Source organism: Pseudomonas sp. IT-196MI5 (genome assembly GCF_949767415.1).
Classification (GTDB): Bacteria; Pseudomonadota; Gammaproteobacteria; order Pseudomonadales; family Pseudomonadaceae; genus Aquipseudomonas.
Map to the genome: position 1 here is coordinate 1 of NZ_CATKPZ010000022.1, position 56,511 is coordinate 56,511.

50 protein-coding genes, 2 tRNA genes and 3 pseudogenes (1 of these 55 only partly in view) are annotated in these 56,511 nt (G+C 60.6%); 22 read left to right on the forward strand and 33 right to left on the reverse strand.

The features are described 5' to 3' along the window. Positions 1–97: 97 nt before the first annotated feature. From ACM6IK_RS14360 to ACM6IK_RS14370, 3 genes are read left to right on the forward strand one after another with little or no spacing between them, the layout of a single operon-like run. Positions 98–757 carry a paraquat-inducible protein A gene (locus tag ACM6IK_RS14360; RefSeq protein WP_218426598.1) on the forward strand — a complete coding sequence of 220 codons (660 nt, stop codon included), beginning with the start codon at positions 98–100 and terminating at the stop codon, positions 755–757. Then, positions 744–1,367: a paraquat-inducible protein A gene (locus ACM6IK_RS14365; RefSeq protein WP_108214827.1), complete on the forward strand. Its 624-nt coding sequence runs from the start codon at positions 744–746 to the stop codon at positions 1,365–1,367. Before ACM6IK_RS14360 ends, ACM6IK_RS14365 begins: the two co-directional genes overlap by 14 nt. After that, positions 1,360–3,663 (forward strand): intermembrane transport protein PqiB, encoded by a 2,304-nt coding sequence (locus ACM6IK_RS14370; RefSeq protein ID WP_414874867.1) that lies wholly within the window; start codon positions 1,360–1,362, stop codon positions 3,661–3,663. The genes ACM6IK_RS14365 and ACM6IK_RS14370 overlap by 8 nt, the downstream gene beginning before the upstream one ends. 210 nt (positions 3,664–3,873) lie before the next feature. Here the strand turns inward: ACM6IK_RS14370 and mksF are convergent, their stop codons facing one another. Genes mksF through mksB form a run of 3 tightly spaced genes read right to left on the reverse strand, consistent with a single transcriptional unit; the run spans position 3,874 to position 8,679 of the window. After that, on the reverse strand, positions 3,874–6,714 hold the full coding sequence (mksF, locus tag ACM6IK_RS14375; protein WP_414874868.1) for an Mks condensin complex protein MksF: 2,841 nt from the start codon (positions 6,712–6,714) through the stop codon (positions 3,874–3,876). Beyond that, positions 6,711–7,412: an Mks condensin complex protein MksE gene (gene mksE / locus ACM6IK_RS14380; protein ID WP_414874869.1), complete on the reverse strand. Its 702-nt coding sequence runs from the start codon at positions 7,410–7,412 to the stop codon at positions 6,711–6,713. Before mksE ends, mksF begins: the two co-directional genes overlap by 4 nt. Further along, the gene (gene mksB / locus ACM6IK_RS14385; RefSeq protein WP_414874870.1) at positions 7,402–8,679 is read right to left on the reverse strand and encodes an Mks condensin complex protein MksB; all 1,278 of its coding nucleotides are present in this window, start codon (positions 8,677–8,679) and stop codon (positions 7,402–7,404) included. Before mksB ends, mksE begins: the two co-directional genes overlap by 11 nt. Before the next feature lie 238 nt (positions 8,680–8,917). On the opposite strand from mksB, the gene ACM6IK_RS14390 reads away from it, so the two are divergent. Together ACM6IK_RS14390 and rimI are read left to right on the forward strand one after the other, a co-directional pair. Continuing rightward, the gene (locus ACM6IK_RS14390; protein ID WP_414875252.1) at positions 8,918–9,664 is read left to right on the forward strand and encodes an energy transducer TonB; all 747 of its coding nucleotides are present in this window, start codon (positions 8,918–8,920) and stop codon (positions 9,662–9,664) included. Continuing rightward, positions 9,657–10,109, forward strand: coding sequence for a ribosomal protein S18-alanine N-acetyltransferase (rimI, locus tag ACM6IK_RS14395; protein ID WP_414874871.1), 453 nt, complete (start codon positions 9,657–9,659; stop codon positions 10,107–10,109). Before ACM6IK_RS14390 ends, rimI begins: the two co-directional genes overlap by 8 nt. Before the next feature lie 113 nt (positions 10,110–10,222). On the opposite strand, the gene ACM6IK_RS14400 is transcribed toward rimI, so the two are convergent. Continuing rightward, the gene (locus ACM6IK_RS14400) at positions 10,223–10,627 is read right to left on the reverse strand and encodes a serine kinase/phosphatase (protein WP_414874872.1); all 405 of its coding nucleotides are present in this window, start codon (positions 10,625–10,627) and stop codon (positions 10,223–10,225) included. Between the two features lie 182 nt (positions 10,628–10,809). Here ACM6IK_RS14400 and can point away from each other — a divergent pair, with 182 nt between their 5' ends. Beyond that, positions 10,810–11,454 (forward strand): carbonate dehydratase, encoded by a 645-nt coding sequence (gene can, locus ACM6IK_RS14405; RefSeq protein WP_223549122.1) that lies wholly within the window; start codon positions 10,810–10,812, stop codon positions 11,452–11,454. A gap of 6 nt (positions 11,455–11,460) precedes the next feature. Here the strand turns inward: can and ACM6IK_RS14410 are convergent, their stop codons facing one another. From ACM6IK_RS14410 to ACM6IK_RS14420, 3 genes are all read right to left on the reverse strand, one after another. Next, entirely contained in the window at positions 11,461–11,982 is a 522-nt protein-coding gene (locus tag ACM6IK_RS14410; RefSeq protein ID WP_414874873.1) for an SET domain-containing protein-lysine N-methyltransferase, read from the reverse strand. A gap of 144 nt (positions 11,983–12,126) precedes the next feature. Beyond that, positions 12,127–13,299, reverse strand: a complete 1,173-nt coding sequence (locus ACM6IK_RS14415) for a hypothetical protein (RefSeq protein WP_414874874.1) — start codon at positions 13,297–13,299, stop codon at positions 12,127–12,129. 93 nt (positions 13,300–13,392) lie between these two features. Next, positions 13,393–14,811, reverse strand: coding sequence for a short-chain fatty acid transporter (locus ACM6IK_RS14420; protein ID WP_414874875.1), 1,419 nt, complete (start codon positions 14,809–14,811; stop codon positions 13,393–13,395). 201 nt (positions 14,812–15,012) lie between these two features. Here ACM6IK_RS14420 and ACM6IK_RS14425 point away from each other — a divergent pair, with 201 nt between their 5' ends. The 4 genes and pseudogenes from ACM6IK_RS14425 to ACM6IK_RS14440 all read left to right on the forward strand — a co-directional run bounded on the left by ACM6IK_RS14425 (position 15,013) and on the right by ACM6IK_RS14440 (position 18,450). Further along, positions 15,013–16,326, forward strand: coding sequence for an MFS transporter (locus ACM6IK_RS14425; RefSeq protein ID WP_414874876.1), 1,314 nt, complete (start codon positions 15,013–15,015; stop codon positions 16,324–16,326). 207 nt (positions 16,327–16,533) lie between these two features. Continuing rightward, a pseudogene (locus ACM6IK_RS14430) lies at positions 16,534–17,172 on the forward strand (PAS domain-containing protein); the annotation flags it as partial. 150 nt (positions 17,173–17,322) lie between these two features. Beyond that, positions 17,323–17,760: pseudogene (locus ACM6IK_RS14435) on the forward strand (methyl-accepting chemotaxis protein); the annotation flags it as partial. A 90-nt stretch (positions 17,761–17,850) separates the two neighbouring features. Next, complete coding sequence (locus ACM6IK_RS14440) at positions 17,851–18,450, forward strand: flavin reductase family protein (protein WP_414874877.1); 600 nt, start codon at positions 17,851–17,853, stop codon at positions 18,448–18,450. A gap of 12 nt (positions 18,451–18,462) precedes the next feature. Here the strand turns inward: ACM6IK_RS14440 and ACM6IK_RS14445 are convergent, their stop codons facing one another. Both ACM6IK_RS14445 and ACM6IK_RS14450 read right to left on the reverse strand, forming a co-directional pair. Beyond that, entirely contained in the window at positions 18,463–18,831 is a 369-nt protein-coding gene (locus ACM6IK_RS14445; RefSeq protein ID WP_414874878.1) for a cupin domain-containing protein, read from the reverse strand. Between the two features lie 76 nt (positions 18,832–18,907). Further along, positions 18,908–19,717: an AraC family transcriptional regulator gene (locus ACM6IK_RS14450; RefSeq protein WP_414875253.1), complete on the reverse strand. Its 810-nt coding sequence runs from the start codon at positions 19,715–19,717 to the stop codon at positions 18,908–18,910. 165 nt (positions 19,718–19,882) lie between these two features. On the opposite strand from ACM6IK_RS14450, the gene ddlA reads away from it, so the two are divergent. After that, entirely contained in the window at positions 19,883–20,977 is a 1,095-nt protein-coding gene (gene ddlA, locus ACM6IK_RS14455) for a D-alanine--D-alanine ligase (RefSeq protein WP_414874879.1), read from the forward strand. Between the two features lie 260 nt (positions 20,978–21,237). On the opposite strand, the gene ggt is transcribed toward ddlA, so the two are convergent. Next, positions 21,238–23,070, reverse strand: a complete 1,833-nt coding sequence (gene ggt, locus ACM6IK_RS14460; RefSeq protein WP_414874880.1) for a gamma-glutamyltransferase — start codon at positions 23,068–23,070, stop codon at positions 21,238–21,240. A gap of 167 nt (positions 23,071–23,237) precedes the next feature. On the opposite strand from ggt, the gene ACM6IK_RS14465 reads away from it, so the two are divergent. Further along, positions 23,238–24,347, forward strand: a complete 1,110-nt coding sequence (locus ACM6IK_RS14465) for a M14 family metallopeptidase (protein WP_414874881.1) — start codon at positions 23,238–23,240, stop codon at positions 24,345–24,347. Positions 24,348–24,447: 100 nt separating this feature from the next. On the opposite strand, the gene ACM6IK_RS14470 is transcribed toward ACM6IK_RS14465, so the two are convergent. The 6 genes from ACM6IK_RS14470 to ACM6IK_RS14495 form a co-directional block, all read right to left on the reverse strand. Then, a tRNA-Met gene (locus ACM6IK_RS14470) sits at positions 24,448–24,524 on the reverse strand. Between the two features lie 87 nt (positions 24,525–24,611). Beyond that, positions 24,612–26,066, reverse strand: a complete 1,455-nt coding sequence (locus ACM6IK_RS14475) for an amidase (protein WP_414874882.1) — start codon at positions 26,064–26,066, stop codon at positions 24,612–24,614. Positions 26,067–26,126: 60 nt separating this feature from the next. Continuing rightward, positions 26,127–27,173: an extracellular solute-binding protein gene (locus ACM6IK_RS14480; RefSeq protein ID WP_414874883.1), complete on the reverse strand. Its 1,047-nt coding sequence runs from the start codon at positions 27,171–27,173 to the stop codon at positions 26,127–26,129. Between the two features lie 27 nt (positions 27,174–27,200). Then, a complete protein-coding gene (locus ACM6IK_RS14485; protein ID WP_178120847.1) occupies positions 27,201–28,007 on the reverse strand; it encodes an ABC transporter permease in 807 nt (268 codons plus the stop codon). Further along, complete coding sequence (locus tag ACM6IK_RS14490) at positions 28,007–28,927, reverse strand: ABC transporter permease (RefSeq protein WP_007981819.1); 921 nt, start codon at positions 28,925–28,927, stop codon at positions 28,007–28,009. Before ACM6IK_RS14490 ends, ACM6IK_RS14485 begins: the two co-directional genes overlap by 1 nt. Before the next feature lie 15 nt (positions 28,928–28,942). Continuing rightward, positions 28,943–30,061 carry an ABC transporter ATP-binding protein gene (locus ACM6IK_RS14495; protein ID WP_414874884.1) on the reverse strand — a complete coding sequence of 373 codons (1,119 nt, stop codon included), beginning with the start codon at positions 30,059–30,061 and terminating at the stop codon, positions 28,943–28,945. A gap of 227 nt (positions 30,062–30,288) precedes the next feature. Between ACM6IK_RS14495 and ACM6IK_RS14500 the strand changes: the two genes are divergently transcribed. After that, the gene (locus ACM6IK_RS14500) at positions 30,289–31,194 is read left to right on the forward strand and encodes a LysR substrate-binding domain-containing protein (protein WP_414874885.1); all 906 of its coding nucleotides are present in this window, start codon (positions 30,289–30,291) and stop codon (positions 31,192–31,194) included. Positions 31,195–31,209: 15 nt separating this feature from the next. Here ACM6IK_RS14500 and ACM6IK_RS14505 read toward each other — a convergent pair whose 3' ends face one another. Beyond that, positions 31,210–33,267, reverse strand: a complete 2,058-nt coding sequence (locus tag ACM6IK_RS14505) for a methyl-accepting chemotaxis protein (protein WP_414874886.1) — start codon at positions 33,265–33,267, stop codon at positions 31,210–31,212. Between the two features lie 334 nt (positions 33,268–33,601). Here ACM6IK_RS14505 and ACM6IK_RS14510 point away from each other — a divergent pair, with 334 nt between their 5' ends. Then, entirely contained in the window at positions 33,602–34,819 is a 1,218-nt protein-coding gene (locus tag ACM6IK_RS14510; RefSeq protein WP_414874887.1) for an MFS transporter, read from the forward strand. A 202-nt stretch (positions 34,820–35,021) separates the two neighbouring features. Here ACM6IK_RS14510 and ychF read toward each other — a convergent pair whose 3' ends face one another. The 8 genes from ychF to ACM6IK_RS14550 all read right to left on the reverse strand — a co-directional run bounded on the left by ychF (position 35,022) and on the right by ACM6IK_RS14550 (position 41,940). Further along, positions 35,022–36,122 (reverse strand): redox-regulated ATPase YchF, encoded by a 1,101-nt coding sequence (gene ychF, locus ACM6IK_RS14515; protein ID WP_218426638.1) that lies wholly within the window; start codon positions 36,120–36,122, stop codon positions 35,022–35,024. 23 nt (positions 36,123–36,145) lie between these two features. Next, positions 36,146–36,730: an aminoacyl-tRNA hydrolase gene (gene pth, locus ACM6IK_RS14520; protein WP_223461112.1), complete on the reverse strand. Its 585-nt coding sequence runs from the start codon at positions 36,728–36,730 to the stop codon at positions 36,146–36,148. 169 nt (positions 36,731–36,899) lie between these two features. Next, on the reverse strand, positions 36,900–37,499 hold the full coding sequence (locus ACM6IK_RS14525; RefSeq protein ID WP_414874888.1) for a 50S ribosomal protein L25/general stress protein Ctc: 600 nt from the start codon (positions 37,497–37,499) through the stop codon (positions 36,900–36,902). A 142-nt stretch (positions 37,500–37,641) separates the two neighbouring features. Further along, positions 37,642–38,583 carry a ribose-phosphate pyrophosphokinase gene (locus tag ACM6IK_RS14530; protein WP_003208392.1) on the reverse strand — a complete coding sequence of 314 codons (942 nt, stop codon included), beginning with the start codon at positions 38,581–38,583 and terminating at the stop codon, positions 37,642–37,644. Positions 38,584–38,629: 46 nt separating this feature from the next. After that, positions 38,630–38,704, reverse strand: a tRNA-Gln gene (locus ACM6IK_RS14535). Positions 38,705–38,740: 36 nt separating this feature from the next. Then, positions 38,741–39,592 (reverse strand): 4-(cytidine 5'-diphospho)-2-C-methyl-D-erythritol kinase, encoded by an 852-nt coding sequence (gene ispE, locus ACM6IK_RS14540; protein ID WP_414874889.1) that lies wholly within the window; start codon positions 39,590–39,592, stop codon positions 38,741–38,743. A 1-nt stretch (position 39,593) separates the two neighbouring features. Further along, positions 39,594–40,211, reverse strand: coding sequence for a lipoprotein insertase outer membrane protein LolB (gene lolB, locus ACM6IK_RS14545; RefSeq protein ID WP_414874890.1), 618 nt, complete (start codon positions 40,209–40,211; stop codon positions 39,594–39,596). 4 nt (positions 40,212–40,215) lie between these two features. Next, complete coding sequence (locus tag ACM6IK_RS14550; RefSeq protein WP_414874891.1) at positions 40,216–41,940, reverse strand: tetratricopeptide repeat protein; 1,725 nt, start codon at positions 41,938–41,940, stop codon at positions 40,216–40,218. Positions 41,941–42,273: 333 nt separating this feature from the next. Here ACM6IK_RS14550 and hemA point away from each other — a divergent pair, with 333 nt between their 5' ends. From hemA to ACM6IK_RS14580, 6 genes are all read left to right on the forward strand, one after another. Next, entirely contained in the window at positions 42,274–43,563 is a 1,290-nt protein-coding gene (gene hemA, locus ACM6IK_RS14555) for a glutamyl-tRNA reductase (protein WP_414874892.1), read from the forward strand. Then, positions 43,560–44,642 carry a peptide chain release factor 1 gene (gene prfA, locus ACM6IK_RS14560; protein WP_414874893.1) on the forward strand — a complete coding sequence of 361 codons (1,083 nt, stop codon included), beginning with the start codon at positions 43,560–43,562 and terminating at the stop codon, positions 44,640–44,642. The genes hemA and prfA overlap by 4 nt, the downstream gene beginning before the upstream one ends. Beyond that, positions 44,643–45,473: a peptide chain release factor N(5)-glutamine methyltransferase gene (gene prmC / locus ACM6IK_RS14565; protein ID WP_414874894.1), complete on the forward strand. Its 831-nt coding sequence runs from the start codon at positions 44,643–44,645 to the stop codon at positions 45,471–45,473. Further along, positions 45,467–46,222 (forward strand): molybdopterin-synthase adenylyltransferase MoeB, encoded by a 756-nt coding sequence (locus ACM6IK_RS14570; protein ID WP_414874895.1) that lies wholly within the window; start codon positions 45,467–45,469, stop codon positions 46,220–46,222. Before prmC ends, ACM6IK_RS14570 begins: the two co-directional genes overlap by 7 nt. Next, entirely contained in the window at positions 46,215–47,006 is a 792-nt protein-coding gene (gene murI, locus ACM6IK_RS14575) for a glutamate racemase (protein WP_414874896.1), read from the forward strand. The genes ACM6IK_RS14570 and murI overlap by 8 nt, the downstream gene beginning before the upstream one ends. 124 nt (positions 47,007–47,130) lie before the next feature. Continuing rightward, positions 47,131–47,649 (forward strand): acyloxyacyl hydrolase, encoded by a 519-nt coding sequence (locus tag ACM6IK_RS14580; RefSeq protein WP_414874897.1) that lies wholly within the window; start codon positions 47,131–47,133, stop codon positions 47,647–47,649. Positions 47,650–47,794: 145 nt separating this feature from the next. On the opposite strand, the gene ACM6IK_RS14585 is transcribed toward ACM6IK_RS14580, so the two are convergent. The 7 genes and pseudogenes from ACM6IK_RS14585 to ACM6IK_RS14615 all read right to left on the reverse strand — a co-directional run bounded on the left by ACM6IK_RS14585 (position 47,795) and on the right by ACM6IK_RS14615 (position 53,596). Further along, positions 47,795–48,100, reverse strand: a complete 306-nt coding sequence (locus ACM6IK_RS14585; protein WP_414874898.1) for a YkgJ family cysteine cluster protein — start codon at positions 48,098–48,100, stop codon at positions 47,795–47,797. 99 nt (positions 48,101–48,199) lie between these two features. Beyond that, a complete protein-coding gene (locus tag ACM6IK_RS14590) occupies positions 48,200–48,982 on the reverse strand; it encodes an SDR family NAD(P)-dependent oxidoreductase (RefSeq protein ID WP_414874899.1) in 783 nt (260 codons plus the stop codon). Beyond that, a pseudogene (locus ACM6IK_RS14595) lies at positions 48,979–49,077 on the reverse strand (transcriptional regulator); the annotation flags it as partial. The pseudogene ACM6IK_RS14595 and the gene ACM6IK_RS14590, both read right to left, overlap by 4 nt. Positions 49,078–49,079: 2 nt before the next feature. Next, on the reverse strand, positions 49,080–50,522 hold the full coding sequence (phrB, locus tag ACM6IK_RS14600) for a deoxyribodipyrimidine photo-lyase (RefSeq protein ID WP_414874900.1): 1,443 nt from the start codon (positions 50,520–50,522) through the stop codon (positions 49,080–49,082). A gap of 21 nt (positions 50,523–50,543) precedes the next feature. Further along, positions 50,544–51,485, reverse strand: coding sequence for a MerR family transcriptional regulator (locus ACM6IK_RS14605; RefSeq protein ID WP_414874901.1), 942 nt, complete (start codon positions 51,483–51,485; stop codon positions 50,544–50,546). Next, complete coding sequence (locus ACM6IK_RS14610; RefSeq protein WP_414874902.1) at positions 51,485–52,444, reverse strand: YbgA family protein; 960 nt, start codon at positions 52,442–52,444, stop codon at positions 51,485–51,487. The genes ACM6IK_RS14605 and ACM6IK_RS14610 overlap by 1 nt, the downstream gene beginning before the upstream one ends. A gap of 165 nt (positions 52,445–52,609) precedes the next feature. Further along, complete coding sequence (locus ACM6IK_RS14615) at positions 52,610–53,596, reverse strand: NAD(P)/FAD-dependent oxidoreductase (protein WP_414874903.1); 987 nt, start codon at positions 53,594–53,596, stop codon at positions 52,610–52,612. 196 nt (positions 53,597–53,792) lie between these two features. Between ACM6IK_RS14615 and ACM6IK_RS14620 the strand changes: the two genes are divergently transcribed. Then, the gene (locus ACM6IK_RS14620; RefSeq protein ID WP_414874904.1) at positions 53,793–54,695 is read left to right on the forward strand and encodes a TIGR01777 family oxidoreductase; all 903 of its coding nucleotides are present in this window, start codon (positions 53,793–53,795) and stop codon (positions 54,693–54,695) included. 13 nt (positions 54,696–54,708) lie between these two features. After that, on the forward strand, positions 54,709–55,731 hold the full coding sequence (gene hemH / locus ACM6IK_RS14625; RefSeq protein ID WP_414874905.1) for a ferrochelatase: 1,023 nt from the start codon (positions 54,709–54,711) through the stop codon (positions 55,729–55,731). A gap of 109 nt (positions 55,732–55,840) precedes the next feature. Here the strand turns inward: hemH and ACM6IK_RS14630 are convergent, their stop codons facing one another. Beyond that, positions 55,841–56,511: the 3' portion of a uracil-xanthine permease family protein gene (locus ACM6IK_RS14630; RefSeq protein WP_414874906.1), read on the reverse strand. Its footprint extends 604 nt past the window's final position; 671 of the gene's 1,275 nt are visible here — the last part of the coding sequence; its start codon lies off the right edge, out of view; its stop codon occupies positions 55,841–55,843.

Consider the following 56,511-nt stretch of genomic DNA (forward strand, 5'->3'; position numbering starts at 1 on the left):
GCGTAGAAAAAGCACGGGCAATCAAGCACAAATTGGCGCAGTTATTTTTGTCCCGGGACACTAGAATAGGACCAACTTTTTCAGAGTCAGAGCGCTTATGCCGGATTCGGTTGACGCCAAAGAGCTGTCAGAATTACCACTAGAAAATCTGGTCGCCTGCCATGAGTGCGACCTGCTGATGCGTAAGCCCGAACTCGCCCACGGCGAAAAAGCCTTGTGCCCGCGCTGTGGCTACGAGCTTTATGCCCATCGCTACAACGTCGTACAGCGCAGTCTTGCCTTGGTTGTCGCCGCCTTGTTGTTGTTTATTCCGGCGAACTTTTTACCCATCATGCAACTCAATCTGCTCGGGCAATCTTCGCAAGACACTGTCTGGAGCGGTGTTGTAGCCCTTTTTGATACGGGCATGCAAAGCGTTTCAGTGATCGTGTTCCTGTGCAGCATGGGGATCCCGCTGCTCAAGCTGCTGTGTCAATTGGCCGTATTGTTGAGTATCCGTTTTGATGTCGGACGCAGCTACGGCTTGTTGCTCTATCGCATTTATCACCATATCCGCGAATGGGGGATGCTCGAGGTTTACTTCATGGGCGTACTCGTGGCGATCGTCAAACTGGCAGATATGGCAGCCATCACCGTAGGCCTCGGCTTGGCGTGCTTCATCGGTTTGTTGCTGATTCAAGTCTGGCTGGAGGTCGTAATGTCGCCTCACCAGATCTGGCAAGCGTTATCAGGAGAGGATGCCCATGCGGGCGATTGATGCAGGCATTCTGATTTGCAAGGAATGTCATGAATTGAACAGGCAGGAAGCTGATAGCGATGAGCAAGTCTGTACACGCTGCGGAGCACTGGTGCATGCCCGCAGCCCCAATAGCCTGGTGCGCACCTGGGCATTGCTGATTACCGCCGCCATTCTTTACATACCGGCCAATTTGTTGCCGATCATGACCGTGAACTCCTTGGGCAAAGGTGCGCCCAGCACGATCATGGCGGGTGTGATCGAGTTGGTGCACTACGGAATGATCCCCATTGCGGCGGTGGTGTTTATCGCCAGTATCCTGGTGCCCACCTTCAAGCTGGTAGGCATCGCTCTGCTGCTGTTTTCCGTGCAGCGCCGTCAGCCCCTTTCGGCTCGCCAGCGTATCTGGATGTACCGTTTCATTGAATTCATCGGCCGTTGGTCGATGCTCGATATCTTTGTGATCGCCATCCTCGTGGCGGTCGTGAATTTTGGGCGGCTTGCCAGCATCGAAGCCAATCTTGGCGCCATCGCCTTCGCCACTGTGGTGATTCTGACGATGCTTGCCGCAGTAACATTCGATCCCCGACTGATTTGGGATAACACGGAGTCGGACGACGACCATGACTGATTTGCCTGTAGCGAAAACCCGACCGGCCTCGAACTGGTCTGCCATTTGGGTGCTGCCCCTGATCGCCTTGATCATTGGCGGCTGGCTCGGCTGGCGTGCTTATAACGAGACCGGCATCGAGATTCAGGTGCGTTTTGAGAGTGGCGAAGGCATTCAGGCCAACAAGACCGAAGTGGTCTATAAAGGCATGCCAGTCGGTAAGGTCAAAAGCCTCAAGCTCGATGATGAGGGCAGTTCCAAAGGTGTGATCGCCAGTATTGAAATGAACAAGGATGTGGAGCCATACCTGCGAACCAGTACGCGTTTCTGGCTGGTCAAGCCGAGCGTGACATTGGCAGGGATTACCGGTCTTGAGACGCTGGTTTCAGGTAACTATGTCGCCATCAGCCCGGGGGAAGGCGAGCCCGTCCGCAAGTTCAAGGCCCTGGCCCAGGAGCCGCCGCTCTCCGATGCCCAGCCGGGTCTGCACCTGACCATCAAGGCTGATCGCCTGGGTTCGTTGAACCGCGGCAGCCCGGTGTTCTACAAACAGATCAAGGTAGGCCAGATCAAGAGCTACGTGCTGTCCGAGGACCAGAGTACTGTCGAGCTCAAGGTCTTCATCGAGCCGACTTACGCCAAACTGGTACGCAAACACACACGTTTCTGGAACGCCAGCGGCATCAGCATCGACGCCAATCTGTCCGGTGTGAAAGTGCGTAGCGAGTCGTTGGCCAGCATCGTCGCCGGTGGTATTGCGTTCGCTACGCCTGAAAACCGCAAGGACAGCCCGCCTACCGACCCAAGCCTGCCGTTCAGACTCTACGAAGACTTCGATGCAGCGGCGGCCGGTATCCGGGTCAAGGTCAAGCTCAGCGACTTCGAGGGTTTGCAGGCCGGTCGTACGCCGGTGATGTACAAAGGCATTCAGGTCGGCAATCTGAAGGCGCTGAAGGTCGATCCTGATCTGTCCGGGGCCACTGCCGAATTGACGATGGACCCATTGGCCGAAGATTACCTGGTGGACGGTACGCAATTCTGGGTGGTCAAACCGTCGATTTCCCTGGCGGGGATTACCGGCCTGGAAGCGCTGGTCAAAGGTAACTACATCGCTGTGCGGCCTGGCGACAAGGGTTCGGCTCCACAACGGGAGTTTGTGGCACGGGCCAAGGCGCCGCCGCTGGATCTGCGTGCACCGGGCCTGCACCTGGTGTTGTTCACCGAAAACCTTGGTTCGCTGGAAGTCGGCAGTCCGGTTCTCTACAAACAGGTCAAGGTCGGTTCGGTACAGAGCTATCAGTTCTCGCGCACCAAAAAGCAGTTGATCATCGGCGTGCACATCGAGAAGGAATACGAGGATCTGGTCAACGCCTCGACACGCTTCTGGAATGCCAGCGGCATCACGCTCACGGGCGGACTGACCGGTGGGATTCAAGTCAAAAGTGAGTCGCTGCAAAGCTTGATGGCTGGCGGGATTGCCTTTGAAACCCCGGAAGCCAAGGCGCCGCTACGCAAGCGCATTCCACGTTTCCGCTTGTTTGCCAGCCGTGACGACGCCACGCAAAAGGGCGAGGTGATCAGCATCAAGGTGGACCGCGCCGATGGTTTGCGTACGGGCACGCCGATTCGCTTCAAGGGCTTGGATGTTGGCAAGATCGAGGACGTTGACCTGAGTGACGACCTGCAATCGGTACTGCTGACCGCGCGGATTACCGAAGTGCCGGAACGCATCGCCCGGGTCGGCAGTCAGTTCTGGGTGGTCAAGCCTGAGCTGGGCCTGATCAAGACGTCCAATCTCGAAACCCTGGTGACCGGGCAATACATCGAGGTGCAACCGGCAGCGAAAAATCTGGGACCGCAGAAGAACTTTGTCGCTTTGGTCGCCGCTCCGGAAACCGCCAAGCAGGAAGCGGGATTGAGTCTGGTGCTCAGCGCCGCTCGTCGCGGATCGCTGAAGGCCGGCGTGCCGGTGACGTATCGCGAAATCACCGTGGGCAAGGTGACGGGTTATGAACTGGGCCAGACTGCTGATCGTGTCCTGATCCATATCCTGATCGAGCCGAAGTACGCGCCACTGGTACGCAGCGGCACGCGGTTCTGGAACACCAGCGGTTTCGACTTCGATGTCGGCCTGTTCAAAGGCGCAACGGTGCGCACTGAATCCCTGGAGACGATGATTCAGGGCGGTGTCGCCTTTGCCACACCGGACGGTGAGCGCATGGGCGGCCCGGCGCAACCGGAGCAGACGTTCGCGCTGTTTGACAAGTTTGAGGAGGAATGGCTGGGCTGGGCGCCGAAAATCAGCCTGGGTAAATGACTGGAAATTGATTGGGCGTCTGTAATGACGCCATCGCGAGCAAGCTCGCTCCCACAGGGTTTAGTGGTGTTTGTTTCACCGCAACTCCTGTGGGAGCGAGCTTGCTCGCGATAGGGCCTTAAAACTCGCCAATACCGCTAAAAGATGCGCATGAAAAAGGCCGCGATCCATTTTGGACCGCGGCCTTTTTTATTGCCTTCGATTCAAGCCTCAGACCGCATCCAGCTCCGGTTCATCCGCTTGTTGGTTGACCGTCGCCTTTACCTGATCGTGACGACGGATGTACTTCCAGTCCGCCTCGTCGATGTAGATGCCGGCCGGGCCGCTGCCGCCTTCCAGGTCGATGGCGACACTGGCGCAGACCTGCGGCTTCACGCTCGCCAGGATTGGCACGAAGCCCAGTTGCAGGCTGGTTTCCAGCAAGGCGGCCTGGTTCTTCTCATCGATGTCCGCCGCCTCGTCGAGGTAGTACGGCAGGCGCACGCGACCGGCCTGGTCACGGTCCATCAAGTGCAACAACAAGTACATGTTGGTCAGCGCCTTGATGGTCATGGTGGTGCCGTTGGAGGCGGCGCCGTCGATGTCGGTGTGGATCACCGGTTGACCGTTGACCTTGGTGATCTCGAACGCCAGTTCGAACAAATCCTTGAGGCCGAGCTGGTTGTGGTTGGCTGCCACCAGCCGCGCCAGGTATTCCTTGGCCTCTTCGTTCTTGTTGTCCTGTTCCGCACTCTGGCTCAGATCGAACACCGACAGGGTTTCGCCTTCTTCGTACTGGCCGGCACTGTGGATGATCTGGTCGATGTGCTTGAGCGCTTCCTTGTTCGGCGCGAGCACGATGCGGAAGCTTTGCAGGTTGGAGACCTGGCGTTTGTTGATCTCGCGGTTGAACAGTGCCAGCTGGTGTTCGAGGCTGTCGTAGTCGCTGCGGATGTTGCGCAGGGTCCGGGCGATGTCCGTCACGGCGGCACGACGAGCCTTGCCCAGGGTCAGGGCTTCATCGGTACGGTGCGCATAGGCGTTGATCAACAGTTGCAGGCGACGCTCCATATCGTCTTCGCTGTCGAACTTGGCCACGCCCTTGAGGCGCACCTGAGCGTACAGCGCTTCGATCTGGCCATCGGCGCGCAGCAGACCTTGCCAGCTGTCCTGATAGTCATTGAGCAACGGCAGCAGGTTGTCCATCGAATCGTCGATCGGGTCCATGAACGGTGTGCCGAACGGTAGGTCCGCCGGCAGCAACTGACGGCGGCGCAGGGCGTCGTCGAGGGTGCGTTGCTTGGCTTCCATGTCACCGATCTGCCGGCCGACCAGTTGCAGCTTGGCCGACAGTTGCTGGACACGCTCGGTGAAGGCATCGCTGGAGCGCTTCAATTCGTCTTGCGCGGCTTCCATCTGCGCCAACTGTTCCAGCTTGTCGCCTTCCTCGGCGCTCAGGGTTTGCGCGCGGCGGAAGTCTTCCAGAGCTTTCTGCGCATCCAGCACCTGCTGGTACAGCGCTTCGGTCTGGGTCTTGCTCGCGGCGCGGTCGGCGGCCACTGCCTGCTGGGTTTTCAGTTGCTTGAGTTCTTTTTCCAGGCGCTCTTTCTGATCGCGCAATGCCGCACGGTCAGCCAGGGCCTGCAATGCCGGAGGTTCGATGTGCGAGATGTCGATGGACAGCCCCGGCACTTCGAAGCGTTCACCTTTGAAACCGTCGAGGATCAGCTCCACGGATTTGACCCACTCGCCGTCGTCGTCGAGGGTGATGCCGTGTTCGCCCAATGGCAGGCTGAACAGCGCGCTGTTGAACAGGCGCATCAGGCGCTCGACGTCTTGCTGCGAGAATTCTTCGCGCAGGCGGGCGTAGCTGTTGTTGTCGGCGTGATCGAGTTGCTGTTTGACTGACTTCAGGCGTTTTTCCAGATCGCGCAGACGTTCTTCGAGGTCTTCGGCGCTGAACTGGCGGGATTGCGCCAGTGCGCCGGCGAGTTCGTCGTGGGCGTCCTTCGCCGCCAGCAGTTGCTGTTCCAGCACCTTGACGTCATCGATCAGGGCAAAGCGATGCTTGAGCACCGACAATTCGCCGAGCCAGCGCTGGATGCCGGTGATTTCCCGCTCCAGGCGCATCAGTTCCTGAGTGCCGCCGCGCTGATCGTTTTGCAGGGCGTCCTGCTCGTTGCGGTAGTGCTCGGCCTGAATGGTCAGCTCTTCCTTGCGCGCACTGGCGTAGTCCGACCAGGTACCCAGCAAGGAGTCGAGCAGGGGCGAGATCCGGTGCAGTTTGCCGCGCAGGATGTCGCGTTGCTTCACACCGTTGGCCAGGGCTTCGACCAGCGGGCCGGCGGCGACCAGCGAGTTGTAGTCCTGCTCCATGCGGCGTACATCGCGGAACGCTTCTTCGCACGCGGCGATGTAATCGACGCTGCCGGAACGCAGGCTGTGCTCGAAGGCATCGAGGAACAGCTGCTTGAGCTTGGCCGCGGTGATTTCGCGCATGTGCAGCAGGTTGATGAACAGCGCGCGGAAGGTCTTCAGGCTCTGCTCGCTGGTGGAGCGCAGCGGTATCAGCGTCAGGTCCAGCGGGATCGAGGTGTGGCCACCGACCAGCAAACGGCGCAGCTCATCCGGCTTGAGCTCGTACGCTTTCAGGCCTTCGCGTTCAAGGTTGGTGAAGAGTTCTTTCTGGCGCAGGCAGGTGTCGTTTTTCTGGTAGTGGGCCAGGTCCAGTTTGCCGGCATAGGCAAAGAACTGGTGACCGAAACCGCCGCCCGGGCCGCGACCGACCACGCCGATCACGTGGGGACCGTGGGGCAGGTTCACTTCCACCAGGATGTAGCTGGTGTCCGAGGCGAAGTAGAAGCGCCGGGACTGCTCCAGGCTGTATTTGCCGAAGCTCATGTCCGACATGCGCGCCAGGATCGGGAACTGCAAGGCGTTGATCGAGGCGGATTTACCGAGGTTGTTGGCGCCGTACACCGACAGCGGCTCTTCCAGCGGGAACAGGCCGAGGCTATAGCCGGCGGTGTTCAAAAGGGCAAAGCGGCGGATGCCGTAACGTTCCTTGCTCATGCGTCGAGCTCCTGTTCTTCGGCGATGGCGCGGGCCAGGGCATCTTCTTCGCTTTCATCTTCAAATTCTGCGAGGTCGAGCGGGTCATCGGTCTGCAGCAGTTTTTCGTCGCTGTCGTCGTCGATCAGCACAGGCACCGGCAACGGCAGGACGCTGTGCAGACTGGCGGCCAGATCACGGTCCTGTTGCACCGACAGGCACACATCAAGGAAACGGTGCATTGGCGGCAGGAAGCGGTAGACACCGGTTTCTTCGCTGGCGAAGCCGAGTTGAGTCATGCGGCGCATGATCTTTTCTTCCAGCTCGTCCTGGGTCTGCACTTCGGCCTGGATGAACAGGTCGCGGTATTTTTCCAGCAACGACGGCAGCTCATCGCGTCCGAGGCTGCCGCCGTCGAGCACGGCGATCGGGTCGCGGCCCTGGTCGGCCAGGTGCTCGACGAGGATGAAGGTGAACAGCGCCAGACGCTGGGCAGTCTTGTTCACCGCCGCCGCCGCGAGGTCCGGCACGAAGTAGTAGAAGCCGCGGGTGTCGCAGACCAGTTCAAAGCCCAGGGCCTTGAACAGCGTGCGGTATTGGTCCTGAAAGTTCGACAACTGTGTGTACAACTCCGGATCGCGGCGGCTGACGTGGTAACCCTTGAACAGTTCGCGAAAGATCGGTGCCAGATGGGACAGTTCGGATAGATCAAGATGCATAAGGAGTGCTCGCAGAATCCTCGGCGGCGGTGTCGCTGACCGAGAGCAGGGCGAAGGAGCGCAGGCTGACCTGATGCTCGTGGGTATGGTATTCGCGACGCTCCAGACGCTCGCGCGTGAAGCGTTTTTCCCGCGACAGACGCGAGAACCAGTACAGCAATTCGTCGGTGGCGCCGTCCGGTTCCTGCTCCAGCAGCCAGGTCATCAGGTCCGGCATCGGCAGGGCGTCTTCGCAGCGCTCGAGCATTTCCCGAACCGTGCGCGGCGCACGCGGGGCTTCGCCTTTCTGGGTCTTGTGGGCCTTGGGGAAGCGCGCCGGTTTCGGTTCGAAGCGCGCCAGGGCGTAAACGTAGGCTTCGACCTGACTGGCGCTGCCGAGGAAGGTGCTCTGCGGGCGAGTGAACATCGGCATCGCCGCTTGCGGCACGGCGTCGATGCCTTTACGGCGGATCATCGACAGGGCCAATGCGGCACCACGGGTCACGGCGTTGTGCCGGCGCGCTTCTTCACGCAGCGGCAGGAGCAGTTCGCGGGCATGGCGCAGGGTCAGTTGAGCGCTGGTCTGCATTTCGAGGATGCGCGCGTGGGTGCGCAGCAGCATGTCGTCGTCGACCAGGTGGCCGAGGCGCTGCTGCTCGCTGAGCATCTTCAGCAGGACGGTTTCGACCTTGCGCACGCCTTGTTCGAAGGCGCCGTCGGCGTTCACCAGATCAATCATCGGCTCGACGTATTCGTCCCAGGTCGCCAGCACTTCAGCGTAACGCTGGCGCAACGGAATCTGCCGGTCGCTGGTTTTTGCCCGTTCGGCGACGGCCACCAGTGCCTGTTCGTCGTTATCGAGTTTTTTCAGTACGTCGCGCACGCGCATGTCGAGCAGACGCAATTGGCGGGCGAGGTCATTGCCATCGCGGATATCGAATGCGTCCTGGATATAACCGGCCAGACGCTCCAGGTGACGCAGGTAGGCTTCGATCTCCAGGCACAGGCCCAGGCGGTGTTCACGGCGCAGATAGGCGAGGAAGTCGTGAATCTGCGCATTGAGCTCGAAACGGTTCGGGCTTTTGGCCACGGGAACCAGAATGTCGAGGCGAATCCACACGTCGAGCAGGCTGGTGATGTCCTGCGGCGTACTGTCGAGTTGCTGGGCGGCCAACTGTGAACGCAATTCGTTGAGGCTCAGTGTGCCTTGGTCGAAGTGCTCGCACAGTGGCTCCAGAAGTGCCCAGTGTTCAGCGAGGGCGCGCAAGACGCGCTTGGGTTCGATCATCGGAATGGCCGGCTGGTTGGCGATTAAAAGCCGCGATTGTACTGCATCGGGCGCGATGCGATTCACTCTCGGGACGGGCTGTCGCCATTTTTCATAGGTGGAAAGACTATCGGTGAAGTCTATCGATCAACAGCGCGGGCGATCTTGAGCGAACGGCGGTAGAATCAGCGCACTTTAGTTATCCACAAGTGGCCGACCTTTGCTTATCGAGTCCCGTCGTCGCGCTTATCTGGCCGCCATGCAGGTGGTCAACTGGCTGCCGCGCACCGAATTGCCCTTTGCCGCGCCGTCGCGGCCCGAGCTGCTGGACATGCCAGAGCCGGTTGTGGTCGCGCCTGTCGTGCCCGCTGTTGTGGCCCAGACGCCCGTGGCGCCTGTGGCCAAGCCGGCCGAGCGGGCGAAGATCGAGGTGCCGCGCCCATCGTTGGCAAGCACGCGCACCGGTGCCAAACTGGTGGAAGAGGCTGAAGAGGCGCCGGTCGTGGTCAAGGCCCCGATCGTGCCGCCGCCGCGTTTCGCCCTGCAATTGTTGCGAGCCGGGCGTTGCCTGCTGCTGGTGGAGTTACCTACGGGCGAATCCTTCCAGAGCCGCGATCCTGCTTACCTGTTGCTCAAGGACATGCTGCGCGCCGCCGGTCTGCCGGACAGCCCGCAGATCGTCGGTGAGCCTGTACGCTGGCCGTTGCTGGTGCGTGGCACGATGGATCAGGGCCCGGAAGCGGCCCGCGACTTCGTGCAAGGTTTCCTCTCGGTGCGCATGGAAGAAACGCCCTGCGCCTGCTTGTGGCTGATCGGCTTGCCCGCGGTGCGATTTGCCGGCGAGGCGGATGCCGAAGCGTTCAATCGCGAGTTGCAGATCGAAGGCCTGGGCTCGGCCTGGGCGGTGCCGGGCCTGGAATTATTAATGGAAGAGCCACAGCGTAAGGCTGATGTCTGGCAAGCCATGCGCCGGCTGATGGCGCGCTGGAAAGAATCGAATGAGTGACGCTGTATCGTTTCGCCCGATGAACGAGGCGGACCTGGAAACTGTACTGAAAATCGAATACGCGGCCTACAGCCATCCCTGGACTCGCGGGATTTTCCTCGATGGTCTGGGCAAGTATCAGATCTGGCTGATGTTCGAAGGTCAGCAACAGGTGGGCCACGGTGTGGTGCAGATCATCCTCGACGAGGCTCATCTGTTGAACATTACGGTCAAGCCGGAAAACCAGGGCCGTGGCCTGGGGCTGACATTGCTTGAGCATTTGATGGCGATTGCCTACAAGGCCGACGCCCGGGAGTGTTTCCTGGAAGTGCGCGACAGCAATACCGCGGCGTTCAAGCTGTACGAGCGTTATGGTTTCAACGAGATCGGCCGGCGCCGGGATTACTACCCGGCGGTGGGTGGTCGCGAAGATGCGGTGGTCATGGCCTGTACTTTGGTGGATTAAGCCTCAAAAGCTTCGCGAGCAGGCTCGCTCCCACAATGGATCTGAGTTGACTACACGAATTTTGTGACCGGCGCGAACCCTGTGGGAGCGAGCCTGCTCGCGAAGGCGTCCTCTCAGGGCTCACCGTCCATCGGATGGCGCCGCGCCAGTTCTGCCTCATCCAGCCCGCCGCCACCGCCGATGTCATGGCCATCGACAATGCTCAAGTCCCAGTCGGCCCGACTGTCCTTACCGGCCTCATGGGCATCCCTGGCGCCGTCTTCACGGATCAGGGTTTCCGGGCTCAAGTCATCGTCGGTAGGTTGATGGTTTCCGGTCGAGGCACCGGTCAGGCCCGCTTCACGTATGCGCCGACGAGGCATCAGTTGCTCGCGCTCCCCGTCCGGCAATTCGTCGCCGATTCTTGCGCCGGGCTCTCCTTCATCGAAATCCAGCTCACGCACCGAGCCCATGCGGTCTTCGTTGTCATCGATGGGTTCCGGTTGCACCGCATCGTACGGACGTCGTGAATCATTCATGGCAATACCTCATACTGTGGGCCTTACTAAGGTAGACCCATCGGGTTCATGAGAATTCCACCGGCATGGAGCGTCGGCTGGCCGTAGCAGGAATCAGGGCATCAGGGGCAACTGCATTATGCGCGTGACCCCGACGGGCGGTCGTCTGTCAAAGAAGCGCATTATTCTCGAGGCTTCATTGCATGAACGAATTACAAGATCTGATTGATAACAACGAGCGTTGGGCCGCTGCGATCAAGGAGCAAGATCCTGACTTCTTCGCCAAGCTGGCTCGCCAACAGACTCCGGAGTTCCTGTGGATCGGCTGTTCCGATGCCCGGGTGCCGGCCAACGAGATCGTCGGCATGCTGCCGGGCGATCTGTTCGTACACCGTAATGTGGCCAACGTGGTACTGCACACCGACCTCAACTGCCTGTCGGTGATTCAGTACGCGGTCGATGTGCTCAAGGTCAAACACATCCTTGTCACCGGTCATTATGGCTGCGGTGGTGTGCGCGCCTCGATGCAGGATCGTCAGTTCGGCCTGATCGACGGCTGGCTGCGCTCGATTCGCGACCTGTATTACGAAAAGCGCGAAGAACTGGCCAAACTGGCCACCGAAGAAGAACGGGTCGACCGTCTTTGCGAGCTCAATGTAATCCAGCAGGTGGCCAACGTCGGTCACACCAGTATTGTGCAAAACGCCTGGCACCGCGGGCAGAGCCTGTCGATCCACGGCTGCATTTATGGCATCAAGGATGGCCGCTGGAAGAGCCTGAATGCGACCATTAGCGGTTTCGAGCAACTGCCGCCGCAGTACCGCCTGCGTCCGTTCGAGCCCCTGTAAAGTTCCTCAGCGCAGACTCTGCCGACGCCACTGTTGCAAAAACGGTTGGCCGTCGGCGTTCGGCGCTTCATCGTAGCCGGTGATCCAGCCCCGGCAGTTATACGAACCGCAGTGGCAGGCGAACTGGCGCAGCAGCTTGTCTTCCGTGGCAGCGTAATCCATCGACAGCCAGTCGCCTTTCTGAATGTCCTTCAGCGCCCATAACCACAGCTCACTCATGTCCAGAAACACGTTCGGGTCGCAAGAGTGGCGCAGCAGCCCGCAGAAGCGCGGGTCATAGACGTGAACATCGGGCGCCAGCTGGCGGGTATGTTGGCTGCGATAGGGCAGCAAATGCCCCGATACCCGGCAGACTCGACTGATGCGGGGAAACTCGCGCAGTGCTGCTACGGCCATCGGCGTGCCTTTGTCGTTCGAGAGAATCTCGAAATCGGCCAGGGATGGAAACCCGAGGTGAAGGGGCAACGCCACAAAAGGGTAAACACCCTGCGGCGGTGCGAGAGACTTGCGCAGTGCATTGGCTTTCATAACGTTCCTTGTCGGCTGGGTGCTGCGACTTCCATCGGCTGACGATCCTGTCAGCGCCGCAGCACATGGGTACGGCCCAAGCCTCTCGCAGATATCGCGGGCAGTCTACTGTCATAACTGACAGGTCGACTGCCAGCCATCGGTTTATAGCGGTGGAGCGGGCAGGGCCGTGGCCGGCGCTGGCGCCTTGAGCTGTTTGAGCTGCAGCTGGACCGGTGCAGTCGAACATTTGGCCGCCGCCTGTCCCGGCGTCAGGTTGCGAATCGAGGTGTAGAACAGCGTGCAGGTTTTTTCCTTCTCGGCCACTTGCCAGGTTTGCGTGCAGGTTTTCAGCTCGACATCGGCATTACTGTCCGGTTGGCTGCCCATGACGGCCTGCCAGCACGCGGCGCTCAAATCCTGGCCCATGACTTTCAGGCCCGCCGCATCGGCCTTGGCCTTGGCATCATTGCCGGAATAGTTCGCCGGATCGGCGGCGTACCAGATGTAGCTCGGGTGGTTGGAGCCCAGCACCCGCACTTTCACCCCGTCACCCGGGCTGATCGTCGCCAGGCCCAGCACGTTCACGGTCGCCCCGTATTGTTGCTTGATCCAGTTACGCACCGGCGCGCCGAAGGCGACCATTGGCAATGCTTCACCGCTGGCGTGCAGGCTGACGTTCCTGACCATGGTGGTCTGGTAGTCGTTGAAGTAGCTGTAGACGCCCTCCAGGTCCTTGCCGGCGTTGGATGGGGCGGCGATAGGGGCGATGTCGACAATGGTCTGAAAGCCGGGCGTCTGCTCGACCGGGATGCCATTGGCGGTGAGCAGCGTGGCCCAACGATCGGTGGTGGCGGACTTCAGGTAATCCTGGGCCTGGGTCAACGAATAGTCGGGCGGGAAGTGCAGCAGCTCGACGCTTTTGCGGTTTTCCAGGGCCATGCCCAGCGGCAGGAACAGATACCAGCTGTACGCCCACTTGCCATCGGCATTCAGTTTGCTGGCGCCGTTATAGGCCAGGTCACCGGCATCGAGTAGCGCTGCCAAAGGTTTTTCATAGCCGTTGGGCACGCCGAGGATTTCTGCGTGGAGCTGACCGTTATCGGTTTTGACCAGAACCTTCGCGTCACCGTAGCCATCGCGCTGCACGCTCTGGGTCAGGTAGTGCTCGACGGTTTGCTCAAGCGTCCAGTTGCGAAAGCAGATCACGTTGCAATTGTTGGGGTAGGCGAAGAGGCGGGTAACACGTTCGGTAGTGCCCAGCTTCAAGTTGGCATCGGCGTGGGCGGTGGTGCTCAGGGTGAGGGCTGCGAGAGTGAATGCCGCGAGTTTGAACATGCTCAGATCCTTTTCAGCGTATAAGTCCAGCAGATACTGAAACAGACAGGGCGGAACAAAAAGGGCCGATATCAATATCGGCCCTTTTTATGGTTACGGCATTACCGGCGGCAAATACGCCAGCGTCGTCCCCAGTGCCCATAACAACACTAGCACCAATGGCGTGTGTACCAGCAATTGCACGAACGAGAAGCCGATCAAGTCCCGCGCCTTCAACCCCAGCACGCCCAGCAGCGGCAACATGTAGAACGGGTTGATCAGGTTGGGCAGGGCTTCGGCGGCGTTGTAGATCTGCACCGCCCAGCCCAGATGGTAGTTCAGGTCATTGGCCACTTGCATCACGTACGGTGCTTCGATGATCCATTTGCCGCCGCCGGACGGAATGAAGAAGCCGAGAATCGCCGAATACACGCCCATCAGCAGCGCGTAGGTGTCGTGGGAGGCAATGCTGACGAAAAAGGTCGAGATGTGATGGGCCAGGGTCTGCGCATCGGCACCCTTGACCGTGGTCATCAGCGCCGCGATCGAACCGTAGAGCGGGAACTGGATCAGCACGCCGGTAGTGGTCGGCACCGCACGGGCCACGGCGTCCAGAAAGCTGCGCGGACGCCAGTGCAGCAAGGCACCGAGCATGATGAACAGGAAGTTGTAGGTGTTCAGCCCGGAAATCGCACTGATCGCCGGTTTGGTCGAGAACTCGTGGAATAGCCAGCCAGCGGCCAGCAGCACCAACAGGATCATCAGCAGCGGGCTGTATTCCAGCCATTCGCCGGGACGGGTGCGTGGTTGCAGCGGTGGCAGGTTGAAACTGGGGTCGACACCACAGGCTTTGGCGTCACGCGCCGAATTCGGGCCGGGGGCGGTGGCGTAGGCAATGATCAGCGAGATGACGATCAAGGCCAGCAACATCACACCGGACTGCCAGAGAAAGATCGTCTGGGTGAATGGAATCACCCCGGTGATCGACAGAATCGACGGCGGCAGGCTCGCCGGGTTGGCCTGCAATTGCGCGGCGGACGACGACAGGCCCAAGGCCCACACGGCACCGAGACCCAGGTACGCGGCGGCACCAGCGGCGCGATAGTCCATTTTCAGGTCCGTACGACGGGCGAGGGCGCGCACCAACAAACCGCCGAACACCAGGGACAAGCCCCAGTTCAGCAGTGACGCGACCATCGAGATCAGCGCGACCCAGGCCACGGCGGAGCGGCCGTTTTTCGGGAGCTTTGCCAGTCGGTCGATCAGTTTCACCGCTGGCGGCGAACTGGCGACCACATAACCGCCGATCACCACGAAGGCCATCTGCATGGTGAACGGGATCAGGCTCCAGAAGCCATCGCCAAAGGCCATGGCGGCGTCGGTGGGCTTGGCACCCATCGCCATGGTGGCCAGGGCCACGATAATCACCGCCAGGGCAGCAAACACCCAGGAGTCGGGAAACCAGCGTTCGGCAAAGCTTGAGCAGCGCAGGGCAAAGCGGGCGGAGCGGCTATCTTCGATATCAGCGGCCACGGGGATTACCTCGGATTTTTATGTTTGTTATGGTCTTCGGGGCAGTAACCGCCCGTCTGGACAGACGTCAACATTAATTCAAGCCGAGGATTTTTGCGGGGCTGTTTCGTGGCAATGGGACTTTGGTCTAACGGGTTGTCCGCCGGTGCATTTGCGTAGACCATGGGCGCCTTGGTTTTTGCCTGTGCCAGAGTTCTTTACATGACTGCCAACACCGATTCACGCGCGGCGCCGTTCAGCCGCTCGGACTACAAGACCCTGGGGCTTGCCGCCCTCGGCGGGGCGCTGGAAATCTACGATTTCATCATCTTCGTGTTTTTCGCCCTGACCCTCAGCCAGCTGTTCTTCCCGCCGGAAATGCCCGAGTGGCTACGCCTGCTGCAAAGCTTCGGGATTTTCGTCACCGGCTACCTGGCGCGACCATTGGGCGGCATCCTGATGGCGCACTTCGCCGACCGATTGGGGCGCAAGAAAGTCTTCAGCCTGAGCATCCTGATGATGGCGCTGCCCTGCCTGCTGATCGGGATCATGCCGACTTACGCGCAGATCGGTTATTGGGCACCGTTACTGCTGTTGGCCCTGCGCATTCTCCAGGGGGCGGCAGTGGGCGGCGAAGTGCCGAGTGCCTGGGTATTCGTCGCCGAGCATGCCCCCGTCGCCCATCGCGGCTATGCCCTGGGTTTCCTGCAGGCGGGACTGACCTTCGGCTATTTGATCGGCGCATTGACCGCGACCTTCCTGGCGCAGGCATTCACCCCGGAGGAAATCCTCGATTACGCCTGGCGTTACCCGTTCCTGCTCGGCGGCGTGTTTGGGGTGATTGGTGTCTGGCTGCGTCGCTGGCTCAGCGAAACCCCGGTGTTCATGGCCATGCAGGCGCAACGGGAGGCGGCCGGCGAACTGCCGCTGCACACGGTCTTGCGCGAGCATCGCCTGGCCATTTTGCCAGCGATGATCCTCACCTGTGTGCTGACCTCGGCCGTGGTGGTGTTCGTGGTCATCACCCCGACCATGATGCAGAAAACCTTTGGCATGACCGCCAGCCATACCTTTGCCTTGAGCGCGCTGGGCATCGTGTTCTTGAACATCGGCTGCGTGCTCGCCGGGCTGCTGGTCGACCGCATCGGCGCCTGGCGCACGGTGATGCTCTATAGCCTGTTGCTGCCGCTGGGCATCGGCGTGCTGTATGCCTGCCTGATCACGGGCGGTGACTGGCTCGGCCTGGCCTACGCCGTGGCAGGGCTGTCCTGCGGGGTGGTCGGCGCGGTGCCATCGGTAATGGTCAGCCTGTTCCCGGCGCGGATTCGCGTCTCGGGTATCTCGTTCACCTACAACATTGCCTACGCCGCGTGGGCGAGTGTCACACCGCTGTTGTTGATCGGTCTGATGCCATGGAGTCCCTGGATCTGCGTGATGTTCAGTGCGGTGATGGGCGCGGTAGGCGTGGGCAGTGCGGCTTATTTCGGTGCACGGATGCCGAGAATCGCAGGCTGTTCCACTGCTGGCGCGCATTGATTTTGTGCGTCGTAACTATTTTTACAGGACAAGCCTGAAACACGCTTAAGTAAATGTTTCCAAGGCCGATGGTTAGGTTGCGTATCGCTTTCTACCCCTGTCCATCGGTGCATTCCCATGTTCAACAAACGCTTGAAGCAGGAGCTGTCGGCTCTTCGTGAAGAACTCTCCAGCCTCCAGCAAGTGAAGGAAAGTCTGGAAAGCGAGATGCTGGTACTGACTCTCGACAGCGATGGACGGGTTCAGTCGGTCAATCAGAACTTCCTTGGCGAAATGCACTACAAGAGCGGTGACCTGATCGGCCGACACATCGACGACTTCGTCCCGGATCACGTGAAGTTCGACGAATTCCAGCAGCGTTTCAAGCACGCGCTGACCCGTGGCGAGCACTTCGCCGGCGCAGTGCGCCTGTTGCGCGGTACGGGCCAGGAAGCCTGGTTGCGTTCGATTCTGCAACCGGTGCGCTCGGCCGATGGGCGGATCAAGTATTTTTCGATCTTCTCCAGCGACCTGACCCGCACCATCGAGGCCTCCCGCGAGCACGAGAACCTGATCGGCGCACTGGTGCGCTCCACGGCGGTGATCGAATTCGACCTCAACGGCAACGTGCTGACCGCCAACGACCGCTTCCTCAGTGGCATGGGTTACAGCCTGGCGCAGATCAAAGGCAAACATCACCGCACCTTCTGCCTGCCGGAGGAGTACAACAGTGCCGAGTACCAGGACTTCTGGCGTCGCCTGAACGCGGGCGAGTACGTGGCCGACCGTTTCAAGCGTGTCGACAGCCACGGTCGTACGGTCTGGCTGGAGGCGTCCTACAATCCGGTGGTCGATGCCAACAACAGGCTCTACAAGGTGGTGAAGTTCGCCACGGTGATTACCGATCAGGTCAATCAGGAACAAGCCGTCGCCGAGGCCGCCAACATTGCCTACAGCACCTCGCAGCAAACCGACCAAAGCGCCCAGCGCGGTAACGCCGTGGTGACCCAGGCCGTGGACGTGATGCGTGACCTGGCCAAACACATGCAAACCGCTGGCGATGGCATCGAGGCCTTGAACGAGCAGTCGCTGGTGATCGGTACCATCGTCAAAACCATCAGCGGCATTGCCGAGCAGACCAACCTGCTGGCGCTCAACGCGGCCATCGAAGCGGCGCGTGCAGGCGAGCAGGGTAGGGGCTTCGCCGTGGTGGCCGATGAAGTCCGGCAACTGGCGTCGCGCACCAGCCAGGCCACCGACGAAATCGTCCTCGTGGTACGGCAGAACCAGGACATGGCGCGCAACGCCGTGGCGCTGATGACCGACGGCAAGCTCCAGGCCGAACAGGGCCTGGCACTGGCGGCGGAAGCGGGTACGGTGATTGTCGAGATCCAGGACGGCGCGCAGAAAGTGGTCAATGCGGTGGGGCAGTTTGCCAATCAACTCACCAACTGACCTGCGATCAGCTCTTGGTGGGGGCAAGCCCGCTCCCACAGGGTTACGTGGGCGCTACAATCGGCTCTTTTCCCCCAGGAGCAGACTTCCATGAGCGCTTCCCACCGCCGTCCGGTTCCCTTGTCCAAGGCCTATCGTCTGCTCAATCATGGCCCGACCGTGCTGGTCAGCGCAGCCCACGGTGGCCGGCGCAATATCATGGCGGCAGCCTGGGCCATGCCACTGGATTTCGAACCGCCGAAAATTGCCGTGGTGCTGGACAAGTCCACCTGGACTCGCCAGTTGCTGGAGGCCTCGGGCACTTTTGTACTGAACGTGCCGTGCGCCGCCCAGGCCGACATTGTGCAAACCGTCGGTTCGACCTCCGGCCTGGAGTTGACCCAGGGCCAGGGCCGCGACAAGTTTGAAACCTACGACTTGCAGACATTCACCGGTCAGTCCGTTGATGCACCGATGCTCGAAGGCTGCGTGGCCTGGCTGGAATGTCGCCTGTTGCCGGAGCCGAACAACCACCAGCAGTACGATCTGTTCCTGGCCGAAGTGATTTCCGCCCAGGCTGACGAGCGTGTGTTCAGCGAAGGGCGCTGGCACTTCGAAGGGCAAGATGCCTTGCGCACCTTGCACCACGTAGCGGGTGGGCACTTCCTGACCATTGGCGAGCCGGTGGACGGCAAGAGCTTGCAGACTTGAGCCGGTCAGCGCTCATATCCACACATCATTCTCGGCCGTGCGCTCGCCACCTTCGCTACCGGTGTTGAGTACGCCCTTGGGTTCGATCAGCAGGAGTTTTACCTCCTGCTCGGCACAGGGCTTGTGCTCGATGCCTTTGGGCACTACATACATTTCCCCTGCATTCACCAGCACGTGGCCATCGCGAAAATCGATGCGCAGCAGGCCTTCGAGCACGATGAAGGTTTCGTCGGTATCGGGGTGGTCGTGCCAGATAAAGTCCCCCAGCAGCTTCACCACCTTGAACTGGTAGTCGTTCATTTCGGCGATGACCCGGGGCGACCAGTGGGAATCGATCCGGCTGATTTTTTCAGCGAAGTTCAGGCTTTCGTAAGCGTTCATGAAACAGCTCTCGCGGTGGTTGGTGAACCCACGATAGCCAGCCCCCCGGCGCGCTTCTTGTACGATTGTGCGTGACTCAACGGCGCTGCATGTTAAGCCAGCGCGCCGGTGACAGGCCGTAGGTTTTGCCGAATTGCCGGGTCATGTGGCTCTGGTCGGTGAAGCCTGCGATCAGCGCGGCGCTGACCAGGCTCTGACCCTGAATCAGCAGCGCACGGACCAAGTCCAGGCGGCGCATGGTCAGGTAGCGGTAGGGGCTGGTGCCGAACAACAGGCGAAAATCCCGGGACAGGCTCCAGCGATCCCGACCACTGTGCTGCGCCAGTTCATCCAGGGTCACGGTGCGATCCAGGGCGCCGTGGATGTATTCCCGCGCACGCTGCGCGGCTACGTAATCGAAACCCGAGCGTTTGCCAGGCACACCGGAAGCTGTGCTCATGGCTTGCGCCAGATCGAACAACGCATCCTGTTCTTCCAGGGGATCGAGCGGGCAATCCAGGCTGCGCAGCAACGCGCCCGTGGCGGCGAACAGGCGCGGATCGTTCGACAGCCCGGTCTTGATGAATGGCAGCGCTTGGCCGCCGAGCATCTGCTGGATCAGCGCCGGCTCGATGTACATCATCCGGTACTGGAAACCGAACTCGGTGCCGGCTTCGCCATCGTGGGCTTCGTCCGGGTGCAGCACGATCGTTGCGCCCGGCAGGCTGTGACGCCAGCCACCGCGATACTGAAAGCTCTGCACCCCGGCCAGAGTGTGGCCGATGGCATAGGTGTCGTGGCGGTGAAGATCGTAGCCATGGCCGGCAAAAAACGCCTCGAAACGCTGCAACCCGCCGACATCGGGCGCGCGAAGGAACCAGTCATTGCGAGGCGTGCGCTTGGCCATAGTGTTGATCGTCTTGAGCTTGATGCGCAACACGGTAACCCAGCCGGGGGTTCCCTGTCTTCTGACCGGAAGGCGGTTTGTCCGCTAGAAAACCAAGGGCAAATACTGCACTGTGGGACGCATTCGCTACAGGTCGTTTTTTATTTGTCAGGATGAGGCCAGGTCATGAGCAAGCTGCGCGTGGGGATCATTTTCGGGGGCCGTTCGGCGGAGCACGAGGTGTCGTTGCAGTCGGCGAAAAACATCGTCGATGCGCTGGATCGTTCACGCTTCGAGCCGGTGCTGATCGGCATCGACAAACAAGGCCACTGGCACCTCAACGACCCTTCGAATTTTTTGCTGAACCAGGAAAACCCGGCGCTGATAGCCCTCAATCAATCCAATCGTGAACTGGCTGTGGTGCCGGGTAAAGCCAGCCAGCAACTGGTGGAAACCTCCAGTCAGGAAATGCTCGGCCATGTCGATGTGATCTTCCCGATTGTCCACGGCACCCTCGGGGAAGACGGTTGCCTGCAAGGCTTGCTGCGCATGGCTGATCTGCCGTTTGTCGGCTCCGATGTACTCGGCTCGGCCGTGTGCATGGACAAGGACATCAGCAAGCGCCTGCTGCGCGATGCCGGCCTGGCCGTGACGCCGTTCGTGACATTGACCCGCGCCACGGCCGCGCGCACCGGGTTTGCCGAGGTGCAGGGCAAGTTGGGTTTGCCGCTGTTCGTCAAACCGGCAAACCAGGGCTCTTCCGTGGGCGTTAGCAAGGTCACCGACGAGGCTGAGTACAGCGCAGCGGTGGAACTGGCCTTGAGTTTCGATACCAAGGTGTTGATCGAATCTGCCGTCAGCGGCCGTGAGATTGAATGCGCGGTGCTCGGTAATGAAGACGCCATCGCCAGCGGTTGCGGCGAGATCGTGGTGCGAAGCGGGTTCTATTCCTACGACAGCAAATACATCGACGACACGGCGGCTGAAGTGGTGGTGCCGGCTAATATCAGCGTCGAGGCCAGCGAGCGCATTCGCGCCCTGGCCGTCGAAGCGTTCCAGGTACTGGGCTGCTCCGGCCTGGCCCGCGTCGATGTGTTCCTGACCGACAGCGGCGAAGTGTTGATCAACGAAATCAACTCGCTGCCCGGCTTCACCCGCATCAGCATGTACCCGAAACTGTGGCAGGCCACCGGCATGACCTACAGCGAACTGGTGACGCGACTGATCGAGCTGGCGCTGGAAAAGCACCATGTTCGGCAGGGGTTGAAGATCAGTCGATAAGCGAGCTTGCTCATAAACAAAAGGCCTACCCACTGGTAAGCCCTTTCTCATTGCATTGCAACGTTAGGCTTGAACGACCGGGAGCGACGGCGGTGGGCCTGGTGGCGATTACGGCGTTGATCTATTCGTTGACGGCCTGATAGCAAAGATCAAAAGATCGCAGCCTGCGGCAGCTCCTACATTGGAATGCGTTTCCCTGTAGGAGCTGCCGCAGGCTGCGATCTTTTGATTCAAAGGCATAAAAAAACGCCGCGTACGACTCAATCCCCCAGCGCTTGCCCTTCACGCCGTGGATCGGCCCCGCCTGTCAGCGACGCGTTGCCTTGGGCGTCCTTGACCCGGACGATCGCCTGGGTCCCGCTGGTCATGTCGATCTCGCTCACGCTGTGCCCTTTGTCTTTCAGCGCCTGAATCAGCGTCGGGCTGAACTGCCCCTGTTCCAGTTCGGTCGGGCCGTTACGGCTGCCGAAGTTGGGCAGGTTGATGGCGGTTTGGGCATCGAGGTTCCAGTCGAGCAGGCCGATGGTGGATTTGGCCACGTATTCGATGATTTGCGAGCCGCCGGGGGAGCCGACGGTGGCGAGGAATTCGCCGCTCTGGCGGTCGAAGATCAGGGTCGGGGCCATGGAGGAGCGCGGGCGTTTGCCGGGTTCGACGCGGTTGGCGACTTTTTGCCCGTTTTCCTCGGGGATGAACGAGAAGTCGGTCATCTCGTTGTTGAGCATGAAACCCTGAACCATGATGTGCGAGCCAAACGCTGACTCGATGGTGGTAGTCATCGACACGGCACCGCCGGCGTCATCGACGGCCACCACTTGCGAGGTGGAAATCCGCAGGGGCGAACGGTCTGGCGCATAGGCCACCCGGATGCCCGGCGGAGTGCCAGGTTTGGCCGTGCCCATGCTGCGTTCGCCGATCAGGGCGGCGCGGCTGGCGAGGTAGGCCGGGTCGACCAGGCCCTTGACCGGCACGGGTACGAAGTCTGTGTCGGCGACGTACTGAGCGCGGTCGGCGTAGGCCAGGCGTTCGGCTTCCGAGATCAGGTGCACCGCTTGCGGATCGGGTTCGATGCCGGCGGGGGCGGTGGTCTTGACCGGCTTCAGCGGTGCCAGCGCCAGGCGTTGATCGCGAGTCTCCAGGGCTTGCAGCGTGCCGAGGATCTGCGCCACGGCGATCCCGCCCGACGACGGCGGCGGCATGCCGCAGACTTGCCAGCGCTTGTAGTCGGTGCACAACGGTGCGCGTTCCTTGGCCTGGTAGTTGGCGAGATCGCTCAGGGACAGGCTGCCGGGGTTGGCGTGTCCCTGTACCTTGGCCGCGATTTCCTCGGCGACCGGGCCTTTGTACAGGGCATCCGGACCTTCATGGGCGATGCGTTTGAACACGGCGGCCAGGGCCGGGTTCTTCAGGTTTGTGCCGACGGCTTTCGGGCTGCCATCGGCATTGCGCAAGTAAGCCATCATTTCCGCTGAGCGCGGCATGGACGCATCTGCAGCGATCAACTGGTGCAGGCGTGGCGAAATGGCGAAGCCTTGCTCGGCGAGCCGGATGGCCGGTTCAAACAGCTGCGCCCAGGGCAGGCGTCCGTGTTTTTGATGGGCCAGTTCCAGGGCGCGCAATACGCCGGGTGTGCCCACTGAGCGGCCGCCAATCTGCGCCTGGGTGAACCCCATCGGTTGCCCATTGGCTTGCAGGAAAAGTTTCTCGGTGGCGCCGGCCGGGGCGGTTTCACGTCCGTCGTAGGTGCGCACGGCCTTGCCATCCCAGAGTACGATCAATGCGCCGCCACCGATGCCCGAAGACTGTGGCTCGACCAGCGTCAACACCGCTTGCATCGCAATCGCCGCGTCGATGGCCGAGCCGCCCCGGCGCAGCATCTCCCGCCCGGCTTCGGCCGCCAGCGGGTTGGCCGCCGCGGCCATGTATTTCTCGGCGTGTTGAGTTTTCAGGTCGGTGCGGAAACCGGAGGCGCTTTCCGGTGCGAGCGGCAGGGTCGGGACTGAAGCGTTGTTGCACGCGGTCAGGGTCAAGGCGCTGGCGAGCAGAACCAGAGCTGGCAGGCGATAGCGGCGCAAAGGGAAGGTTGAGAACACGTGTGGGGTACTCCGTCCGTTGGATCTACGATCGGTGGACTTTATCGGCTGACCGGGAGGGGCGCAAACCAGGTCCCACGGCACCGACTTTTTTTCCTTCATCAATGGCGGGGTTTTCTGTAGGGTCGTTGCCAACAGGCAGGCCAGAAAATCAACAAGAGGCAGACATGCAGACGGAGTTTCCAACCCAGCCGAGTTATCGCGCTCAGCGCGAACAGTTTCTGGTCGCAGCGACCAACGCCGGCGCAACGTTGACCGAGTATCCACACCCGCTCAAAGGGCCGTTTGGTGAGCTCCTGAGCACCGATGTGGCGGTATTGGGTGATCCGGGCGCCAAGCGCCTGCTGATCGCGCTGAGCGGCACTCACGGGGTCGAAGGCTTCTATGGCTCGGGCTGCCAGATCAAATGGCTGCAGGAGTTGGGCAAGCGCTCCCTGCCTACGGATGTCGCCGTGGTCATGATCCATGCCATCAACCCCTGGGGCATGGCGTGGTTGCGCCGGGTCAACGAAGACAACATCGACCTGAACCGCAATCACCTGGATTTCCAACGACCGCTGCCAAACAACCAGGCCTACAACGCCTTGCACGAAATCTATGCCTGCCCTCAGTTGCATGGTCCGCAGCGCGATCGCGCCGACGCCTTGCTCGACGAGCAGATTCGCCTGCACGGTTGGCCGGCAGTCATGTCGATTGTCGAGGGCGGTCAGCATGCTCATCCCGATGGCCTGTTTTTCGGCGGGCTGGCGCCGAGCTGGTCGAGCCGCACGCTGCACAAGGTCGTGCAAAACCACGTGGCCCATGCCGAGGTCGCCATGTGTTTTGACTTGCACACGGGCGCTGGCGAGTACGGTCATCCGATGTTGTTGACCATCACCGAATCCGCCTATCCGGCGCTGGCGGATGCGCAGGCGATTTACGGCCCGTGGCTCTACAGCCTGCAAACCGGTGCCGACACCTTGAGCGAAACCGGCGTGGCGGCAACGGCCACCGGCTACACCTCGCAGGCGCTGGTCAATGCGCTGCCGCAGGTGCGGCTGATGCCATTTGTCATTGAATGCGGGACTTATCCGGGGCCGGAGGTTCACCGTCATCTGCGCGATGACCACTGGCTGCATCTGCATGGCAACCCGAATGACGCAACAGGGCGCGAGATCAAGCTGAATCTGCTGGAACAGTTCTATCCGGCGGACAGCGATTGGCAGGCAATGGTCTGGTTGCGGACGTGGCAGATCTGGGAGCGGGCGTTGTCGGCATTGCCGACGGTTCGCGTCTGATCGAGGCGCGCATGCGGTGCAGGATTTCCCTGTCACCGCAGCGCACTTTTTTCGATGCATAAAAAAACGGCTTACCTTGCGGTAAGCCGTTTTTAGTACTTGGTGGCTACACAGGGACTTGAACCCCGGACCCCAGCATTATGAATGCTATGCTCTAACCAACTGAGCTATGTAGCCAAGTGGCGCGCATTATTCACCGGTAACGGGGATGCGTCAAGCATAAATCTAAAATATTTCTCTGCGCTTTCAACTGTTTATCAAAATCTATCCTCTGAGCAGTGGCGAAGGGCAGCGCTGGAACCAGCGGCTGGCCTGTTCGTACGCGTGCGCCAGTTGCAGGACAGCGAAGTCGGCCTGGTGTCTGCCGATGATTTGCAGGCCCATGGGCAGGCCGCTGGCGTTGAAGCCGACCTGTACGTTAGCCACCGGGCAGCCGGACAAGGTGCCGGGAATCACCACCTCCATCCAGCGGTGATAGGTGTCCATGGTCACGCCTTCGATGGAGGCGGGCCACGTTTGGGTTTTATCGAACGGGAACACCTGAGCGCTGGGCAGCAGCAGGTAGTCGTATTTTTCGAATAGCCTGGAGATCGCGCGATACCAGTCGCTGCGCGTCACCGAGGCGGCAAACACGTCGGTGGCCGAGAGTTTCAGGCCGTTCTCCACTTCCCAGCAGGCTTCCGGTTTCAACAGTGCACGTTTTTGCGGGTCGGCATAGGTCGCGCCCAACGAGCCGGCGACCATCCAGTGGCGCAACGTCCGCCAACTGCTCCACAGCTTCTCTGGCGCGAATTCGGGCTGTACGGGTTCGATATGGCAACCCAGGCTTTCGAAGTCGCCGAAGGCCTTTTCGCACAATGAGAGGATGCCTTGCTCCATCGGCAGGTAGCCGTTGAAGTCGCCGAGCCAGCCCAGACGCGTGCCTTTGAAGTCTCGATCCAGCGGTGCCGCAAAGGCGTTGCCGGGTTCGGCAATGGACAGTGGCGCCCGCGCATCGGCCCCGGCCTGCACTGACAGCAGCAATGCCGCATCGCGCACGCTACGAGCCATGGGGCCTTCGTAGCCGAGTTGGTCGATAAACAGGTCGGCACTGTCATCGAAGGGCACGCGGCCCTGGGACGGACGGAAACCGAAGATGTTGTTGAAGGCGGCCGGGTTGCGCAACGAGCCCATCATGTCGCTGCCGTCGGCCACCGGCACCAGGTGCATGGCCAGCGCCGCCGCCGCGCCACCGCTGCTGCCGCCTGCGGTCTTGCTCGGGTCGTAGGCGCAACCGGTCGCGCCGAACAGCAGGTTATAGCTTTGCGAGCCGAGACCGAATTCCGGGGTGTTGCTCTTGCCGATGATAATCGCGCCGGCGGCCTTGATCCGCTCGACCATGATGCCGTCGCGCTCGGGGATGAAGTCCTTGTATAGCGGCGAACCCAGCGTGGTGCGGATGCCGCGGGTCAGGGACAGGTCCTTGATGGCATGGGGCAAGCCATGCATCCAGCCACGGTATTGACCACGGGCCAGCTCGGCGTCGCGGATATCCGCCTGGGCCAGCAGGTCTTCCGGTGCTTGCAGGCTCACCAGCGCATTGACCAGCGGGTTGAAGCGTTCGATATGGGCAAGATAAGTCTGCATCACTTCCCGGCAGGAAACCTGGCGCAGGCGGATGCGTTCGGCGAGCTCGTGGGCCTGCAACAGGACCAGTTCGCTGATGTTATTAGAGTTCATTGCAAGCGGCCTTTCAGACGGCTGGAAAAACGCCCCGCCATCGCGTCGGGGCGGTAGCGATCAACGCATCAGGTTGGTCCAGAGACGGTCGGCCAGGCGGATCGCGCCTTCGCCGCAGGTCTTGCTGAACACCACGTTGGTGCCTTCGGGAATGTGCAGTTCCGGAGCGTCTTTCAGTCCCGCGTCGAGGAACGGCTCCACACCCTTGATCGGGCTCTGGTGCTTGAGGAAGTTCTGGGTCATCGCCGCGTTTTCTGGCTGGCTGAGAAACGCGATGAAGGCCTTGGCGTTTGCCGGGTTCTTGCTGCCGGTCGGGATGACCATGTTGTCGACCCAGGCCAGTACGCCTTCTTTCGGGTACAGGTATTTCAGGCTCGGTTTCATCTCCCGGGCGCGCATCGACGAGCCGCCCCAGAAGGTCGACATGTCGATTTCACCCGAGGCAAGGTTTTCGCGAATCGAGCCAGCCTTGGAACTGTAGGTTTTGACGAACGGTTTCTGCGCCTTGAGCAGGGTCAGGATCTGCTGCATCTGCTTCGGGTCTTCGCTGCACAGCGGGATGTTCAGGTACAGGCTGGCCATGTCCACCACGTCGCTGACCGAGTCGAACATGTTGATTCGCCCTTGCAACTCGGCCGGCGGCTCGTAAAGCACCTTGAGGCTGTCGGCAGGGCCCTTGTAGCGCTCGGTGTTGAGCACCGCACTGGTGGTGCCCCAGATGAACGGCACCGAGTAAGCGCCTTCCGGGTCCCAGGTGGGTTTTTTCAGGTTGTCGACGACGCCGGCATAGTAGGGCTGGTTGACCGGGTCGAAACGCTCCAGCAGTTTTTCCTTGATCAGGATCGGCACGAACTGGTGCGACGGGATTGCCACGTCGTAACCGGCACCGCCCTGTTTCAATTTGGCCAGCAGGGTTTCGTTGGAATCGTAGGAGTCGACGGTGACTTCGATGCCGGTCTGCTTCTGGAATTTGGCGATAATCTCCGGCGAAAAGTAGCCGCTCCAGCTCACCACATTGAGTTTTTCCGCGGCCTGAACGCTGCCGACCATGGTCAGCGGTAAAGTCAGGAACAACGAAGTGCCGATGCTTGCAATCAACTTGCTCATGCTATTTCCCCACAGTACGTAGAAGGTTCAGGTTTTCTTTTTGCCCAGCAGATAAGAGAGCGTGACGAACAGCACCGAGACGCCCAGGATCAGGGTCGATACGGCGTTGACGTCGGGTGTCACACCCATGCGCAACAGGCCGAAAATGAAGATCGGCAAGGTCGTGGTGCCGGCCTGGGAGACCATCATCGAGATCACGAAGTTATCCAGCGACACGATGAAGGCCAGCATCAGCCCGGAGAAAATCCCTGGCATCAGCAGTGGCAGGGTGACCTTGCGGAAGGTCCGCCACGGGCCGGCATAGAGGTCGGCCGAGGCTTGTTCCAGGGACAGGTCCATGTCGTTCAGGCGTGCCCGTATCGGCAGAAAGGCAAACGGAATACAGAACACCGTGTGCGCGATGATCAGGTTGCCGTAGCCCAGGGACAGACCGATGGTGGAGAACAGCGCGAGGGTGGCGACGCCGACCACGATTTCCGGCAGCACCAGGGGCAGCATGATCGCGCCCATGGACAGTTGCAGGCCCTTGAACTTCGCTCCGCGTGAAGTGCCGAGGGCAGCAAGGGTGGCGATGGCCGTGGCGACCATGCTGGCGCAGACCGCGATCAACAGGCTGTTGCCGGCCGCCTGGCGCAGGGCCTGGTTGGCGAAGGCCGCGCGATACCAGTCGAGGCTGAAGCCGGTCCACACCGTGGCCGACTGATTGGCGTTGAACGAGAACACCACCAGCACCACGATCGGTGCGTAGAGGTACAGGTAGAACAGGAAACTGAAGCCGCCGAAGCCCGGGAAGTCCTGCACGCCCAGCGTATTGCGTTTGAACAGGCCGATCATCACGCACCTCCTTTGGCGATGCGCTGGCGCTCGGCACGCAAGGCATAAACCGTCAGTACCAACATCACCGCTGCCATCAGCACCAGCGACAGGGCCGCGCCGAATGGCCAGTTCCGCGCATCGCTGAACTGACGGAAGATCAGGTTGCCGAGCATCATCCGCGTGCCACCGCCGAGCAATTCCGGGGCGATCATCGCGCCCAGGCAAGGCACGAAGGTGAGGATGGCGCCAGCGAGAATCCCCGGCTTGGCGATCGGCAACACCACCTTGCGCAGGGTTCGAACGCGTCCGGCGTAGAGGTCCTGAGCGGCCTCGAGCAGGCGGATGTCCATTTTTTCCAGGGTGGCGTAGATCGGCAGTACGACGAAGGGCGCGTAGGTATAAACCAGCCCCAGCAGCACTGCGCCGTCGGTGTAGAGCAGTTGCAGCGGTTGATCAATGACTCCCAGGCCCATCAGGCTGTTGTTGATCACTCCGGTGTTGCGCAGCAGCAGAATCCACGCGTAGGTGCGGATCAGCAGGTTGGCCCAGAACGGCACGGTGATCAGAAATATCAGCAAGCCACGGCGATGGGCCGGTTGCATGGCCAGCCATACCGCCACCGGAAAGCCGATCAGCAAAGTGATGAGGGTGGTCAGCCCGGCGATGCCGATCGAGCGCAGGGCGATGATCAAATAGGAGTCTGCGAACGCCAGGCTGTCATCCAGTTGCCGCTCGAACAGCAGCGAGGTGTAGGCATCACTGCTGAACACCTTGTTCACCCCGCCGTAGGGGTTGGCCTCCATCAGCGAGTAACCGATGACGATCAGGATCGGCACGATCAGAAACAGGCCGATGGCGATCAGCGCGGGGCTGACCCCGAGAAAGCTCTGGAAGGCCCGCCGACGTTCCAGGGTATTGGCAATCGGTAAAGCGTGCATGGCAATTCCTCGCGCTCAATCGTGCAGGACGCTGGCGCTGCCCTGGTCGAACAACAGGCCGGCCTGGCTGCCGACGGCGAAGCGTTTGTTTTGGTCGACGCAGTTGGGGGTGCGCACGGTGAGGCGCGAACCGTCGCTCAAGCTGACCTGGTATTGCAGGTCGGTGCCGAGGTAGATCTGCGCTTCGATCCGGCACGGCAGAGCGGCCTCAGTGGTGGCCGGTACCAGATGCAAGCGCTCGGGGCGCACGGACAGTGTGACGTTGGCCCCGACCCGCACATCGCTGCATGGCTGTGCAGGCAGTGGATGACCGGCCGGGCCGGCGAACCGGGCCAAGCCGTCTTCGACACGGGTGACCGTACCTTCGATGAAGTTGGTTTCACCGATGAAGTCCGCCACGAAGCGATTGCGCGGGCGTTCGTAGATGTCCTCCGGGCGGCCGACCTGCTGCACTTCACCTTCGGACAACACGGCGATGCGATCGGACATGGTCAGCGCTTCTTCCTGGTCATGGGTGACGAAGATGAAGGTGATACCGGTGCGGGCCTGAATGGTTTTCAGCTCTTCACGCATGGCCTGGCGCAGCTTGAGGTCGAGGGCTGAGAGCGGTTCGTCGAGCAGCAAGACTTTGGGATGCGGCGCCAACGCACGAGCCAGGGCGACGCGCTGTTGCTGACCGCCGGACAGCTGCGCCGGCTTGCGGTTGGCAAAGCGCTCCATCTGCACCAGGGCGAGCATCTCGCGCACCCGTTCGGCCATTTGCGTTTTGTTCAGGACTTTGCCCATCGGGTGGGACTCAAGACCGAAGGCCAGGTTCTCGGCGATGGTCATGTGCGGGAACAACGCGTAATGCTGGAACACCGTGTTGACCGGGCGCTGGAACGGCGGGCGGTCGGCGATGTTTTCGCCGTAGAGCAGAATCTCGCCTTCGGTAGGGAACTCGAACCCGGCGATCATCCGCAGAAGTGTGGTTTTGCCGCAGCCCGAAGGGCCGAGCAGGGTGAAGAATTCGTTGTCGCGAATGTCCAGGTCGATGCTTTTCAGCGCCACCGGGCCAGTCTTTGGATCACCGTAGACTTTGCGCACTGAGCGGATGGACACCGCCAGCGTTTGCAGCGAATGCAGGGCATTCATGCGTTACCTCCGATTCCCCCATCGCCTGCGCACGTGCTGAAAACAGCTGTGTCGTCGGGCCATGGATATTATTTTTCTGGGCAGGATCGAGATTGCGTTCGGGTGTTGTAACCAGCTGTTTTTTTGTTCTGCTGTGGATCGATTATCAGCGAGGGGTTGCGGGGGCGAAACTTCAATTTTAACATAGGGGCTGTTAAAAAATTTAACAGCAGAAGGCGCCCGGAACCATGCCTGACCACCGTTTGCCGCCACTCAACGCGGTGCGTGCCTTTGATGCCGCGGCCCGGTTGGGCAGCTATGTCGAAGCCTCCAAGGCCCTGCACGTGACCCAGCCGGCCATCGGCCGTCACGTGAAGTTGCTGGAAGACTGGCTGGGCATCCAACTGTTCGAGCGCACCTCTCGCGGGGTCAATCTGACGGTGGCGGGGGAGAAGTACCACCGCAAGATCACCGCCGCCTTGCAACTGATCATCGAGGCCGGAAAAGAGGCGCAGCCCAAACACGCCGAGCGCTGGCTGCGCATCATGGTGGTGCCGGGGTTCGCCAAGCGCTGGCTGATGCCGCGCATCGAGGCCATGCGTCATCTGCGCCCGGGCCTGAAGTTCGCCATCGAACCCAATTCGACCTTCACTGAAGTGGATGGCAAAAGCGCTGACCTGGGCATCGTCTACGGGTTGGACGGCCAATATGCCCACTCGCGCACCAGCCTGATTTGTCCTCGGGTGTTTCCGATCTGTTCCCCCGATTATCTGGCCAGTGTCGAGCCCATCGACTGCCCCGGGGACCTGGTCAAACACAATTTGATCCACGTCGACGACGGCGAGTGGTGGAACCTGTGGTTCGCCGCCAACGACCTCGACATCCACCTCAATTCGGACATGCTCTACGTCAACAACGACCACGCATTATCCGTGGCCGAGAGCGGGCAGGGCATTGCGCTGGCCAACGAAGTGCTGGTGCGCGAAGAACTTCATAGCGGCAAGCTGGTGCGGGTGGTGGACGCGCAAGTGAAGCTGGAAAGCTATCGGGTGCTGACGCCGTCCGCCGAGCTCTCGGCGGACGTGGCGTGGTTTATCGACTGGCTCAAGAGCGAACTGGAGCAGGACTTCCCGGAGGCGGTGATCCGCGTCTGAGAAGTCCTGGCGGACTCAACTCAAGCGGAAGCGCCCGGTATTGTCACTTAAGGCCTTGCTGCCGTGGCTCAGGGTGTCCGCAGCCTGGTTCACCGCGCGGGCCCCTTCGAGCAAACGCACCGCCGCTTGATCGACCTGCTGGATATTGCCGCTGACTTCGTCGGCGGTACTGGCCTGTTCTTCCACAGCCGTGGCGATTTGCGCCAGGGTATCGGTGACGCTCTGCACCGCACTGGCGATTTCCCCAAGCCGTTCACCGAGGCCGGTGACCGCTTGTGCATCGCTCTCTGCTTGACTGCAGGCGGCTTGCATCAGGCTGACCGCCTCATTCACCGTGTTGCGCAGGCTGTCGACCGTGCCGGCAATCTGTGCGGTCGACGATTGGGTGCGTTGCGACAGGCTGCGCACCTCATCGGCCACCACCGCGAAGCCACGCCCTTGCTCGCCCGCCCGAGCCGCCTCGATGGCGGCGTTGAGTGCCAACAGGTTGGTCTGCTCGGCAACGCCGCGAATGGTGTCGACCACCAGTTGAATCTGCTGTCCTTGTTCACTGACCCGGCCCAACGCCGCGGCAGTCTCGTTCAGGCGTTGATTGAGTTGCTGGATACTCGCGGTGGTGCGCTGGCTGTCACGGCTGCTGTCGGCGGCAATGCGCCGGGTGTGTTGGGCGCTGCCGGACGCCTGTTCGCAACTGTGGGCCACCCCTTGGGAGGTGGCGGCCAATTGCGTCGCCGCAGCGGCAATCTGGCTGATCTGCAACTGCTGGGCTTCGACTTCGCCCAGGGCGTCGCTGGAGTGATGATTGAGGGTTTGCACCGCTTTGCTCAGTTGCAGGGTTTCGTGATCCACCCCTTGCAGGCTGCTGCGCAGTTGCACCACGGCGACGTTCAGCGCGGTACTGATGACGGCCAGCTCGTCCCGGCCCTGAACCGGCACTTGCAGACTCAGATTGCCATCGCGCAAGGCCTCGGCCAGTACCGTGATGCCGCTGGCGCTGCGGCGGATCGAGGCCTGCAAGCAGATGAACAGATACAGCGCCGCCAATAGCAGGCAGCCGAACACGGCGGCCACCACAGTGAACTGGCGGATCGCCGAGCCGTGGTAGTAATCCAGGCGTTGATCCAGCGACACCAGCGACTGCTGGCGCAACGAGGCAAGGTTGGAGAGCAGGGCATCGAGACTGCGTTCGAAGTCCTCCGGCTTGAGATTGATGCTGCCGCCGAACACGCCATCATCCAGCACCTTCAGGCCCGCATCGAGGCGCTTGAGGCTGTCGCGGTATTGCCCGGCCCAGGTTTGCAGGGCGCTGGGCAAGCGCGCTTCGAGCAGGCCAGCCGTTTTCACCAGCTGCTCCCGAGCATCGCCGATGCGGCTGCGCAAGTCGCGCAGTTGCAGGCGGCTTTGCAGGGTGAACTGTCCGGACACCACTGACGCCTGACCCACCGCCGCGAGCCGACCGACCCGTTCGATCAGGTCTGGCGCATGCTGGGTGGAGATCTGCGTCAGCAAATAGGTTTCCAGCCACGGTGCCAGCGTCAGGCGATTGTCCATGGCGATCTGTTCGCGCAAGGCTTGCAGGGCGCTCAAGGCATTGGTGAAGCGATCATAGCCATCCGGCCACCAGCCGATATTGCTCAGGCTTTTTGAGTCGAGGCCATCGAGGGCAGTTTGCAGGGCCTGGTAACGCGACAGGGCTTCACTCTCGGCGCTTTCTTTCTGCAGGGCATTGCCCAACTCGGCAGTGACCTGGCTGACGGCGGGTTGAACTGCATCGAAAGCGGCCATCGCGGCGAGGGTGGCCGGCGTTGGCTGGCGATTGGTTTCCGTGGCGCGCCACCGGGCGGCGCGATCACGCTGGGCGGCGAGCAGGTCATCCAGCGCATCGAGCGCAAGCAGTTGTCGCACCCCGGCGCGTTCGCCGGAGATCAGGCTGAGTTTGTCGCGATAGTCCTGGCCGATCATCCACAGGCTGCCGGCCAGAGGCAGGATAAACAGCAGAAACAACAGCTGGAATTTGCGTGCAAAGCCAAAACGCCCCAGCAGCCCGATCCCCGGTGATAAAAAAGCCTGCATGCCCCATGACTCCTCTGGACACCACGCACCATTGGCGTGCGTCGGAGGTTGTCGCACCTCCGACTCGTGCCCTCTAAAAAGGCCTCGAAAGTTCACCCTTGTCCGCTCTGTAGGCCGACTCTGTGGCGAAACTTCCCATTGTCGGTCTCCTTTGTAAGGAGGCCGCGTTCAAGCCGAGAAGGAAGGCAAGATTCAGACCATGGCTTTGCGCCATCAAGGTTGTGGCGATGAAAAACGAAGGTCGTTAGCTGGCTAAGGGGATGGCGTTGCTGCACTGAAAAATGGCACATTGACGCACCTGCACGTTTGTACCTCCTGTTGTCTGGAAACTCCCATGGCCATCAGCAACGCCCAGACCGGCTCAGTGCCGGCGTCCGCTACGCCCCAAAGCAGTCCCCTGGTGATGCGCATCATCGGCGCGGTAGCGCTGGCGCACTTGATCAACGACCTGATCCAGTCGGTGCTGCCGTCGATCTACCCGATGCTCAAGGCCAACTATGGCCTGACCTTCACCCAGGTCGGCCTGATCACCCTGACGTTCCAGTTGACGGCCTCGCTGCTGCAGCCGTGGGTCGGTTACTACACCGACCGCCATCCCAAACCCTGGTTATTGCCGGCGGGGACGGTCTGCACCCTGGTCGGTATTCTGATGATGTCGGTGGTCGGCAGCTTTCCGTTGATTCTGCTGGCGGCGGGTTTGATCGGCATCGGGTCTTCGACCTTCCACCCGGAAGCGTCCCGCGTGGCGCGCCTGGCTTCAGGCGGGCGCTTCGGGCTGGCGCAATCGACCTTCCAGGTCGGCGGTAACGCAGGCTCGGCGTTCGGCCCGTTACTGGCGGCAGCGATCATCATTCCCTACGGTCAGGGGCAGGTGGCGTGGTTCGGCCTGTTCGCGGTGTTTGCGCTGTTCGTGCTCTACCGGATCAGCCGCTGGTACGCCAACCACTTGAACCTGTTCAAGCTCAAGCAAGGCCAGGCAGCGACTCACGGGTTGTCGAAGGGGCGGGTGACCAGCGCGTTGGTGGTACTCGGGTTGCTGGTGTTCTCCAAGTATTTCTACATGGCCAGTCTCACCAGCTACTTCACTTTCTACCTGATCGAGAAGTTCGACCTGTCGGTGGCCAGTTCGCAGTTGCACCTGTTCCTGTTTCTCGGCGCGGTAGCGGCGGGGACATTCTTTGGCGGGCCGATCGGCGACAAGATCGGGCGCAAGGCGGTGATCTGGTTCTCGATCCTCGGCGTTGCACCCTTCACCTTGCTGCTGCCCCATGTCGACCTGTTCTGGACCAGCATCCTCAGCGTGGTCATCGGCTTTATCCTCGCCTCGGCGTTCTCGGCCATCGTGGTGTACGCCCAGGAACTGGTGCCGGGTAATGTCGGGATGATCGCCGGGGTGTTCTTCGGTCTGATGTTCGGTTTCGGCGGGATTGGCGCGGCATTGCTCGGGCATCTGGCGGACATACACGGCATCGAGTACGTGTATTCCCTGTGTTCGTTCCTGCCGTTGTTTGGGGTGTTGGCGATTTTCCTGCCGCGTACCAAAAAGACCTGAGCCGACAAAAAATCCCTGTGGGAGCGAGCTTGCTCGCGATGACGGTATGACATTCAACGATGATGTCGTCTGATACACCGCTATCGTCGGAACGCCGCCCGGAGCAAGCTCGCTCCCACAGGGGATTTTTGGTGTCACTGATAAAACGGTAAGGCACAAAAAAGCCGCGTATCAAACGCGGCTTTTTCTTGGGCGGTGTGGCTTACACGTTGAAGCGGAAGTGCATCACGTCGCCGTCTTTGACGATGTAATCCTTGCCTTCCAGGCGCCATTTACCGGCTTCCTTGGTACCGGCTTCGCCCTTGTACTGGATGAAGTCGTTGTAGGCGATCACTTCGGCGCGGATGAAGCCTTTTTCGAAGTCGGTGTGGATCACGCCAGCGGCTTGCGGTGCGGTGGCTCCGACGCGGACGGTCCAGGCGCGGACTTCTTCGACACCGGCGGTGAAGTAGGTCTGCAGGTGCAGCATTTCATAACCGGCGCGGATCACGCGGTTCAGGCCAGGCTCTTCGAGGCCCAGGGCTTCGAGGAACATGTCTTTCTCTTCGCCGTCATCGAGTTCGGCGATTTCCGCTTCGATCTTGTTGCACACCGGTACAACCACGGCGCCTTCTTCTTCGGCGATGGCTTTGACGATGTCCAGCAGCGGGTTGTTCTCGAAACCGTCTTCTGCGACGTTGGCGATGTACATGACCGGCTTGGTGGTCAGCAGGTGGAAGCCCTTGATCACCGCTTTTTCGTCGGCGCCCATGTTCTTCATCAGAGTGCGCGCTGGCTTGCCTTCGGTGAAGTGGGCGATCAGTTGCTCCAGCAGGCCTTTCTGGACTACGGCGTCCTTGTCACCGCCTTTGGCGTTGCGCGCGACTTTCTGCAGTTGCTTTTCGCAGCTGTCGAGGTCGGCGAAGATCAGTTCCAGGTCGATGATCTCGATGTCGCGTTTCGGGTCGACGCTGTTGGAGACGTGAATCACGTTCTCGTCTTCGAAGCAGCGGACCACGTGGGCGATGGCATCGGTTTCACGGATGTTGGCCAAAAATTTGTTGCCCAGGCCTTCACCTTTCGACGCGCCAGCAACGAGGCCAGCGATGTCGACGAATTCCATGGTGGTCGGCAGGATGCGTTTTGGATTGACGATGGCAGCCAGGGCGTCCAGGCGCGGATCCGGCATCGGCACGATACCGCTGTTGGGTTCGATGGTGCAGAAGGGGAAGTTCTCGGCCGCGATCCCGGACTTGGTCAGGGCGTTGAACAGGGTGGACTTGCCGACGTTAGGCAGGCCGACGATGCCGCAATTGAATCCCATGGTGTTTCCCCGAGGAGTTAGAGTCAGGCCTTCTGGCTGTGCAGGGTTTTCATCGCGCGGTTCCATTCCCCGGCGAGGATATCCGGCAGCACGCCGAGGGCAAAGTCGATGCTGGCATCGAGTTTTTCCTGTTCGGCGCGTGGCGCACGACCCAGGACGAAATTTGAAACCATACTGGCAACGCCCGGGTGGCCAATGCCGAGCCGCAAGCGATGAAAGGTATTCTGATTGCCCAATTGCGCAATGATGTCGCGCAACCCGTTGTGACCGCCATGGCCGCCGCCCTGTTTGAGCTTGGCGACGCCGGGTGGCAGGTCGAGTTCGTCGTGCGCCACGAGGATTTCTTCAGGCGTGATGCGGAAGAAACCTGCCAGAGCTGCCACGGCCTGGCCGCTACGGTTCATGTACGTGGTGGGAATCAGCAGACGAACATCCTGACCCTGATGCGAATAGCGCCCGGTCAGGCCGAAATACTTGCGGTCCGCCACAAGGTTGACGCCTTGTGCGTTCGCGATGCGCTCAACAAAAAGGGCCCCTGCGTTATGCCGGGTCTGTTCGTATTCAGCGCCTGGATTTCCCAGGCCAACGATCAGTTTGATGGCAGTCACGATAGGGGCCCTTCATTGGAGTGGTGGATAACATCGCCGCAATCAGGGAGAGCGGCGAAAGTGGAGGAAAATAGCTCATTTACCATGATGTAAACTCCGCGTTCTCGCCCGCTTTCTCGCTACGCTCTAGTCCGCGATGTTTCCGGTCACTCCGGCGTACAGAGTAAAATTACTCTGCAGCGCCTTCTGCAGCTTCTGGAGCAACACGTGGAGCGTGGACGTTGGCAACAGCCTTGTCATCGCCGTGTGCCAGGGCAACGAACTCAACGCCTTTAGGCGCCTTGAGGTCCGACAGGTGAATGATCGAACCGATTTCAGCGTTAGCCAGGTCGACTTCGATGAACTCAGGCAGATCTTTCGGCAGGCAGGAAACTTCGATCTCGGCAACAACGTGCGAGATTTCGCCGCCTTTCTTGGTCGGTGCTTCTTCGTTGATGAAGTGCACTGGAACGACAGCGGTCAGTTTCTGGCCAGCGACTACGCGTACGAAGTCAGCGTGCATCACGTGGCCTTTGGCCGGGTGACGCTGCAGGGCTTTGATCACGACGTTCTGCTTGGTGCCACCAACATTCAGCTCGATGATGTGGCTGTAAGCCGCTTCGTTTTCGAGCAGTTTGGCAACTTCTTTGGCCAGCATGCTGATGGATTCAGGGGCTTTTTCGCCACCGTAAACAACAGCTGGAACCAGGGCGGCGAGACGACGCAGGCGGCGGCTCGCACCTTTCCCCAGGTCGGAACGCACTTCAGCATTCAGGGTAAAATCGTTCATGTTGTATCTCCAAAATAACCACATTCGCCCCAGCGTTTGCGACCAGCGCTAAAGGCGATATGGGCAAAAAAGCCCCGCCCCGACAGGAATGCCGGGGCGGGGCGCTTTTCGTCAACGAGACATTTCGAGAAGGGCAGGGCCCTTAGCGGAACATCGCACTGATCGATTCTTCATTGCTGATGCGGCGAACCGCCTCGGCAACTACCGGCGCGATATCCAGTTGACGGATACGCGAGCAGGCTTGTGCAGCAGCGGACAACGGGATGGTGTTAGTCACCACCAGTTCGTCCAGCATGGAATTTTCGATGTTTTCGATCGCCCGACCGGACAGCACAGGGTGCGTGCAGTAGGCGAAAACCTTGGCAGCGCCATGCTCTTTCAAGGCCTTGGCCGCGTGGCACAGAGTGCCGGCGGTATCGACCATGTCATCGACCAGAATACAGGTGCGCCCTTCGACATCACCGATGATATGCATCACTTCAGAGTGATTGGCTTTCTCACGGCGTTTGTCGATGATCCCGAGATCCACGCCCAGGGATTTGGCAACGGCACGTGCACGCACGACGCCACCAATGTCCGGGGACACGATCATCAGGTTTTCGAAGCGCTGATCTTCGATGTCATCCACCAGAACCGGGGAGCCGTAGATGTTATCTACCGGAATATCGAAGAAACCCTGGATTTGGTCAGCATGCAGATCAACCGTGAGAACACGGTCGATGCCGACTACGGTAAGCATGTCAGCCACGACTTTCGCGCTGATAGCCACACGTGCGGAACGCGGACGGCGATCCTGACGGGCATAACCAAAGTAAGGAATAACAGCAGTGATACGAGTAGCCGAGGAGCGGCGGAAGGCATCAGCCATCACAACCAGTTCCATCAGGTTATCGTTGGTCGGAGCGCAAGTCGGCTGAATAATGAAGACGTCTTTACCGCGAACGTTTTCATTGATCTCGGCTGTAATTTCGCCGTCGGAGAATTTACCGACAGAGATGTCACCGAGAGGGATATGCAGCTGACGTACGACACGTCGAGCCAGATCGGGGTTAGCGTTCCCCGTAAAGACCATCATCTTGGACACGCGCAGTACCTGAAGGCTGAGGGTAACCTGGATGAGTATAGGAAAATGGCAGGGGCGGCTGGATTCGAACCAACGCATGGCAGGATCAAAACCTGCTGCCTTACCGCTTGGCGACGCCCCTGTATCTGTTGCAACGATTACCCAGTAATCGGTTCCTTTAGAGCAGACTTCGCAGCTTGCGATGCAACATCGAAACGTTGCTTCCTTTTGCTACAAAACCTGTAAGGGTCTCTGTCAGAAGGGCCGAGACTTTATCAGCTTCAGCTTTGCTTGGGAAGCCCCCAAACACACAACTTCCAGTTCCGGTGAGTTTTGCTTCGGTAAATTTACCTAGCAAATTCAAAGCGTTACGTACCTCTGGATAACGCCTTGTTACCACCGGCAAGCAGTCATTTCGACTGTTTCCCTTGGGAACGGGGCGCACTTTAATGGGAGGAGTGTTACGTGTCAACAACGGATCTGAAAAAATTTCTGCCGTACTTACAGAGACTTGCGGCACCAGCACGAGATACCACGGTTCTTCCGGGTCGACAGGGGTCAGTTTTTCCCCCACGCCTTCGGCGAAAGCCGCGTGGCCACGTACGAAAACCGGGACATCGGCGCCGAGCGTCAACCCCAGGCCGGCCAGGCGATCTTCATCCCAGCCCAATTGCCACAGGTGATTGAGACCGAGCAGAGTCGTTGCGGCATTCGAACTGCCGCCACCGATACCACCGCCCATGGGCAGGACCTTGTCGATCCAGATATCGACGCCCAGCAAGCAAGCGGATTGCTCCTGAAGTTTTTTCGCGGCCTTGACGATCAGGTTGCTGTCGTGGGGGACTCCCGGGAATTCGGTGTGCAGCCGGATGACACCGTCATCGCGCAGGGCATAGGTGATTTCGTCGCCGTAATCGAGAAACTGAAACATCGTCTGCAGTTCGTGGTAGCCGTCTTCGCGGCGCCCCAGGATGTGCAGCATCAAATTGAGTTTGGCTGGCGAAGGCAGTGTCAGGCGATTGTCTGGCATTTCACTGCCCCAATTTGCGCGGTTGCCAAGCCTTGATCACCAGCGTGACATCCAGGTCGGTGCCATGCAGTTTGATCCGTTCGGGCAGCCAGTAACCGTTCAGCTGGGTATATTCGGTGTACTCGACCTGCCAACCGTCCTGTTCGAGACTGGCCAAACGACTGTCGCTGTCCAGCGTCAGACGGCTTTTGCTGTCCGGAGCCGGGAGCCCGCGTACCCACCAGGCCAGGTTGGACACAGGCAACTTCCAGCCCAACTGTTCTTCAAGCAGCACTTCCGGATTCGGTGCGTCGTATCGTCCCTGATTGGCGACTTCCAGCGACACCTTGCCCGGGCGTCCGGTCAGGCGAGCTGCGCCACGGCCCAGTGGTCCGGACAGGCGAATGTCGTAGTAATCCTGACGCTGCAACCAGAACAGCGTGCCGCTGCCCGAGTCTTTCGGTGCGCGAATGCCGATCTTGCCGTCGATCTGCCAGCCATCAAGGCCTGCAAGCTGCTGTTTGTGCTCTCGCCATTGGGCGGGGTTGCCGTGACCCTCGACTGATTCGCGGGGACCCAGGCCCGCGCAACCGGCGAGCAGGGCGATAAAACTGAAAACGATGAAATGGCGCAAAAACATAATCTTAAAGAGTCTCTGATCCGGTCAGGCGTTTGATGGTGCCGCGCAGGGTCGGGCTGTCGGGTTGTTCCTTGAGGAACTTGCCCCAGACCTGTTTGGCTTCGCGCTGTTTGCCGTTGGCCCACAGCACTTCGCCCAGGTGCGCGGCGACTTCCTGGTCGGGGAAGCGATCCAGGGCCTGGCGCAACAAGCGCTCGGCTTCGTCGAGATTGCCCATGCGGTAATTCACCCAGCCAAGGCTGTCGAGTACTGCCGGGTCTTCCGGACTGATCTGGTGCGCCTGTTCGATCAGGGCCTTGGCTTCGGCGTAGCGTGTGGTGCGGTCAGACAGGGTGTAGCCGAGGGCGTTCAACGCCATGGCATTGTCCGGGTCGCGCTTGATGATCGCGCGCAGGTCTTTTTCCATCTGCGCCAGGTCATTGCGTTTTTCCGCCTGCATGGCCCGGGTGTAGAGCAGGTTCAAATCGTCCGGGTATTGCTGCAAGGCTTGTTGCAGAGTTTTCCAGGCCTTGTCGCCCTGGTTGTTGGCGGACAAGGTTTCGGCTTCGATCAGGTACAGCTGAATCGCATAATCGGGCTGCTCATCGCGCTCTGCCGCCAGCTTTCTTTGCGCTTCGGCGGTCCTGCCGTTGTTCATCAGAATGTCGGCCTGGCGCAATTGCGCCGGCAGGAAGTCACTGCCCGGGCCAACCCTGGCGTATTCGATCAGCGCGCCTTGCGGGTCGTTTTGTTCTTCGGCAATGCGACCGAGATTCAGGTGCGCCGAGTCGACGTGGCTTTCCCGGGCGATCAGGTCTTCCAGGTAACCCTTGGCCTCGTTCCAGGCCTTGGCTTCCAGGCAGACCAGTGCCAGGGAGTAACGCAGTTCGTCGTCCTCCGGGTATTGCTGAACCAGGCTGGAGAACTCGGCCTTGGCGTCGTCCATACGGTTCTGCTCAACCAGCATCCGCGCATAAGTCAGGCGCAGGCGTTTGTCGTCCGGGTATTTCTTGATGCTTTTTTGCAGCAGCGGCAAGGCCTCGTCACCGCGATTGAGGGTTTGCAGCAGGCGTGCGCGCAGCAGGATCGGGGCAATTTCGCCTTCGTCCGGCGGATTGTTTTCCAGCAGCTTCAGCGCGCCTCTGGTATCGCCATCCTGTTGCATCAGCAGCGCCTTGCCGAAAATCAGCTGGCTGTTGTCCGGATGACGCTGCAACAAACGGTCGAAGCTTTTCATCAAGCCGTTGCGGGTGTCCTGGTCGGTGTCGGCCGCGGACAGCGCGAGGAAGTCGAAATGCGTGTCGCCCTTGCCTTGCAGGACTTTCTCCATATAGACCATGGAGTCGTCATAACGCCCGGCGCGTGCCAGCTGCACGGCGGCGGCGCGTTGCGCTTCGAGGTCGTTGGGGGCGTTTTTGGCCCAGATCAGCGCGGTGTCCAGGGCTGCCTGATCGGCGCCCAGATATTCGGCGATACGGAATGCCCGCTCGGAAATGCCCGGATCCTGGGTGTTGATGGCCTGGGTCACATAGTTGTCCAGGGCAATGTCGTAACGATTGCGCTGGCCTGCCAGTTCGGCGCTCAACAGGCTGAAGATGGTTTCCTCGCTGAATGAGCTGTAGACCTTGGGCTTTTCAGGGGCCGGGGTGCTGTCTTCAACCGGCGGCGTAGCGTCCGGTGAAACGGGTGCCAAGGCCTGGCAGCCGCTGAGGAAGACAAAAGCGAGGAGCAACGCGGAGGATCTATTCATATAGGAAGAGGACGACTAACCTGCGGTCGGATCATCATGACACAAGCTTTCGGCCAAACATAACCGCCCCGCCATTTTCGCATGCACACGGACCCTGTAGGAACTGGCTTGCCAGCGAAGGCGATGGTCCAGTCGACAGATTGGTTGTCTGTCCTGTCGTTTTCGCTGGCAAGCCAGCTCCTACAGGGATCGATGCGTGCACATTGAGTGTGTGTAAACGAGAACCGGTCGCAACGTCGACGTTGTCTACCGGCGCGATAGATATCGAGTGGTTGTTCTGATTCCGTCGAAGTAGGACAATTACCGGCTTCACGTCACCATCAGCGACTTTGAATGGCCTTCCTTGCACTCGGTATTAACCACAAGACTGCTTCAGTAGACGTCCGCGAGCGCGTGGCTTTTACCCCTGAGCAACTGGTTGAGGCCTTGCAGCAGCTCTGCCGACTCACCGACAGCCGCGAAGCTGCGATCCTCTCCACCTGCAATCGCAGTGAACTCTATATAGAACAGGATCACCTGTCGGCGGAGATCGTGCTGCGCTGGCTGGCCGAATATCATCATTTGAGCTACGACGAGCTGCGCGAAAGCGCCTATGTGCATGAAGATGATGCGGCAGTTCGTCACATGATGCGGGTCGCTTCCGGGCTCGACTCTCTGGTGTTGGGCGAACCGCAGATTCTCGGCCAGATGAAGTCGGCCTATGCCGTGGCCCGGGAGGCCGGCACCATCGGGCCGTTGCTCGGGCGGTTGTTCCAGGCCACGTTCAATGCGGCCAAGCAAGTGCGCACCGACACAGCCATCGGCGAGAACCCGGTGTCGGTGGCGTTTGCCGCGGTGAGCCTGGCGAAACAGATTTTCAGCGACCTGCAACGCAGCCAGGCCTTGCTGATCGGCGCCGGAGAGACCATCACCCTGGTCGCCCGCCATCTGCATGAGCTGGGTGTAAAGCGTATCGTGGTGGCCAACCGTACCCTGGAGCGCGCCAGCATCCTGGCCGAGCAGTTCGGTGCTCATGCGGTGTTGCTGTCGGATATTCCGGCGGAGCTGGTGCGCAGCGATATCGTCATCAGTTCCACTGCCAGCCAATTGCCGATTCTGGGCAAGGGGGCAGTGGAAAGCGCCTTGAAGCTGCGCAAGCACAAACCGATCTTCATGGTCGATATCGCCGTTCCGCGCGACATCGAGCCAGAAGTCGGCGAGTTGGACGACGTTTACCTCTATAGCGTCGACGATCTCCACGAAGTGGTCGCCGAGAACCTCAAGAGCCGTCAGGGCGCAGCCCAGGCTGCCGAAGAGATGGTCTCGGTTGGTGCCGAAGACTTCATGGTCCGTCTGCGTGAATTGGCGGCGGTGGACGTGCTCAAGGCCTATCGTCAACAAAGCGAACGCCTGCGCGACGAAGAGCTGCAAAAGGCCCAGCGCCTGTTGGCCAACGGCACCAGCGCCGAAGAGGTGCTGGTGCAGTTGGCGCGCGGCCTGACCAACAAACTGTTGCACGCACCGAGCGTGCAGCTGAAAAAGCTCTCTGCCGAAGGTCGCCTGGATGCGCTGGCGATGGCCCAGGAACTCTTTGCCCTCGGTGAGGGCTCATCGGATAGCTTTTCGGATAAAAAACCGCAATGAAAGCGTCACTGCTCAATAAGCTGGATATCCTCCAGGACCGTTTCGAGGAATTGACTGCCCTGCTGGGCGACGGCGAGGTCATTTCCGATCAGAACAAGTTCCGCACCTATTCCAAGGAGTACGCGGAAGTCGAACCGATCGTGGGCGTCTATAAAGAACTGCTCAAAGTGCAGGATGACCTCGAAGGTGCCCAGGCACTGCTCAAGGACAGCGACCCGGACATGCGTGAAATGGCCGTGGAAGAAGTCCGCGAGGCCAAGGAACGCCTGGTCATGCTCGAAGCCGACCTGCAGCGCATGCTGCTGCCCAAGGACCCGAACGACGGGCGCAACGTGTTTCTCGAAATCCGTGCCGGCACCGGCGGCGACGAGGCAGCGATTTTCTCTGGCGACCTGTTCCGCATGTATTCGCGCTACGCCGAGCGCCGTGGCTGGCGTGTGGAAATCCTCTCGGAAAACGAGGGTGAACACGGCGGCTACAAAGAGGTGATTGCCCGGGTCGAGGGCGACAACGTCTACGGCAAACTCAAATTCGAGTCCGGTGCGCACCGCGTGCAACGGGTTCCGGCGACCGAATCCCAGGGCCGCATCCACACGTCGGCCTGCACCGTGGCGGTATTGCCCGAGCCGGACGAGCAGGAAGCGATCGAGATCAACCCGGCCGACCTGCGCATCGATACCTATCGCTCCTCCGGCGCCGGTGGCCAGCACGTCAACAAGACCGATTCGGCGATCCGCATCACGCACTTGCCATCCGGTATCGTGGTCGAGTGCCAGGAAGAGCGTTCACAGCACAAGAACCGCGCCCGGGCGATGTCCTGGTTGTCGGCCAAGCTGAACGATCAGCAGACCTCCGCCGCGGCCAACGCCATCGCCAGTGAGCGCAAGTTGCTGGTGGGTTCCGGTGATCGTTCCGAGCGCATCCGCACCTACAATTTTGCCCAGGGCCGGGTCACCGACCACCGGGTCAACCTGACTCTGTATTCCCTCGACGAGATCCTCGCCGGCGGTGTCGAGGCGGTGATCGAGCCGTTGCTGGCCGAGTACCAGGCCGATCAATTGGCAGCGATAGGTGAGTAAATGACGATCATTGCCAGTTTATTGCGCGCCGCCGATTTACCCGACTCGCCCACGGCGCGTCTGGATGCCGAATTGCTGCTGGCGGCGGCATTGGGCAAATCCCGCAGTTTCCTGCATACCTGGCCGGAGCGCATCGTGCCGAGCGACGCGGCGCTGACGTTCGCCGAATATTTGCAGCGCCGCCGCAGCGGGGAGCCAGTGGCCTATATCCTCGGCCAGCAGGGTTTCTGGAAGCTGGATCTGGAGGTGGCACCGCACACATTGATCCCGCGTCCGGACACCGAACTGTTGGTGGAGGCCGCGCTGGAGCTGTTGCCGGCCACACCGGCTAAAGTGCTCGACCTCGGCACCGGCAGCGGCGCGATTGCCCTGGCCCTGGCCAGCGAACGTCCGGCCTGGAACGTCACTGCCGTGGACCGGGTGCTGGAAGCCGTGGCCCTGGCCGAACGCAATCGCCAGCGCCTGCACCTGAACAACGCCACCGTGCTGAGCAGCCATTGGTTCAGTGCCCTGGAAGGTCTGCGTTTTCAACTGATCATCAGCAATCCGCCCTACATCGCAGCGGCGGATCCGCATCTGGTCGAGGGCGATGTGCGTTTTGAACCAGCCAGCGCCCTGGTGGCCGGTGTCGACGGGCTCGACGATCTGCGTCTGATCGTCGCCCAGGCGCCGGACCATCTCGATGCTGGCGGCTGGCTGATGCTCGAACATGGCTATGATCAGGCCGGGGCGGTCCGCGATTTGCTGCTGACCCGCGGATTTGAAGAAGTCCACAGCCGCACCGATCTGGGCGGTCACCAACGCATCAGTCTGGGGCGCCGGCCGTGCTGAATGATCAGGAGTTGCTGCGTTACAGTCGGCAGATTCTGCTGCAACACATCGATATTGACGGCCAGTTGCGGCTCAAGGAAAGCCGCGTATTGATCGTCGGTCTTGGCGGCCTTGGCGCGCCAGTGGCGCTGTATCTGGCGGCGGCCGGCGTTGGCGAGTTGCACCTGGCGGACTTCGACACGGTCGATCTGACCAACCTGCAACGCCAGATCATTCACGACACCGACAGCGTCGGCATGACCAAGGTCGATTCGGCGCTCAAGCGCCTGAGCGCGATCAATCCTGAAATTCAACTGATCGCCCATCGCGCGGCACTGGATGAAGACTCCCTGGCTGCCGTGGTGGCAGGCGTGGATCTGGTCCTCGATTGCTCGGACAATTTTTCCACCCGTGAAGCGGTCAATGCCGCTTGTGTGGCGGCCGGCAAACCGCTGGTCAGCGGCGCAGCGATTCGCCTCGAAGGGCAATTGTCGGTGTTCGATCCGCGTCGGTCGGAGAGTCCGTGCTACCACTGTTTATACGGGCACGGCAGCGAAGCCGAATTGACCTGTAGCGAGGCCGGCGTGGTCGGTCCGTTGGTGGGGCTGGTCGGCAGTCTGCAAGCGCTCGAAGCACTGAAGTTGCTGGCCGGATTCGGCGAGCCGCTGGTGGGGCGCCTGCTGTTGATCGATGCCTTGGGCACGCGCTTCCGTGAGTTGCGGGTCAAGCGCGATCCGGGTTGCAGCGTTTGTGGGTCGAAACATGCGTGAAGCGCCGATTGGCGTGTTCGACTCCGGTGTCGGCGGGCTCTCGGTACTGGCCGAGATCCAGCGCTTGTTGCCCAACGAGACGCTGATGTACGTCGCCGACTGCGGGAATATTCCCTATGGCGAGAAAACCCCGGAATTTATCCGGCAGCGTTGCAGCGTGATGGCCGACTTCTTTCAGCAGCAGGGCGCCAAGGCCCTGGTGCTGGCCTGCAACACGGCGACGGTGGCTGGCGTCGCCGACTTGCGCCGTGACTATCCCGAATGGCCCATCGTCGGCATGGAGCCGGCAGTCAAACCGGCCGCCGCCGCAACCCGCTCCGGTGTGGTGGGGGTGCTGGCCACTACCGGCACCTTGCAGAGCGCCAAGTTTGCCGCGTTGCTTGACCGTTTCGCCACGGACGTGAAAGTGATTACCCAGCCCTGTCCCGGGCTGGTTGAACTGATTGAAAACGGCGATCTGCGCAGCCCCGAGCTGCGTCAGCTATTGGCCGGGTATGTCGAACCACTGCTGGCCGCCGGCGCGGACACCCTGATTCTTGGCTGCACCCATTACCCCTTTCTCAAGCCGATGCTCCGGCAGATGATCCCCGAGGACATCAGCCTGATCGATACCGGTGCCGCCGTCGCGCGGCAACTGCAGCGGCTTTTGGTCGAAGGCGAACTGCTCGCCGAGGGGCCTGCCCGTGAAGCGCAGTTCTGGACCAGCGCCGACCCGCTTCATTTCAGAAATATCTTGCCGATACTGTGGAATACAGCTGGCATTGTGCGAAGCTTCAACAGGTAAGAAAGTCCAAAGGAATCAAATGGAAAATTGGGGTGAACTTCTGATAAATCGCCGATTTCTATAGTTTTGCAGAGCTGAGCAACAAAAAAAACCAAACGAAATTGTTCGGAAAGGGATGTTTCTAATGAAGCGACTATTCTGTTTGGCCGCGATTGCGGCCGCATTAATGGGGCACACCTTTACCGCGCAGGCGGCAGGTGTGGAGTTCGCGGTTGGTCAGACCAGCAATTCGACCATGACGTATCGACTGGGCATGCAATTCGATTGGGACCAGAGCTGGTGGCAGAGTGACGTCGGTCGCGTGACCGGTTACTGGAGTGGTGCCTACACCTACTGGGAAGGCGACAAGACCTCGAGCAATAACAGCCTGTCGTTCTCCCCGGTGTTCGTTTACGAATTTTCCGGCCAGAACGTCAAGCCTTACGTTGAAGCAGGCATTGGCGTGGCGGCGTTCTCCAATACGCGAGTCGAAGACAATAACCTCGGCAGTGCCTTCCAGTTTGAAGACCGGTTCGGTTTTGGCCTGCGCTTCAATGGCGGCCACGAAGTCGGGGTCCGCGCGACGCACTATTCCAACGCCGGGCTCGCCAGTTCCAACGACGGTGTAGAAAGCTACTCGCTGCATTACACGTTGCCGTTGTAAGCGCCACGGTTTTCAGCTGGTTGCAAATCTCCCTGTGGGAGCGAGCTTGCTCGCGATAGCGGCTTCAAATTCAACATCAATGTTGGCTGAAACACCGTCATCGCGGGCAAGCTCGCTCCCACAGGGGGGCGCGTTGTTTTCCCGTTTAGCGATACGCCGTCGAAATCCCCTGGCGTTCGTCGATGCACTCCGGTGCGCCCATCTCGAACTCCCGGCAGATCAGCGGGCGTTTTTCGTAGATGGTGCACATCATCGTGTTGCGATCCAGTGCGGCACACCAGCCGTCGTCCAGGCGCAGCATGACTTCCCCGCCCCAGTCATCGGTATCGATGAACCGTTCAGGCACACCCGTATCGGTGATCAGCATGACTTCGAGCTGACAGCAGCAGGCTGCGCAGGTCGAGCAAGTAACCGCAGGTTCCACGATTTGCGTAAGGGGGATGTTTTTCATGGCGCGCAGTGTAAGGCAGTCACCGGGTGCTGTGTGAAAGGTCTGACGGACGCTCAAGTATCGGAACGTCCGCGATACCGCTGCCGAAGATGGCGCTTTTTACGGTTGATCCTTGATCGGCGGCTGGCCGCGCACCATGGGTTTGCCGATCTCCAGTTTCACTTGGTCCGCTCGTTTAGAGAGTGGCCAGAGGGCGGCCATGAACGCTGCCGGGAAAGCGATCTCCAGCGGGCGGTCCTTGAGTTTGTCGAAGATGTGCCGTGCGGCTTTCTCCACCGGCCAGCTCAAGGGCATGGAGAAGTCGTTTTTCGCGGTCAGCGTCGTTTCGACAAACCCGGGGCTGATCACTGTGAGCTCTATACCTTCCGGGGCCAGGTCGATGCGAAGGGATTCGAGCAGATAACGCAGCCCTGCCTTCGAAGCGCCGCAGGCTTCTGTCGTGGGCAGCGGCAGGTAGGTCACCGTACTGGCCATGGCTACCATATGCGGTGCGGTGCCGGCCCGCAGCAAAGGCAGGGCGGCTTCGATGCAATAACTGCTGGCCAACAGGTTGGTACGCACCACGTGCTCGACAATCGATGCATCGAACTGCTTGGCGTCCACGTACTCGCTGGTGCCGGCATTGAGTATCACCGTGTCCAGCGAACCCCAGTCCTCGGCAATCTGCTCGCCGATCTCGCGCACGGTCTGGCTGTCGGTCAGGTCTCCGGCAACCACCAGCACTTGCCCCGGGTAACGTCGCGACAAGTCTTTCAGTGGTGCCACGGTGCGCGAGCTGACGGCCAGGTGTGCACCGGTTTTGAGGATTTCTTCGGCAAGGGCGGCACCAATGCCGCTGCTTGCACCCGTCAGCCAATATCGTCGTGCGAGTGTCCGACTCATCCCAATCTCCTTTTCAGCCAGGCGATTGCCTGGCCCAATACGGGTAAATGTTCATGACGCAAAGCCCCGGCATGGAGTTCATCCCGGTGGCGGTAATTCATGACCCAACGGCGGCGTATTGCCGCGAGGGCAGGTTTTTGAATGCCGTCAACGCACGTGTACGGGAAGCACTCAGGTCGACGATCGGTGAGGGGTAATCCACAACACCGAAAAGACCGCCGAGATTGGCAGGGTTGTGCACGTCTTTTTTATTCAATCCGGCCAGTTCCGGCAGCCATTGCTTGATGAATACGCCTTCGGGGTCGAACTTTTCCGACTGGTTCAGCGGGTTGAAAATCCGGAAGTAAGGCGCCGAGTCGGTGCCGGTGGAGGAACTCCATTGCCAGCCACCGTTGTTCGCCGCCAGGTCGCCATCGATCAGGTGACGCATGAAAAAGCGCTCGCCTTCGCGCCAGTCGATCAACAGGTTCTTGGTCAGGAACATCGCCACCACCATGCGCAGGCGGTTGTGCATCCAGCCGGTTGCCAGCAGTTGGCGCATGGCGGCGTCGATGATCGGCAAACCGGTACGCGCCTGTTGCCAGGCGGCCAGTTCTTCGGGGGCGTTGCGCCAGGCCAATGTTTCGGTTTGCGGACGAAACGGGCGGTGTCGGGAAACCCGAGGGTAGCCCACCAGGATGTGTTTGTAGAACTCGCGCCACAGCAGTTCGTTGATCCAGGTGACGGCGCCGGCCCTGCCGCTTTCGAATTCACCTTGATTGCTGTTCAAGGCCGCGTGCAGGCACTGGCGCACAGAAATCACCCCGGCGACCAGATAGGCCGAGAGCTGACTGGTGCCGGGCTTCGCCGGGAAATCCCGTTCGCTTTGGTAGCGCTCGATCTGCGCCTCGCTAAAGCTGTCGAGGCGATGCCGGGCTTCGGTCTCGCCCGCCGGCCACAGGTTGCGCAGGTTCTCATCGGGCATTGCGAAGCCGTCGACACTCGCGGGGATCGCATCGCTGGCAATGTTCAGTGGCGCTTGTTTGTGCGGCGCGCAGACCAGGCTGGGCAGCGAGTGGTGCAGTCGTTCGTAGCAGGCTTTGCGGAACTGGCTGAAGACCTGAAAGTAAGTGCCGGTGCGGGTCAGCACGCTCCCGGGCTTGAACAGCAATTGATCGAGGTAGCGGTGAACTTCGATGCCTTCGGCCTTTAGCGTCTGGGTGACGGCTACATCGCGGCGGGATTCGTGGATGCCGTACTCTTCGTTGAGGTACACAGCGTCGATCTGCAACTGTCGGCACAGTTTCAGCAACATGCTGGGAGCCTCATCCCAGCGCGGTGCCTGGCGGACCAGCAGGGGAATGTTCAGTTGACCCAGTTCGCGGCTCAACTCGCGCAGGTTACGCAGCCAGAAGTCCACTTTGCAGGGCGCATCGTCGTGTTCCAGCCATTGTTCCGGGCTCAGCAGATACACCGCCACGCAGGGACCGCGAGCCGCGGCGGCCGAGAGAGCGGTGTTGTCATGCAGGCGCAAGTCGCTGCGTAGCCAGATCAATTGCATTTTGGTAACCACGTGATTCATTTAAATCAGCCCGCGCTGAACGAATGCCTGATGGGCCGACAACGGATCCTTGGCCAGGTACAGATCAGCGATCTGGGCAGTACTTGCGGACAACTCGGCGTGGTGGATGCATACCGTTGGTCCGGCAATCATTTTTGGGCAACTGATGCCTTTGAGAAGTCTCAGCAACTGCACCGGATTCTGGGCTTTGCTTGAGTAGAGCAGAACCCCGCGGGGTTGTAGAAGTTCGACCGCCAATGCCAGTTCGCCGACAGGCAACGGCCAATCGAAGACCTCCACCGGGCAATCCGCGCTGCTGATCAGCCAGGCCGTCAGCCAAAGGTGCGGCTCCATGGGCAGGTCCGAGTGGTTGACCAGCAGTAGCGGCGCAGTGCGCAACTGACGATTGTTGTGGTAGATGCGCGCACCGAACTTGCTGCGCAGCCAGGCACAAAAAAAGCCCCGCTCCATCTGTGCCCCGAACTGGCCTTGCCAGCGTTGCTCCAGAGCGGACAGCAAGGGCATCAGCAATTGCTCGCACAGGGTTCGCGGCGGATACAGCGCCATCGCCTGATTGACGCTGTCATCCAGGGCGCGTTCCTGCAATCGGCTGACCGCCTGCAGCAACGTTTGCAGCAACGCGTGCCAATCGTTGTCGACGGACTCGCTGAAGGCTTGCGGCGTGTCGAGCAATGGCTTGACCTGGCTGACGGCAACGCCGCGGTTGAGCCAGGTGAGGATGGTCTGGATGCGTTGTACGTGGTCGGCCGAGAACAATCGATGGCCCTTGGGCGTGCGTAGCGGCACGATCAGACCGTAGCGCCGCTCCCAGGCGCGCAAGGTCACGGCATTGACCCCGGTTTGCCGCGCCACTTCACGGATCGGCAGCCAGCCTTCGTCCAACGCCTTTTTCAAGTCATCGCCGAGGTCTTCGCTGGCACTGGTGTCGAGTGATTTTTCCATCAGATGGCATTTCGCAGGCTGAGGTTTTCCGGGTGCGGTTGCAGATAGACCTGCTGTGCGATGTACGGATCGGGGTGTTGGCGAAAGTGATGTTTAAGCAGTGTCAGCGGCACCACCAGCGGCACGATGCCCAGGCGGTACTGGCTGATCACCTGCTGCACTTCCTGCTTGTCTTCGCCGCTGATGGCCTGTTTCAGGTAGCCACTGAGGTGTTGCAGGACGTTGGTGTGAGTGCGACGTGTGGCGCATTTTTTCAGCGCCACCATCAGTTCGCTGAAATAGCGGGGGCCCAGTTCCTGCGGATTGGTTTTGCCCATGGTGCCCAGCAGGTGGCCCAGGGTTTTGTACTGCACCGGGTTGTGGGCCATCAGCAGGTATTTGTAGCGCGAATGAAAGTCCATAAGACTGCGCCGGGTCATGCCCTCTTGGCGTAGCAGCTGCCAGGCGCTGTAGGCGAACACGCGGGTGAGGAAGTTTTCCCGCAACACCGGATCGTTGAGCCGGCCGTCTTCCTCCACCGGCAAGTCCGGGTGCCGCAGGCAGAAGGCCCGGGCGTAGATCCCGCGCCCGCCAGCGTCCGCCCGTGCGCCATTGGCGTGGTAGACCTTGACTCGCTCCAGGCCGCAGGACGGAGAATTCTGCATGAAGATGTAGCCGCAAATATCCCCCAGATGCGCTGCCATGTCCCGGCCGTAGGTGGCCAGCGGTTGTGTCACGTTAAGGTTGTGATCGAGACTGCCCACGGCTTCGTGTTGATCTGCACTGCCCACCAGCCGAATCGGTTGGCGGGGGACGCCCAGGCCGATGGCCACTTCAGGACAGACCGGGATGAAATCGAAGTAATCAGAGAGGGTGCGGCTGCACAATCGCGATTCCTTGTGTCCGCCGTTGTAGCGCACGTCGAGCCCCATCAGGCAGGCGCTGATGGCGATTTTCGGTTTGGTGGGGGCGTGGAGCATCGGAGCACCTCGAATCTGAACCTGTACAAAAATTGGTGTCTGTACAAGATAACTTCATCATAGATTCGAAGTTGTACAAGTCAATTTTTTTGTACAGTTTTTCGATGGTGCAATGCCCTGTAGGAGCTGCCGAACGCGGCCCGAGCCTTCGGCAGCTCCTACGGTTCATTGCAGGTGCGCATGCAAGCGGCGCGCGGCTTCCTGACCGCTGAGCCAGGCCCCTTCGACGCGCCCGGACAGGCACCAGTCGCCACAGGCGTACAGCCCCAGGTCGGCATCGGCCAGGGTGCCCCATTCGTGACTGCTGGCGGGGCGGGCGTAGAGCCAGCGGTGGGCGAGGCTGAAGGTCGGTGCGGGCATGGAATCGTGCAGCAGTTCGGCGAAGGCGCCATGCAGTTGTTCGATCACGGCTTCCTTGGGCAGGTCAATGTGCTGGCGACTCCAGGCGCTGGTGGCGTGCAGCACCCAGGTGTCGAGGGTGTTGTCGCGCCCGGGTTTGCTGCGGTTGCGGGCCAGCCAGTCGAGTGGGCTGTCCTGGACGAAGCAGCCTTCCATGGGCGTTTCCAGCGGCGTTTCGAAGGCCAGGGCGATGGCCCAGGTCGGGTCCATTTTCACCCCGGCGGCGGCACCCGCGAGTTTTGGCGCTGTTGCCAGCAGAGCCGTGGCCTGTGGGGCCGGCGTGGCGATGACCACGTGGCTGAACGGTCCGTGGGTGAAGCCCTCGGCGTCCTGCAGGTGCCAGTGCTCTTCACCGCGGTAGACCTCGGTGATACGGCAGGCGAAATGCACTTCAAGGTCACCGAGCAGGGCGCGGGTGATGGCACTCATATGCGGCGTGCCGACCCAGCGGGTCTGCTCGTCCGGCGACAGGTTAAGCTGGCCGCCATGATAGGTGTACAGCTGCGGCGTCCACTCGGCGACCCAACCCTCGGCTTGCCAGCGCTGGACTTCGGTGACAAAGCGCCGGTCACGGGCGGTGAAATATTGCGCGCCCATGTCCAGCGCCCCCGCATCGCTGCGCTTGCTCGACATGCGCCCGCCACTACCGCGGCTTTTATCGAATAATTGAACCACATGCCCGAGGTCAGTCAGAGCCTGGGCGGCGGAGAGTCCGGCAATGCCGGTGCCAATGATTGCGATAGGTACAGTCATAGGGGCCTCGTTTACCTTTCTGTACAGACTACGCCGGGGTTCAAACCTGTACAATAATGATTTTTGGTATAACTTTTAGCGTTCTTGTTCTGAGAGCTTGGCCTATTGTTAAACATAGAGCCTGCTCGATACCAAAGATCCCTGCTTATAAAAATAGACTAATGGACAGGGTAAAACGCCACGCGAGGAAGAAGTCATGCACATATTGCTGACCGGCGGTACTGGTTTGATAGGACGTCAGCTTTGCCGGCACTGGTTGGCTCAGGAATATCGCCTGACAGTCTGGAGTCGCCGGCCTGAAAAAGTCGCGAAAATATGTGGTGCCCAAGTGCGTGGAATTGCCCGGCTGGAGGATCTGGGGCAGGAGCCGGTGGATGCGATCATCAACCTTGCCGGAGCTCCGATCGCCGACCGACTCTGGACGCATAAGCGAAAAGCCTTGTTGTGGAGCAGTCGCATCACGCTCACCGAAACCCTGCTGGCGTGGCTCGAAAGTCGCGAGCAGAAACCCCGGGTCCTGATTTCCGGTTCGGCTGTCGGCTGGTATGGCGACGGCGGCGAGCGTGAACTGACCGAGGATTCGGGGCCGATCAGTGAAGACTTCGCCAGCCAGTTATGCATCGCCTGGGAGGAGACTGCACAGCGGGCCGAAGCGATGGGCATTCGCGTCATTCACATCCGTACCGGGTTGGTGCTGTCGGCGGAGGGTGGCTTTTTGTCGCGGCTGTTACTGCCATTCAAACTGGGTCTGGGAGGGCCGATCGGCAGCGGCCGGCAGTGGATGCCGTGGATTCATATCGACGATCAAATCGCCCTGATTGATTTTCTTCTGCATCGCAACGAGGCCAGCGGTCCCTATAATGCGTGCGCGCCCAAACCGGTGCGCAACCGCGAGTTTGCCAAGGCGCTGGGCGACGTGCTGCATCGCCCGACGTTCATGCCGATGCCGGCCTTCGCATTGAAGGTAGGGTTGGGCGAGTTGTCCTTGCTGTTGCTGGGCGGTCAGCGCGCCACCCCGGTGCGTTTGTTACAGGCTGGTTTCACTTTTCAGTTCACGGATTTGCGCGCGGCTCTGGACGATCTGTCCGGTCGCCTTTGAAATAGGACGTTGCATGACCGATCACGCGTTGCTTCTGGTCAACCTGGGCTCGCCTGCCTCCACTTCGGTGGCGGATGTGCGCAGTTACCTCAATCAATTTTTGATGGACCCGTACGTGATCGACCTGCCATGGCCGGTTCGACGCTTGCTGGTGTCGCTGATCCTGATCAAACGTCCCGAGCAGTCGGCCCATGCTTATGCCTCGATCTGGTGGGACGAGGGCTCGCCGCTGGTGGTGCTCAGCCGTCGCCTGCAACAAGCCATGAGCGCCCAGTGGCACCACGGCCCGGTCGAACTGGCCATGCGTTACGGTGAGCCTTCGATCGAATCGACACTGGTTCGCATGGCTGGGGCGGGGCATAAGCGAATCACGCTGGCGCCGCTATATCCACAGTTCGCCGACAGCACCACCACCACGGTCATCGCGGAAGCCAAACGCGTGGTGCGCGAGAAAAACCTCGACGTGCAGCTGTCGGTGCTGCAACCGTTCTACGACCAACCGGAATACCTCGATGCGCTGGTGGCCACGACCAGGCCCTACCTGGAGCAGGATTTCGATCATTTGCTGATGAGCTTTCACGGCTTGCCGGAACGGCATCTGAAGAAGCTCAACCCAGGTCACAGCTTCGAGGGTGGTGGTGATTGCTGCGCCGGCGCGCCGCCGGAGGTGGTCGCCACCTGTTATCGCGGCCAATGCCTGCGCACGGCGGCAGAGTTTGCCAAGCGTATGGGGCTGCCGGAGGGCAAGTGGTCGGTGTCGTTCCAGTCGCGTCTGGGGCGCGCCAAATGGATCGAACCCTACACCGAAGCGCGTCTCGATGAGTTGGCCAAAAGCGGCGTGAAAAAGATTCTGGTGATGTGCCCGGCGTTCGTTGCCGATTGCATCGAGACACTGGAAGAGATCGGTGATCGCGGCAAGGAGCAATTCCGCGCAGCGGGAGGGAAGGACCTGGTGCTGGTGCCGTGCCTCAACGATGACCCGCATTGGGCGCGGGCGTTGAGTGCGTTGTGCGAGCGTGCGCCGTTGGCGCTTTAAAAGCTTCGCCGGCAAGCCGGCTCCTACAGGTTTTGCATAGAACTTGTAGGAGCGGGCTTGCCCACGAATGCTATCTGACTGGCAACAAAGATCTCAGGTCTTCATCCAATCAGATCAGCGGCTCCTGCGCCTTCTTGTGCTTCCAGCTGTCATTGCCCGGCAGGATCAGGTTCAAGCCAATCGCCACCACTGCGCACAGCGCGATGCCCTTGAGGCCGAAATCGTCCGGCCCGGTGCCGGTACCGATCAGCACGCCGCCGATCCCGAACACCAGGGTCACCGAAACAATCACCAAGTTGCGCGCCTCGGCCAGATCGATCTTGTGGCGGATCAGCGTGTTCATCCCCACCGCCGCAATCGAACCGAACAACAGGCAGAGAATCCCGCCCATCACCGGTACCGGAATGCTTTGCAGCAGTGCACCGAACTTGCCGATAAACGCCAGGCTGATGGCGAAGATCGCCGCCCAGGTCATGATTTTCGGGTTGTAGTTCTTGGTCAGCATGACTGCGCCGGTCACTTCGGCGTAGGTGGTGTTGGGCGGGCCGCCGAACAGACCGGCCGCCGTGGTGGCAATGCCGTCGCCGAGCAGGGTGCGGTGCAGACCAGGCTTTTTCAGGTAGTCGCGGCCGGTCACGCTACCCACGGCAATCACGCCGCCGATGTGTTCGATGGCCGGGGCCAGGGCTACCGGAACGATGAACAGGATCGCCTGCCAGTTGAATTCCGGCGCGGTGAAGTTCGGGATGGCGAACCAGGGTGCCGCGGCAATCTTCGCGG

Coding starts and splice junctions, on each gene's coding strand:
- ACM6IK_RS14360 (WP_218426598.1), top strand. CDS start 98: ATGCCGGATTCGGTTGACGCCAAAGAGCTGTCAGAATTACCACTAGAA.
- ACM6IK_RS14365 (WP_108214827.1), top strand. CDS start 744: ATGCGGGCGATTGATGCAGGCATTCTGATTTGCAAGGAATGTCATGAA.
- ACM6IK_RS14370 (WP_414874867.1), top strand. CDS start 1,360: ATGACTGATTTGCCTGTAGCGAAAACCCGACCGGCCTCGAACTGGTCT.
- mksF (WP_414874868.1), bottom strand. CDS start 6,714: ATGAGCAAGGAACGTTACGGCATCCGCCGCTTTGCCCTTTTGAACACC.
- mksE (WP_414874869.1), bottom strand. CDS start 7,412: ATGCATCTTGATCTATCCGAACTGTCCCATCTGGCACCGATCTTTCGC.
- mksB (WP_414874870.1), bottom strand. CDS start 8,679: ATGATCGAACCCAAGCGCGTCTTGCGCGCCCTCGCTGAACACTGGGCA.
- ACM6IK_RS14390 (WP_414875252.1), top strand. CDS start 8,918: ATGCAGGTGGTCAACTGGCTGCCGCGCACCGAATTGCCCTTTGCCGCG.
- rimI (WP_414874871.1), top strand. CDS start 9,657: ATGAGTGACGCTGTATCGTTTCGCCCGATGAACGAGGCGGACCTGGAA.
- ACM6IK_RS14400 (WP_414874872.1), bottom strand. CDS start 10,627: ATGAATGATTCACGACGTCCGTACGATGCGGTGCAACCGGAACCCATC.
- can (WP_223549122.1), top strand. CDS start 10,810: ATGAACGAATTACAAGATCTGATTGATAACAACGAGCGTTGGGCCGCT.
- ACM6IK_RS14410 (WP_414874873.1), bottom strand. CDS start 11,982: ATGAAAGCCAATGCACTGCGCAAGTCTCTCGCACCGCCGCAGGGTGTT.
- ACM6IK_RS14415 (WP_414874874.1), bottom strand. CDS start 13,299: ATGTTCAAACTCGCGGCATTCACTCTCGCAGCCCTCACCCTGAGCACC.
- ACM6IK_RS14425 (WP_414874876.1), top strand. CDS start 15,013: ATGACTGCCAACACCGATTCACGCGCGGCGCCGTTCAGCCGCTCGGAC.
- ACM6IK_RS14440 (WP_414874877.1), top strand. CDS start 17,851: ATGAGCGCTTCCCACCGCCGTCCGGTTCCCTTGTCCAAGGCCTATCGT.
- ACM6IK_RS14445 (WP_414874878.1), bottom strand. CDS start 18,831: ATGAACGCTTACGAAAGCCTGAACTTCGCTGAAAAAATCAGCCGGATC.
- ACM6IK_RS14450 (WP_414875253.1), bottom strand. CDS start 19,717: ATGGCCAAGCGCACGCCTCGCAATGACTGGTTCCTTCGCGCGCCCGAT.
- ddlA (WP_414874879.1), top strand. CDS start 19,883: ATGAGCAAGCTGCGCGTGGGGATCATTTTCGGGGGCCGTTCGGCGGAG.
- ACM6IK_RS14465 (WP_414874881.1), top strand. CDS start 23,238: ATGCAGACGGAGTTTCCAACCCAGCCGAGTTATCGCGCTCAGCGCGAA.
- ACM6IK_RS14475 (WP_414874882.1), bottom strand. CDS start 26,066: ATGAACTCTAATAACATCAGCGAACTGGTCCTGTTGCAGGCCCACGAG.
- ACM6IK_RS14480 (WP_414874883.1), bottom strand. CDS start 27,173: ATGAGCAAGTTGATTGCAAGCATCGGCACTTCGTTGTTCCTGACTTTA.
- ACM6IK_RS14485 (WP_178120847.1), bottom strand. CDS start 28,007: ATGATCGGCCTGTTCAAACGCAATACGCTGGGCGTGCAGGACTTCCCG.
- ACM6IK_RS14490 (WP_007981819.1), bottom strand. CDS start 28,927: ATGCACGCTTTACCGATTGCCAATACCCTGGAACGTCGGCGGGCCTTC.
- ACM6IK_RS14495 (WP_414874884.1), bottom strand. CDS start 30,061: ATGAATGCCCTGCATTCGCTGCAAACGCTGGCGGTGTCCATCCGCTCA.
- ACM6IK_RS14500 (WP_414874885.1), top strand. CDS start 30,289: ATGCCTGACCACCGTTTGCCGCCACTCAACGCGGTGCGTGCCTTTGAT.
- ACM6IK_RS14505 (WP_414874886.1), bottom strand. CDS start 33,267: ATGCAGGCTTTTTTATCACCGGGGATCGGGCTGCTGGGGCGTTTTGGC.
- ACM6IK_RS14510 (WP_414874887.1), top strand. CDS start 33,602: ATGGCCATCAGCAACGCCCAGACCGGCTCAGTGCCGGCGTCCGCTACG.
- ychF (WP_218426638.1), bottom strand. CDS start 36,122: ATGGGATTCAATTGCGGCATCGTCGGCCTGCCTAACGTCGGCAAGTCC.
- ACM6IK_RS14525 (WP_414874888.1), bottom strand. CDS start 37,499: ATGAACGATTTTACCCTGAATGCTGAAGTGCGTTCCGACCTGGGGAAA.
- ispE (WP_414874889.1), bottom strand. CDS start 39,592: ATGCCAGACAATCGCCTGACACTGCCTTCGCCAGCCAAACTCAATTTG.
- lolB (WP_414874890.1), bottom strand. CDS start 40,211: ATGTTTTTGCGCCATTTCATCGTTTTCAGTTTTATCGCCCTGCTCGCC.
- ACM6IK_RS14550 (WP_414874891.1), bottom strand. CDS start 41,940: ATGAATAGATCCTCCGCGTTGCTCCTCGCTTTTGTCTTCCTCAGCGGC.
- hemA (WP_414874892.1), top strand. CDS start 42,274: ATGGCCTTCCTTGCACTCGGTATTAACCACAAGACTGCTTCAGTAGAC.
- prfA (WP_414874893.1), top strand. CDS start 43,560: ATGAAAGCGTCACTGCTCAATAAGCTGGATATCCTCCAGGACCGTTTC.
- prmC (WP_414874894.1), top strand. CDS start 44,643: ATGACGATCATTGCCAGTTTATTGCGCGCCGCCGATTTACCCGACTCG.
- murI (WP_414874896.1), top strand. CDS start 46,215: ATGCGTGAAGCGCCGATTGGCGTGTTCGACTCCGGTGTCGGCGGGCTC.
- ACM6IK_RS14580 (WP_414874897.1), top strand. CDS start 47,131: ATGAAGCGACTATTCTGTTTGGCCGCGATTGCGGCCGCATTAATGGGG.
- ACM6IK_RS14585 (WP_414874898.1), bottom strand. CDS start 48,100: ATGAAAAACATCCCCCTTACGCAAATCGTGGAACCTGCGGTTACTTGC.
- ACM6IK_RS14590 (WP_414874899.1), bottom strand. CDS start 48,982: ATGAGTCGGACACTCGCACGACGATATTGGCTGACGGGTGCAAGCAGC.
- phrB (WP_414874900.1), bottom strand. CDS start 50,522: ATGCAATTGATCTGGCTACGCAGCGACTTGCGCCTGCATGACAACACC.
- ACM6IK_RS14605 (WP_414874901.1), bottom strand. CDS start 51,485: ATGGAAAAATCACTCGACACCAGTGCCAGCGAAGACCTCGGCGATGAC.
- ACM6IK_RS14610 (WP_414874902.1), bottom strand. CDS start 52,444: ATGCTCCACGCCCCCACCAAACCGAAAATCGCCATCAGCGCCTGCCTG.
- ACM6IK_RS14615 (WP_414874903.1), bottom strand. CDS start 53,596: ATGACTGTACCTATCGCAATCATTGGCACCGGCATTGCCGGACTCTCC.
- ACM6IK_RS14620 (WP_414874904.1), top strand. CDS start 53,793: ATGCACATATTGCTGACCGGCGGTACTGGTTTGATAGGACGTCAGCTT.
- hemH (WP_414874905.1), top strand. CDS start 54,709: ATGACCGATCACGCGTTGCTTCTGGTCAACCTGGGCTCGCCTGCCTCC.